59 protein-coding genes and 2 pseudogenes (2 of these 61 cut by a window edge) are annotated in these 55476 nt (G+C 66.4%); 25 read left to right on the top strand and 36 right to left on the bottom strand.

Translation table 11 applies throughout. The annotated features are described in order from the left end of the window. The 8 genes from LR393_RS02905 to LR393_RS02870 all read right to left on the bottom strand — a co-directional run. Positions 1-889, bottom strand: partial view of a glycoside hydrolase family 15 protein gene (locus LR393_RS02905; protein ID WP_231481395.1) — the 5' portion only. The gene continues 485 nt to the left of window position 1, outside the view; 889 of the gene's 1374 nt are visible here — the first part of the coding sequence; its start codon is at positions 887-889; its stop codon lies off the left edge, out of view. Between the two features lie 147 nt (positions 890-1036). After that, entirely contained in the window at positions 1037-1720 is a 684-nt protein-coding gene (locus tag LR393_RS02900) for a DUF3618 domain-containing protein (RefSeq protein ID WP_231481394.1), read from the bottom strand. Continuing rightward, positions 1717-2142 (bottom strand): phage holin family protein, encoded by a 426-nt coding sequence (locus tag LR393_RS02895; protein WP_231481393.1) that lies wholly within the window; start codon positions 2140-2142, stop codon positions 1717-1719. The genes LR393_RS02900 and LR393_RS02895 overlap by 4 nt, the downstream gene beginning before the upstream one ends. After that, the gene (locus tag LR393_RS02890; protein WP_231481392.1) at positions 2139-2912 is read right to left on the bottom strand and encodes a hypothetical protein; all 774 of its coding nucleotides are present in this window, start codon (positions 2910-2912) and stop codon (positions 2139-2141) included. Before LR393_RS02890 ends, LR393_RS02895 begins: the two co-directional genes overlap by 4 nt. A gap of 126 nt (positions 2913-3038) precedes the next feature. Then, positions 3039-4508, bottom strand: a complete 1470-nt coding sequence (locus LR393_RS02885; RefSeq protein WP_231481391.1) for a SulP family inorganic anion transporter — start codon at positions 4506-4508, stop codon at positions 3039-3041. Between the two features lie 89 nt (positions 4509-4597). Further along, entirely contained in the window at positions 4598-5878 is a 1281-nt protein-coding gene (locus tag LR393_RS02880; protein WP_231481390.1) for an MATE family efflux transporter, read from the bottom strand. A gap of 101 nt (positions 5879-5979) precedes the next feature. Then, positions 5980-6681 (bottom strand): DedA family protein, encoded by a 702-nt coding sequence (locus LR393_RS02875; protein ID WP_231481389.1) that lies wholly within the window; start codon positions 6679-6681, stop codon positions 5980-5982. A 112-nt stretch (positions 6682-6793) separates the two neighbouring features. Beyond that, positions 6794-7366: a GNAT family N-acetyltransferase gene (locus LR393_RS02870; protein ID WP_231481388.1), complete on the bottom strand. Its 573-nt coding sequence runs from the start codon at positions 7364-7366 to the stop codon at positions 6794-6796. A gap of 69 nt (positions 7367-7435) precedes the next feature. Between LR393_RS02870 and LR393_RS02865 the strand changes: the two genes are divergently transcribed. Together LR393_RS02865 and LR393_RS02860 are read left to right on the top strand one after the other, a co-directional pair. Further along, positions 7436-7768, top strand: a complete 333-nt coding sequence (locus LR393_RS02865; RefSeq protein ID WP_231481387.1) for a hypothetical protein — start codon at positions 7436-7438, stop codon at positions 7766-7768. 90 nt (positions 7769-7858) lie between these two features. Continuing rightward, positions 7859-8473: a type II toxin-antitoxin system PemK/MazF family toxin gene (locus LR393_RS02860; RefSeq protein ID WP_231481386.1), complete on the top strand. Its 615-nt coding sequence runs from the start codon at positions 7859-7861 to the stop codon at positions 8471-8473. Positions 8474-8479: 6 nt separating this feature from the next. Here the strand turns inward: LR393_RS02860 and LR393_RS02855 are convergent, their stop codons facing one another. Then, entirely contained in the window at positions 8480-9979 is a 1500-nt protein-coding gene (locus LR393_RS02855) for an MFS transporter (RefSeq protein WP_231481385.1), read from the bottom strand. Positions 9980-10094: 115 nt separating this feature from the next. On the opposite strand from LR393_RS02855, the gene LR393_RS02850 reads away from it, so the two are divergent. Beyond that, positions 10095-10655: a TetR/AcrR family transcriptional regulator gene (locus LR393_RS02850; RefSeq protein ID WP_231481384.1), complete on the top strand. Its 561-nt coding sequence runs from the start codon at positions 10095-10097 to the stop codon at positions 10653-10655. A 92-nt stretch (positions 10656-10747) separates the two neighbouring features. After that, positions 10748-12055 carry an alpha/beta hydrolase family protein gene (locus tag LR393_RS02845; protein WP_231481383.1) on the top strand — a complete coding sequence of 436 codons (1308 nt, stop codon included), beginning with the start codon at positions 10748-10750 and terminating at the stop codon, positions 12053-12055. Here LR393_RS02845 and LR393_RS02840 read toward each other — a convergent pair. The 3 genes from LR393_RS02840 to LR393_RS02830 form a co-directional block, all read right to left on the bottom strand. Next, positions 12048-13136 carry an acyltransferase family protein gene (locus LR393_RS02840; RefSeq protein ID WP_231481382.1) on the bottom strand — a complete coding sequence of 363 codons (1089 nt, stop codon included), beginning with the start codon at positions 13134-13136 and terminating at the stop codon, positions 12048-12050. The two genes, LR393_RS02845 and LR393_RS02840, sit on opposite strands and share 8 nt — an antisense overlap. Before the next feature lie 87 nt (positions 13137-13223). After that, positions 13224-14201: a dihydrodipicolinate synthase family protein gene (locus tag LR393_RS02835; RefSeq protein ID WP_231481381.1), complete on the bottom strand. Its 978-nt coding sequence runs from the start codon at positions 14199-14201 to the stop codon at positions 13224-13226. A 781-nt stretch (positions 14202-14982) separates the two neighbouring features. Then, positions 14983-15504 carry a Rossmann-fold NAD(P)-binding domain-containing protein gene (locus LR393_RS02830; RefSeq protein WP_231481380.1) on the bottom strand — a complete coding sequence of 174 codons (522 nt, stop codon included), beginning with the start codon at positions 15502-15504 and terminating at the stop codon, positions 14983-14985. 123 nt (positions 15505-15627) lie between these two features. Here LR393_RS02830 and xylB point away from each other — a divergent pair, with 123 nt between their 5' ends. Then, positions 15628-17052: a xylulokinase gene (gene xylB / locus LR393_RS02825; RefSeq protein WP_345718794.1), complete on the top strand. Its 1425-nt coding sequence runs from the start codon at positions 15628-15630 to the stop codon at positions 17050-17052. Positions 17053-17124: 72 nt separating this feature from the next. Here the strand turns inward: xylB and LR393_RS02820 are convergent, their stop codons facing one another. Further along, a complete protein-coding gene (locus LR393_RS02820) occupies positions 17125-18612 on the bottom strand; it encodes a mannitol dehydrogenase family protein (protein ID WP_231481421.1) in 1488 nt (495 codons plus the stop codon). Positions 18613-18734: 122 nt separating this feature from the next. On the opposite strand from LR393_RS02820, the gene LR393_RS02815 reads away from it, so the two are divergent. Next, on the top strand, positions 18735-20024 hold the full coding sequence (locus tag LR393_RS02815; protein WP_231481378.1) for an ATP-binding protein: 1290 nt from the start codon (positions 18735-18737) through the stop codon (positions 20022-20024). Between the two features lie 3 nt (positions 20025-20027). Continuing rightward, positions 20028-21560 carry a tetratricopeptide repeat protein gene (locus tag LR393_RS02810; RefSeq protein ID WP_231481377.1) on the top strand — a complete coding sequence of 511 codons (1533 nt, stop codon included), beginning with the start codon at positions 20028-20030 and terminating at the stop codon, positions 21558-21560. Here LR393_RS02810 and LR393_RS02805 read toward each other — a convergent pair. Further along, positions 21486-22184, bottom strand: a complete 699-nt coding sequence (locus LR393_RS02805) for a dienelactone hydrolase family protein (RefSeq protein ID WP_231481376.1) — start codon at positions 22182-22184, stop codon at positions 21486-21488. The two genes, LR393_RS02810 and LR393_RS02805, sit on opposite strands and share 75 nt — an antisense overlap. Positions 22185-22328: 144 nt before the next feature. Between LR393_RS02805 and LR393_RS02800 the strand changes: the two genes are divergently transcribed. Next, entirely contained in the window at positions 22329-22517 is a 189-nt protein-coding gene (locus LR393_RS02800) for a hypothetical protein (protein WP_231481375.1), read from the top strand. A 41-nt stretch (positions 22518-22558) separates the two neighbouring features. Next, positions 22559-23107, top strand: coding sequence for a GNAT family N-acetyltransferase (locus tag LR393_RS02795; RefSeq protein ID WP_231481374.1), 549 nt, complete (start codon positions 22559-22561; stop codon positions 23105-23107). A 48-nt stretch (positions 23108-23155) separates the two neighbouring features. Here the strand turns inward: LR393_RS02795 and LR393_RS02790 are convergent, their stop codons facing one another. The 8 genes from LR393_RS02790 to LR393_RS02755 form a co-directional block, all read right to left on the bottom strand. Next, positions 23156-23794 (bottom strand): hypothetical protein, encoded by a 639-nt coding sequence (locus LR393_RS02790; RefSeq protein WP_231481373.1) that lies wholly within the window; start codon positions 23792-23794, stop codon positions 23156-23158. Beyond that, positions 23791-25149: a helix-turn-helix domain-containing protein gene (locus LR393_RS02785; RefSeq protein ID WP_231481372.1), complete on the bottom strand. Its 1359-nt coding sequence runs from the start codon at positions 25147-25149 to the stop codon at positions 23791-23793. The genes LR393_RS02790 and LR393_RS02785 overlap by 4 nt, the downstream gene beginning before the upstream one ends. A gap of 184 nt (positions 25150-25333) precedes the next feature. Continuing rightward, a complete protein-coding gene (locus tag LR393_RS02780) occupies positions 25334-26395 on the bottom strand; it encodes an ROK family protein (protein ID WP_231481371.1) in 1062 nt (353 codons plus the stop codon). Positions 26396-26521: 126 nt separating this feature from the next. Then, positions 26522-26878, bottom strand: coding sequence for a hypothetical protein (locus tag LR393_RS02775; RefSeq protein ID WP_231481370.1), 357 nt, complete (start codon positions 26876-26878; stop codon positions 26522-26524). Further along, the gene (locus LR393_RS02770; RefSeq protein ID WP_231481369.1) at positions 26875-27270 is read right to left on the bottom strand and encodes a hypothetical protein; all 396 of its coding nucleotides are present in this window, start codon (positions 27268-27270) and stop codon (positions 26875-26877) included. The genes LR393_RS02775 and LR393_RS02770 overlap by 4 nt, the downstream gene beginning before the upstream one ends. Before the next feature lie 123 nt (positions 27271-27393). Beyond that, on the bottom strand, positions 27394-27789 hold the full coding sequence (locus tag LR393_RS02765) for a hypothetical protein (RefSeq protein WP_231481368.1): 396 nt from the start codon (positions 27787-27789) through the stop codon (positions 27394-27396). 40 nt (positions 27790-27829) lie between these two features. Beyond that, positions 27830-28642 carry a methyltransferase domain-containing protein gene (locus LR393_RS02760; RefSeq protein WP_231481367.1) on the bottom strand — a complete coding sequence of 271 codons (813 nt, stop codon included), beginning with the start codon at positions 28640-28642 and terminating at the stop codon, positions 27830-27832. A 47-nt stretch (positions 28643-28689) separates the two neighbouring features. Further along, positions 28690-29835, bottom strand: coding sequence for a glycosyltransferase (locus LR393_RS02755; RefSeq protein ID WP_231481366.1), 1146 nt, complete (start codon positions 29833-29835; stop codon positions 28690-28692). Positions 29836-29955: 120 nt separating this feature from the next. On the opposite strand from LR393_RS02755, the gene LR393_RS02750 reads away from it, so the two are divergent. Next, positions 29956-30576 (top strand): TetR/AcrR family transcriptional regulator, encoded by a 621-nt coding sequence (locus tag LR393_RS02750; RefSeq protein ID WP_231481365.1) that lies wholly within the window; start codon positions 29956-29958, stop codon positions 30574-30576. 134 nt (positions 30577-30710) lie between these two features. Continuing rightward, on the top strand, positions 30711-31595 hold the full coding sequence (locus tag LR393_RS02745; protein WP_231481364.1) for a patatin-like phospholipase family protein: 885 nt from the start codon (positions 30711-30713) through the stop codon (positions 31593-31595). 143 nt (positions 31596-31738) lie between these two features. Here LR393_RS02745 and LR393_RS02740 read toward each other — a convergent pair whose 3' ends face one another. Beyond that, positions 31739-32494 carry a nucleotidyltransferase domain-containing protein gene (locus tag LR393_RS02740; protein ID WP_231481363.1) on the bottom strand — a complete coding sequence of 252 codons (756 nt, stop codon included), beginning with the start codon at positions 32492-32494 and terminating at the stop codon, positions 31739-31741. A 153-nt stretch (positions 32495-32647) separates the two neighbouring features. Here LR393_RS02740 and LR393_RS02735 point away from each other — a divergent pair, with 153 nt between their 5' ends. Beyond that, the gene (locus tag LR393_RS02735; RefSeq protein WP_231481362.1) at positions 32648-34216 is read left to right on the top strand and encodes an HNH endonuclease signature motif containing protein; all 1569 of its coding nucleotides are present in this window, start codon (positions 32648-32650) and stop codon (positions 34214-34216) included. 190 nt (positions 34217-34406) lie between these two features. Here the strand turns inward: LR393_RS02735 and LR393_RS36890 are convergent. Next, positions 34407-34529: pseudogene (locus tag LR393_RS36890) on the bottom strand (hypothetical protein); the annotation flags it as partial. A 376-nt stretch (positions 34530-34905) separates the two neighbouring features. On the opposite strand from LR393_RS36890, the gene LR393_RS02730 reads away from it, so the two are divergent. The 4 genes from LR393_RS02730 (at position 34906) to LR393_RS02715 (ending at position 36818) form a co-directional block, all read left to right on the top strand. Continuing rightward, positions 34906-35085, top strand: coding sequence for a hypothetical protein (locus tag LR393_RS02730; protein ID WP_231481361.1), 180 nt, complete (start codon positions 34906-34908; stop codon positions 35083-35085). A gap of 185 nt (positions 35086-35270) precedes the next feature. After that, positions 35271-35486: a hypothetical protein gene (locus tag LR393_RS02725; protein WP_231481360.1), complete on the top strand. Its 216-nt coding sequence runs from the start codon at positions 35271-35273 to the stop codon at positions 35484-35486. Positions 35487-35725: 239 nt separating this feature from the next. After that, positions 35726-35980: a hypothetical protein gene (locus LR393_RS02720; protein WP_231481359.1), complete on the top strand. Its 255-nt coding sequence runs from the start codon at positions 35726-35728 to the stop codon at positions 35978-35980. 379 nt (positions 35981-36359) lie between these two features. Then, positions 36360-36818 carry a hypothetical protein gene (locus tag LR393_RS02715; protein ID WP_231481358.1) on the top strand — a complete coding sequence of 153 codons (459 nt, stop codon included), beginning with the start codon at positions 36360-36362 and terminating at the stop codon, positions 36816-36818. Between the two features lie 888 nt (positions 36819-37706). Here LR393_RS02715 and LR393_RS02710 read toward each other — a convergent pair. After that, positions 37707-38438 (bottom strand): hypothetical protein, encoded by a 732-nt coding sequence (locus LR393_RS02710; protein ID WP_231481357.1) that lies wholly within the window; start codon positions 38436-38438, stop codon positions 37707-37709. 282 nt (positions 38439-38720) lie between these two features. Here LR393_RS02710 and LR393_RS02705 point away from each other — a divergent pair, with 282 nt between their 5' ends. From LR393_RS02705 to LR393_RS02695, 3 genes are all read left to right on the top strand, one after another. After that, entirely contained in the window at positions 38721-39407 is a 687-nt protein-coding gene (locus tag LR393_RS02705; protein ID WP_231481356.1) for a hypothetical protein, read from the top strand. A gap of 87 nt (positions 39408-39494) precedes the next feature. Continuing rightward, on the top strand, positions 39495-40901 hold the full coding sequence (locus LR393_RS02700) for a ParB N-terminal domain-containing protein (RefSeq protein ID WP_231481355.1): 1407 nt from the start codon (positions 39495-39497) through the stop codon (positions 40899-40901). Continuing rightward, positions 40898-42724, top strand: a complete 1827-nt coding sequence (locus tag LR393_RS02695; protein ID WP_231481354.1) for a DEAD/DEAH box helicase — start codon at positions 40898-40900, stop codon at positions 42722-42724. The genes LR393_RS02700 and LR393_RS02695 overlap by 4 nt, the downstream gene beginning before the upstream one ends. 18 nt (positions 42725-42742) lie before the next feature. On the opposite strand, the gene LR393_RS02690 is transcribed toward LR393_RS02695, so the two are convergent. Further along, positions 42743-44026, bottom strand: coding sequence for a DNA cytosine methyltransferase (locus LR393_RS02690; RefSeq protein ID WP_231481353.1), 1284 nt, complete (start codon positions 44024-44026; stop codon positions 42743-42745). Positions 44027-44329: 303 nt separating this feature from the next. On the opposite strand from LR393_RS02690, the gene LR393_RS02685 reads away from it, so the two are divergent. Beyond that, positions 44330-44752 (top strand): very short patch repair endonuclease, encoded by a 423-nt coding sequence (locus LR393_RS02685; RefSeq protein WP_231481352.1) that lies wholly within the window; start codon positions 44330-44332, stop codon positions 44750-44752. Beyond that, the gene (locus tag LR393_RS02680) at positions 44752-45753 is read left to right on the top strand and encodes a NaeI family type II restriction endonuclease (protein ID WP_231481351.1); all 1002 of its coding nucleotides are present in this window, start codon (positions 44752-44754) and stop codon (positions 45751-45753) included. The genes LR393_RS02685 and LR393_RS02680 overlap by 1 nt, the downstream gene beginning before the upstream one ends. Positions 45754-45814: 61 nt before the next feature. Here the strand turns inward: LR393_RS02680 and LR393_RS36130 are convergent, their stop codons facing one another. The 3 genes from LR393_RS36130 to LR393_RS02670 all read right to left on the bottom strand — a co-directional run bounded on the left by LR393_RS36130 (position 45815) and on the right by LR393_RS02670 (position 47477). Continuing rightward, positions 45815-46024, bottom strand: a complete 210-nt coding sequence (locus tag LR393_RS36130) for a DUF397 domain-containing protein (RefSeq protein ID WP_331282897.1) — start codon at positions 46022-46024, stop codon at positions 45815-45817. After that, positions 46017-46904, bottom strand: coding sequence for a helix-turn-helix domain-containing protein (locus tag LR393_RS02675; protein WP_331282896.1), 888 nt, complete (start codon positions 46902-46904; stop codon positions 46017-46019). The genes LR393_RS36130 and LR393_RS02675 overlap by 8 nt, the downstream gene beginning before the upstream one ends. Positions 46905-47048: 144 nt before the next feature. Beyond that, positions 47049-47477, bottom strand: a complete 429-nt coding sequence (locus LR393_RS02670; RefSeq protein WP_231481349.1) for a hypothetical protein — start codon at positions 47475-47477, stop codon at positions 47049-47051. A gap of 586 nt (positions 47478-48063) precedes the next feature. Between LR393_RS02670 and LR393_RS02665 the strand changes: the two genes are divergently transcribed. Next, positions 48064-48369, top strand: a complete 306-nt coding sequence (locus tag LR393_RS02665) for a hypothetical protein (protein ID WP_231481348.1) — start codon at positions 48064-48066, stop codon at positions 48367-48369. 10 nt (positions 48370-48379) lie between these two features. Here the strand turns inward: LR393_RS02665 and LR393_RS02660 are convergent, their stop codons facing one another. Next, on the bottom strand, positions 48380-48967 hold the full coding sequence (locus LR393_RS02660) for a TetR/AcrR family transcriptional regulator (RefSeq protein ID WP_231481347.1): 588 nt from the start codon (positions 48965-48967) through the stop codon (positions 48380-48382). Between the two features lie 127 nt (positions 48968-49094). Between LR393_RS02660 and LR393_RS02655 the strand changes: the two genes are divergently transcribed. Next, on the top strand, positions 49095-50537 hold the full coding sequence (locus LR393_RS02655; protein WP_231481346.1) for an amidase: 1443 nt from the start codon (positions 49095-49097) through the stop codon (positions 50535-50537). Positions 50538-50547: 10 nt separating this feature from the next. On the opposite strand, the gene LR393_RS02650 is transcribed toward LR393_RS02655, so the two are convergent. The 3 genes from LR393_RS02650 to LR393_RS02640 all read right to left on the bottom strand — a co-directional run bounded on the left by LR393_RS02650 (position 50548) and on the right by LR393_RS02640 (position 52486). Continuing rightward, the gene (locus tag LR393_RS02650; RefSeq protein ID WP_231481345.1) at positions 50548-51015 is read right to left on the bottom strand and encodes a hypothetical protein; all 468 of its coding nucleotides are present in this window, start codon (positions 51013-51015) and stop codon (positions 50548-50550) included. 240 nt (positions 51016-51255) lie between these two features. Continuing rightward, positions 51256-51654 (bottom strand): GNAT family N-acetyltransferase, encoded by a 399-nt coding sequence (locus tag LR393_RS02645; RefSeq protein ID WP_231481344.1) that lies wholly within the window; start codon positions 51652-51654, stop codon positions 51256-51258. Between the two features lie 13 nt (positions 51655-51667). Beyond that, positions 51668-52486, bottom strand: coding sequence for a helix-turn-helix transcriptional regulator (locus tag LR393_RS02640; RefSeq protein WP_231481343.1), 819 nt, complete (start codon positions 52484-52486; stop codon positions 51668-51670). Between the two features lie 102 nt (positions 52487-52588). Between LR393_RS02640 and LR393_RS02635 the strand changes: the two genes are divergently transcribed. Further along, positions 52589-53335: an SDR family NAD(P)-dependent oxidoreductase gene (locus tag LR393_RS02635; RefSeq protein ID WP_231481342.1), complete on the top strand. Its 747-nt coding sequence runs from the start codon at positions 52589-52591 to the stop codon at positions 53333-53335. A 244-nt stretch (positions 53336-53579) separates the two neighbouring features. Here the strand turns inward: LR393_RS02635 and LR393_RS02630 are convergent, their stop codons facing one another. Next, positions 53580-53930 carry an MFS transporter gene (locus LR393_RS02630; RefSeq protein ID WP_331282895.1) on the bottom strand — a complete coding sequence of 117 codons (351 nt, stop codon included), beginning with the start codon at positions 53928-53930 and terminating at the stop codon, positions 53580-53582. A gap of 164 nt (positions 53931-54094) precedes the next feature. Between LR393_RS02630 and LR393_RS02625 the strand changes: the two are divergent. Beyond that, positions 54095-54421, top strand: a pseudogene (locus LR393_RS02625) (alpha/beta hydrolase); the annotation flags it as partial. A gap of 92 nt (positions 54422-54513) precedes the next feature. On the opposite strand, the gene LR393_RS02620 reads toward LR393_RS02625, so the two are convergent. Beyond that, the gene (locus tag LR393_RS02620) at positions 54514-54858 is read right to left on the bottom strand and encodes a hypothetical protein (RefSeq protein WP_231481340.1); all 345 of its coding nucleotides are present in this window, start codon (positions 54856-54858) and stop codon (positions 54514-54516) included. 110 nt (positions 54859-54968) lie between these two features. Then, positions 54969-55476, bottom strand: partial view of a hypothetical protein gene (locus LR393_RS02615; protein ID WP_231481339.1) — the 3' portion only. It continues 89 nt past the right edge of the window; the window shows 508 of its 597 coding nt (coding positions 90-597); its start codon lies beyond the right edge, outside the window; the stop codon is at positions 54969-54971.

The following is a 55476-nucleotide window of genomic DNA, read 5'->3' as shown; positions in this document are numbered from 1 at the left end:
ACGTCGCCGAGCGCAGACCCAGAGCGATCGGTGCCGCCGTTCCCAGACTCAGCCGGTACATGGGCAGTTCCCAGTAGTCCTGCGAGTGCGGGGGCAGCGCGCCGGGGCCGTCCGTGAGGTTCAGCAGGCCCCGGGTGGACGCCTCGATCATCGGGCGAAGGGTGTCGAGAGCCTTCTGGGCCTGCGCCGGCGGCAACGAGTCCACCAGTTCCAGCGTGGCCCACAGCACCCAGCCGGACCCGTCGTTCTGCTTACCCCGGTCGTCGGGCACCCCGGACTCGTCCGGCCGGTAACGGGCTTCGAAGACCCCGTCGGCCGGCTGCTGCCGTTGCAGGAACTCCAGGATCCGCAGAGCGTCGGCCGGGTGCCCGGTCTCGATCAGCGCGACCGCGGCGAACGCGGCGTCGCGGGGCCAGACGTAACGCCACGGTCCCGCCCACGCCGCCACCAGGGCCCCGTTGTCGAGCAGCAGGGTGTGGATGTCGAGCAGCGCGTTCTCGACCATCTCGGCGTAGGGCCCGCCGCGGCCGGGCCGGTCGCCCGCCGCCAGCCAGGCCCGCTGGGCCTCGGCCAGGGCCTGCGCCCGGCTGACGTCCTGCGCCGTGGCCTTCGTCCGGGTGAGAACGGCGGCCGACTCGGGCGTCAGCACGCGCGTACCCGGGTAGAAATCGACCACCGACGGGTCGGTCTCCGCCGGGACGGCGATCCGGTCCCCGTTCGGGGCGATGCCGACCACCTGACTCATCAGTGGCAGGACCCGGTTCTCCGACCGCTGCCGGCGATGCTCGAGGTGAATGACCAGAGCGGCGATGAGCAGCAGGACGATCGTGACGATCAGGGCACTTCGGAGCCTGCGGGCCGTCGACAGAACAGTTCCGGCCGAGCCCACAGGCTCACTGTGCACCGTTCGGCGCACAGTGCCAAACGCGGTCACCCTTTGGCGCTGAAGTGTGACCACCGGTGGGCGAACGAGGCGACGGAGCGGGCGATCCCGGAAGCGCCAGGATCACCCGCGGGCCGCCGGCGGGACCATGGATCAGGAACGCGTCTCCTGCACCTGCTCCTTGGCCTGTACCCCCTGGTCCTTCACCTGCTGACCGGCGGAGGAGGCCTCTTCCTTCACCGTCTGCGCGGCATCGGTGGCGGTGGACCGCACGGAGTCGGCCGCTTCCTGGGCGCTGCCGCGCAGGTTCTCACCGACCTCCTTGGCCATCTCGGTCGCCGGGCCGGTGACGGTGGAGGCGTTCTCCTTCAGCTTCGTCACGGCCTTCTCCTCCTGCCGGGTGGCCGGCAGGAGCGAGCCCAGCAGCATGCCCGCGCCGAACGCGATCAGGCCGGCGGCCAGCGGGTTGCCCTCGGTGCGGGCCTTGACCGCGCCCGGGGCGCCGGCCACGGCCTGCTGGGACGAGGACGCGGCGTCGCTCACCGCTGACTTCGCGTCACCCAGGGTCGATGACGTGCTCCGGCCGGAACTCGTGGCGGTTCCCATGACCTTCTCCTTCGCGGTTCCGGCGGAACCCATCACCCGGTCCCGGGCCGAGCCCGCGGCGTCCTTCACCTTGTCCACCTGACGCTTGGCGACATTGCCCGGCCGAACCGTCTCGGCGAGCGTGTTCACGTCGGTGCTGAGTTCCTGGCGGGTGTTCTCGATCCGCGCCCGGATCTCCTCCGGCGTCTCCGCCGACGTCGATGACGTGGATGGACTGGTCTGCTGGCTCATCGGATGTTCCCCTCGTTGCCCTTGACCGCGTCCGGGATGCGCTTGACGCTGTCGGTCGTCCGGGGCAGCCCGGGGGCCGCCTTGATCTGGTTGCGACCGAGAACACCCAGCACCGCGGTGATCACGGCCAGCACGAGCGCCACCACCAGGGCGGACCAGCCGTGGCCGATCTGTTCGCCCAGTGACCACCAGATGGCGATCAGCAGGAACAGCACCGTGAAGTGCGCGGCAACGCCTGCCGCACCGAGCATTCCGGCGCCCTTGCCGGACTGCTTCGCCGACTGCCGCAGCTCCGCCTTGGCGAGCTCGACCTCCTGGCGCATCAGCGTGGACAGGTCGCGGGTGATGTCGCCGAGCAGGTCACCGATCGAGGGCGACTCGCCGGTCGGGGTGGGGGCCGGAACCCCGTGACCCGCGCTCACAGACGGCCCCCGGCAACGGTTTCCTCGTAGCGGGTGGTCTCCACGATCTCCGTGCCGTCGGTGTCGTACCGCTCGTACGACGCGTAGGGCTCGGGCTGTACGTACTCGTTCACGGGTGCGTCGGCACGGCCGGTCGGCCCGGACTCGGCGTCAGTTTTCGCGGACTCGTGGCGGGCCTCGCTGATCGCGCCCCGGGTCAGGCGCCCGGCGATCAGGCCCGCACCCGCGGCGATCGCCAGGAACGTGCCGGGACGGCGCCGGGCGAAGTCGGTGACCTCGCTCAGCAGGGCGCCCGGGTCGCGCTGGTCGAGCCAGCCGGCCACGTCACGAGCCCGGCCGGAGACCTCCCGCACCAGGTCGGAGGCGGTGCCCGAGTTCGCGCCGTCGGCCATCGACTCGAGTTCGGTGCTCAGCGAGCGCACGCCCTCGGCCAGCCGCTGCTGCTGCGTGGACGCCTGGCCGCGCAGCTCCTCACGGGTCTGTGCGTACAGGTTCTTCGCCTGGTCAGCGGCTTCCGAGGCAACCCCGGCGGCCTGCTCACCAGCCACCCCGGCCACGTGCTGGCCGGCCTGCGCCGCACCGTGCCCGACGTTGGCGGCCTGCTCCCGGGCGACATCCTTCGTAGAATCCGAACCACTGTCGGAATCCTCGACATACGTTTCGGTGTAAGTGGTTTCGGTGTACTCCACGGGTGCGGCGGGGTCGTACACCGGCTCCGTGGTCGTGGTGGTGTTCTGGGCGCGCAGGGGCGCACCGAATTCGTCGGCCATAAGAGCCTCACAAAGGAAATTGGTGCGTGAAGAGCCGAGCGGCTGTCTGCACTCGCCTTGACCTTCGCACCGGCCGGAGATAGCGCAAGTGGACTTACCCGGCCGAAATCCCCGAAGCCCCAACCATCAGCCGCCGAGCGTACCCGCCAGACGGCCGTGCATGGCTTCGCTGTGCGGGTCCAGGCCCACGATGGTGACTTCCTTGCCGCGGGCGCCGTACTTGGTCCGGATCGTGTCCATCGCGGCGACCGAGGAGGCGTCCCAGATGTGTGCCGTGGTCAGATCGATGACTACGCGCCCGGGGTCCTGGGCGTACTCGAACTGGTGCACGATGTCGTTGCTGGAGGCGAAGAAGAGCTGTCCGTGCACCTGGTAGGTCTTCACCGAGCGGTCCGGCGAGAGCCGTGAGGTGACGGTGACCAGGTGCGCCACCCGCCGCGCGAACAGCACGCTGGCGGCCAGCACCCCGACGATCACGCCGTAGGCCAGGTTGTTCGTGGCCACCGTGACGGCGACGGTCACGACCATCACCGAGGTCTCGCTGCGCGGCATCCGCCGCAGCGTGGCGGGGGCCACGCTGTGCCAGTCGAAGGTGGTGGCGGCGACCACGACCATCACCGCGACCAGCGCCACCATCGGCATCCGGGCCACCACCGGGCCGAGCAGCAGAACCAGCATCAGCAGCCAGGCGCCGGCCAGGAAGGTGCTGAGCCGGTGCCGCCCACCGCTCTTCACGTTGATCATGGTCTGGCCGATCATCGCGCAGCCACCCATGCCACCGAAGAGGCCGGCGGCCAGGTTGGCCACGCCCAGCCCCCACGACTCCCGGGTCTTGTCCGAGCCGGTGTCGGTGAGGTCGTCGACCAGCTTGGCCGTCAGCAGCGTCTCGAGCAGACCGACCAGGGCCAGGCCGATCGCGTAGGGCAGGATCGTGCGCAGCGTCGCGAACGTCCACGGGATGTCGGGCAGACCCGGCAGCGGCAGGCCGTCCGGCAGCGCCCCCTCATCACCCACGGTGGGCACGTGCAGGCCGAACCCGATGGCGGTCGCCGTCACCACGACGATCGAGACCAGTTGCGCCGGAACGGCAGTGAACACCCGCGGGAGGAACACGATGATCACGATCGACAGCGCCAGCAGCGGGTAGACCAGCCACGGCACGTCGAACAGGTGCCGCAGCTGGGCGCTGAAGATCAGGATGGCCAGGGCGTTGACGAAGCCGATCATCACGCTGCGCGGGATGAACCGCATCAGCCGGGCCACCCCCAGCACCGCCAGCAGGAACTGGATCGCACCCCCGAGCAGCACCGCCGCGATTACGTACTGCAAGCCGAATTCCCGCGCCAGGGGTGCGATCACGAGCGCCACCGAACCGGCCGCGGCCGTCACCATTCCCGGGCGCCCGCCGGTGAAGGCGATGACCACGGCCATGACGAACGAGGTGAACAGGCCCACGCGCGGGTCCAGCCCGGCCACGATGGAGAAGGAGATGACCTCGGGGATCAGCGCGAGCGCGGTGACCAGCCCGGCGAGGACCTCCACCCGCAGCACCGTCCCCGAACGCAGCCATGAGGTATTGCGGAGAACGGCACCCACGGCCTTCCCTTTCTTTCAGAGCATCGAGACCCTAACGCTAGGGCAGATTTCGGTCATGGTGGACGCGGGTCAGGACGGACGCGTTCAGGTCACCGGACGGGGTCGACCGGCTGCGCAGAGTTCCGCAGGAACTGGGCCCACAGCGCGATCGCCCCGATCACGTGCGCGGCCACCAGCCCGATCGCCGCACCCCGGACACCGTGAAGGTCCGCGCCGACGGTCCCCAGGACGAGCAGCAGCAGGGCCCGGACCAGCCAGGCGCGGCGCAGGGCGTCCAGCCGGCCCCGGGCCCGCAGCGCCAGCACCGGTCCGGCCCCCAGACCGGCCATGACCACGCCGATCACGGCCGGTTCCAGCACGTCGCTGGCGCCGTCCCAGCTCTGGCCGGACAGGTGCATCCCGAGCCACTCGGGCACGGCGGTCAGAGCGACACCCCACAGTGCGGTGACCACGCCCAGCCCCAGCCCGGTCAGCAGGGCCGGGCGCAACAGGCCCTGCCCCCGCTCGGCCCGGGCGGCGAACGGCGCCCGCAGCAGGGCCGAGGTACCGCTGATCACCAGGTAGGCCGGCACCAGGAACATCTGCGCCGCCCAGAGCGCACCGATCGCGGCGATCCCGACCACGCCGCCGATCAGGCAGTAGGCCAGGTAGAGCGAGCCCAGGCCGAGCAGGTAGTCGATGCTCAGCCGCACGGTCAGGTGCCGGTTCAGGGCGAACCACAGGGGCACCTCGCGCAGCGAGGGGGTGAGCCGGGCCAGCAGGCAGCCGATCCCGGCGCTCAGCAGGGCGGCGGCACCCCAGCCCGCGGTGATGCCGACCATCGAGTGGTGACCGGCGCCGGTCAGCAGCACGACCACGGTGAGCTGCACGGCCGCGCCGGACAGCCCGAGCAGCAGGGCCGGGCGGGGACGGCCCGCGGCGATGAAGACGAGACGGAAGCAGTCCTGCACGAGCAGCCCGGGCAGCGCCAGGCCGACGGCGAACACGGCTGTCCGGATCGGCTGCCCGGGCAGCACGGCGGAGACCAGGCAGCAGAACGTGCCCGCGGCCAGGCCGAGGGCCACGGCGGCACCGGTCGCGTTGCGCGCCGCCTGCCGCCGCACGCCCGGCACCGCGTCCCCGAACTGGATCAGGAAGACGTCGCTGACCATGGCCCGGGTGATGCCGAGCGCGAACCCGGCCAGCAGCAGCACCACGCCGAAGATGCCGAAGATGTGCGCCTCGACGGAACGGGCGACCACGAACGACAGACCGACCACGGTGAGACTGGAAAGCACCTGGTCGGCGACTCGCCAGCGGATCCGCGAACGGAGCGACGGCTGCCCCGGACCTCCCGGGGGTGCCGTCCCCGCACCCACGACCTGCGTCACGCCCACCCCCAGCCGCCGAAGAACCCTTACGTGACGAGAGGTTAGACGGTCACAACTGAGAGCGAGCTGACATTCCGGAAGATGGCCGGCCCGTCACCCGTTCAGACCCGGGTGCGATCCCGTTTCGCGCGGGGGTCGGTACCGTGCCGGGACGGGGTGCGGCGGTACTGCACGACGCGCCGGCCGATCCCGAAGGCGAGCAGGCCGAGGATCACCGCGTAGAGGATGTAGTCGAGGTAGTGCGCGTAGGACTCGACCTTCTCGTACTGCGTGCCGAGCGCCATGCCGGCGCCGATCAGGATGCCGTTCCAGATGCTGGTGCCGAGCAGGGTCCAACCGGTGAACTTCCACAGCGACATGCCCGCGGCCCCCGCGGGCAGCGAGATCAGGCTGCGCACGCCGGGCACGAAGCGGCCGGTGAACACGGCCACCGAGTCGTACTTGCTGAACCAGGCGGCGGACGCGTACACGTCACCCGGATCAACGAGGGGGATCCTGGACGCGAGCCAGGCGGCCCGCTCCAGGCCGATCTTCGCCCCGAGCCAGTAGAGCACCAGCGAACCGAGCACCGACCCGAGTGTGGCCAGGACGAACACCGCCGCCAGGCCGAGCTCGCCGACCTGCACCTGGTAGCCGGCCAGGGGCAGCACGATCTCGCTCGGGATGGGTGGGAACACCACCTCGAGGAAGCTGAGGGCGCCCACCCCGATCGCGCCGAGTTCGGCGGTCAGGTCGAGCACCCAGCCGGTCAGTCCCCCGATCCCGGAGGAATCGGTGGTGGAACCGGCTTCACGGGCTGTCATCGGTGGCAGAACGAGGGCAGTCACACAGCATTCGACTGCCCCTGGTGCCCACCGAGTTCCCGGTCAGGCCGTTTCGTGGCGTGGGTCACCCCTCACCGGACATCACCGAGGGTCAGACGATCGCGTCGCTCGTCCATTCGATCTCCCCGTCCACCACCGTGATCGTGGGGTGCAGCCCGATGGACCGGGCCACGCCCTTGGACGCCCGGTGCCGCGGATGGATGTGCGCGATGAACCGCTGCACGTCGTTGCCCCGCAGCCAGATCACCATCTCCGCCGCCGCCTCGCGGGCGAACCCGTGGCCCTGCGCGTCGAAGGCGAGCACCCAGGCCAGCTCGGCCTGCATGTCGCCGCTACGGGCCCGGCTGATCGTGGCCTGCACCGTGCCGACGAGCCGCCCCGTGCGGTGCCGGATCATCCAGTTCAGCCAGCCCTGGCTCCCGTCCGGCGACTGCCCCTCGGCCTGACGGCGGAACCGTGCCTTCAGTTCGTCGAGCGAGGCCGGGGATCCGCCGGTGAAGGCATGGATGCGCTCGTCGCTCAGCCACGGATACGCCTCCTCGGCGTGATCCAGCCGGATCGGCTCCAGATCCAGACGCGGGCTCTTGAGATACGTGACCACCGGCCACGACAGCTGAGTTCCCATGTTCGCCCCCCAGACGTCCGGCACCCGAGCCAACACCATGTCGCGATCCGGCCTCCCCCGCAGGTCGTGTCGTCCCAACGGCCGAACGCGAGACGGATCGGGAGGGCCTTGGTCGCACCCCGCCCGGGCGTCGGCACCTTGGCCTCCGGCACGATCGAGAGCCCGAGCCTGGCCACCGTCCGCCCGTTACGGCGCGAGCTGGCGGCCTGGATGGGCCGGGCCCGCTCGGCCGGGCTGGACGACGAGAGCATCGAGGCGCTGTTCCTGGCCGGGTTTCGCGTCGGCTCCCGGCTCCCCCCGGCAAACCCGGGATTCCCGGACACAGGGCCCGGGCCGGCGGTACCGGCGCCGGTGGGCCCTGTCGGACTGCTGATCGGCACCTTCTGGGGCGCACCGCTGGTCGCACCTTCTGGAGCCTGCGGTGGCGCGAGACCGGCCTGATGCTGAGCGGCGCGACGCTGCTGACGGCCCTCACCTTCTGGCGGATCCGCCAGGATGTGTGGGTTCAGGAACAGGCTCTAAGGTTCGGGCATGGCATCAGGATTCTGGGCAACAGTGGCGCGTCTCCTCGGGCTGGGTCAACCCGGTCAGACCGGGCAGACCGGGCAGAAAGCCCCCGGGCGGATCACCACGCGCACCCGGGGGCCCCAGGCGACCCCGCCCCAGCCGGCCACCGCCAAGCCGGCACCGCCGAAGCCGCGCCAGGTGGAACGTCCTCCGACCGACAACGGAAATGCTGATTACGCGGGCGACTTCGAGGGCAAGGCCAAGCTGGCCTACGCCCCGGTGAACGACGGGAACCCGGACCCGGGTGAAGTGGTCTGGGCCTGGGTCCCCTTCGAGGAAGACCACTCGCAGGGCAAGGACCGGCCGGTGCTGGTCATCGCCGAGCACCGGGGCAAGGTGCTGGGGCTCATGCTGACGAGCAAGGACCACGACCGGGACGCGGCCCAGGAAGCCCGGTACGGACGGGTCTGGATGGATATCGGTACCGGGGCCTGGGACCGCCAGAACCGGCCCAGCGAAGTGCGTCTCGACCGGGTGCTGCAACTGGACCCGAAGGTGGTGCGCCGTGAGGGCGCGGCCCTGGGCCAGTCGCTGTACGAGGAGATCGCCGCCGCGGTGCGCGAGACCAAGGGCTGGTAGGTCCTCTCAGCCGCGAGGCGACGGAACGACCCGCCAGGCCACCACTCCCGCCAGCACGAGCAGCACCGACGCGATCCACGAGGTGGTCTGCATCGCCTCGGCGAAGGCCTCCCGGGCCGCACCGAGCATCTCCCCGCTGCCCAGCACCTGGGTGGCACGGGCCAGGGAGTCCGACACCGCGTCCCCCGCGGTGCCGGACAACCCCGAAAGACTCGGCAGATGGCTGCGATACAGCACGCCCTGAAGGCTGCCGAGCACCGCGATCCCGACCGCGACGCCCATCTCGTACGACATCTCGGAGATTGCCGAGGCCGCGCCCGCCCGCTCGTGCGGCACCGACCCGAGCACGGCGTCGGTGGCCGCGGTGAACACGATGCCCACCCCCAGGCCGATCACCACCAGGCCGGCCGCCAGACCGGCGTAGCCCCGGGCGGTCTCGAAATGCGCCAGCACGGCGAACCCGAGAGCCGAGACCAGAAGCGACAGAGCGAGTGTCCGGCCGACCCCGAGCCGGTTGATCATCGGCACCGCGATCACCACCACCAGGATCGACGCGACGGTCAGCGGCATCTCGCGCAGCCCGGCCTGGAACGGCGAATAGCCGTGCACCAGCTGCAGATACTGCGAGAAGAAGTACAGCAGACCGCTGAACGCGAAGATCGCGATGAACGACGACAGCACCGTGCCCGCGAAGGCCGGGCGACGGAACAGGGTGACGTCGACCAGCGGGTCCTTCAGCGTTCTCTGCCGCCGCACGAAGATCACGCCGAAGGCCAGGCCGGCCAGTGCGGCACCCGCCCCGAACCCGTCGAGCCCCTCGTGCGCGGTGTGCTTCACGGCCCAGACCAGCGGGACGATCGCGATCACCGACAGCACCGAGCTCAGCAGGTCGAACCGGCCCGGATCCGGATTGCGCGACTCGGGCACCAGCCGCCCGACGGTCGCCACCATCAGCGCCATGATCGGCAGGTTGATCACGAACACCGATCCCCACCAGAAATGCTCCAGCAGAACGCCACCCACGAGCGGGCCGAGCGCGGCACCACCGGCGCCTCCGGTCGACCAGATCGCCACGGCCTTCGTGCGCTGCCGGTCGTCGGGGAACAGGTTCCGCACGATCGACAGGGTCGAGGGCATCAGCGTCGCGCCCGCCACCCCGAGCAGGACCCGCGCCGCGATCAGCCATCCGGGCCCGGGCGCGAAGGCCGCCATCAGCGACACCAGGCCGAATGCGGTTCCGCCGATGAGCAGCAGGCGCCGGCGCCCGATCCGGTCGGCCAGCGTGCCCATGCTGATCAGCAGACCGGCCAGGGCGAAGGAGTAGGAGTCGCCGATCCAGAGCAACTGCTGGGCGGATGCGTCGAGGTCGACGGTCAGGGAGGGAACGGCGAGCGCGAGAACGGTGCCGTCCACGGCGAGCAGGGTCACGGCGAGGGTCAGGGGGACGAGGGCGGCCCACTCGCGGGGCCCGGCCAGCCGGGTCGGCTGCACGAGGGTGGTACTCATGCCGACAGGCTACGGACCATCTGGTCGGTTAAGCAAACCATTTGGTCGGCTACTAGGGTGTGCCGGTCGGGACCCGGTCCGGGCCGAGAATCAGCGAGAAGCAGGAGGAGGTCAGGTGGCGGAGCGCGATCCGGCGAAGACCCGGCGCACGGTGCTCGACGCGGCGGCCCGGGTGGTGGCCGAGCGCGGCGCGGGGGTCAGCATCGACGCGATCGCCCGGGAGGCCGGGGTGTCCAAGGGTGGGCTGCTGCATCACTTCCGCTCCCGGGACGAGCTGATCCGGGCCCTGGCCGACGACATGCTGGAGGCCTTCTTCGTCGCTGTCCAGGCCGCGGCCGATCCGGCCGACCGAGCCGAGGGCCGGCTGATGCGGGGTTACATCAAGGCCTCGTTCGACGTCCTGCTGCAGGAGTCGTCGCCCGCCGAGCACGTGGCCCTGGTCTCCGCGGTGTTCAAGGCGCCGGGCGTGGCCGACCTCATGCGCAAGGACAAGGTCCGCTGGGAAGCCTATTTCGCCGACGACGGCCTCGACCCCCAGCGCCTGCTGGTGATCCTGCGGGCCGCCGACGGCGCCGCGATCGCCGGGCTCTACGAGGGCGGCCACTCCCACGAAGACCTGGAACACATCCGCGAGATCCTGATGAACCTGACCAGATCCCCCGGTCCGCTGTCCTGACCACCCTATCCGCCCAGGTGCCTACGACCCTGGACTGACGACGTGCGGGCCCCCTCTGCGAGAGCATGAACCATCGGTGAGGGGATGGTGAAATGACTCTGCTCGAGAGCGCTTTGGAAGCCAGCGCGCTGCTCTGCCTCCTGGCGGTGCTGGCGCCGGAACCAACTCGCCGGCCGGCCGCGGTCGGCACCGGTGTGCTGCTGCTGGTCCTGGCCGGGGCGGCGCTGGCCACTGAGGGACCGCGCTGGCAGCTCACCGGGGTGATCGGGGCCGGGCTGATCGCGATGGCGCTGTCCGGGTTCCGGGTGGCGACGCAGCGCCCCCGCACGAAGAGGGGCTACGCGGCCCTCGGCCTGGTCCTGACCCTGGGTTTCGCCGGCCTGCTCGGGGGCGCGGCCGCGATCTGGGGTTTCCGGCCGCTGGATCTGCCCGATCCGCAGGGGCAGTACGCCGTCGGCACCCGTACCGCCTACTGGACCGACCCCGCGAGGGACGAGCCGGCCACGACGGCGTCCGACCGGCGGCGGGTCACCGCACAGATCTGGTACCCGACAACCTTGAAGGGCCCGGCATCCCCCTATCTGGGCCGGCGGCCGCAGATCGTCGCCGAGGGGCTGGGCCGCTCGTTCGGGGTTCCGGCGTTCTTGTTCGGCGAGGCCGTGGACGGACACGGTCATTCCACGGAGAACGCCCCGCTCCCGGCCACGGGCGAGAAGTACGGGGTCGTTCTCTTCTCCCCCGGGCTACTCAGTGTGCGCACCCAGAACACCGCCTGGGCCGAATATCTCGCGGCGCGGGGCTATGTGGTGGTGGCGCTGGACCATCCGTACGACTCGGCCGTCACCCTCACGCAGGACGGCCGGCCCCTGTGGTCGAAGGTGCGGGCCACCAGTGACGACGAGCAGGGCAACCGGGACGCCGACCATCTCACCGCGATCCGGGCCCAGGACCTGAGCTTCGCCCTCGACCGGATCGAGGCCGACGCGTTCTTCCGCCACCGCCTCGACACCGATCGGGTGGCCGTGACCGGGCACTCGGCCGGTGGGGCCGCGGCACTCCAGGCAGCGGCGCAGGACAGCCGGTTCCGCGCCGCCATCGACATCGACGGCCTGCCGCGCAACAACGCCCGGCCGCGACAGCCGGTGCTGGCCCTGGTGGCGGGCGACCAGCAGGACAATGTTGCCTACCAACAGGCGCTCACGCAGGTGCTGGCGCAGAACCCCCTCAGCCGCCGCATCACGGTGAAGAACACCAAGCACCTCAGCTTCACCGACGCCCCGTTCCTGCTGCCCGGCCTGCCGGTGCTGTTCGGCTCGGCGGACCGGGAGACGGCCTACACCGCCATGACCGGGGCGACGCAGACCTTCCTGGAGGCCGCTTTCCGCAACGACCTCACTTGAAACTCATCGCGGGTCTCTCCACCAGGTTCCAGGAGAGCGCGGCGATCCCCGCGGCCAGCACCACGGTGAGCAGGACGAACGGCACGTGGGTGTACTGCTGCACCCCGAAACCCACCAGCAGCTGGGCAATCGGCCAGTGCCAGACGTACATCCCGTAGGACAGGTCCCAGCGGGGCTCCCACGGAACGGGCAGGCGCACCATCGCGTAGAGGCACAGGTAGGCGAAGGCCGGCCCACCGGCCCCTCGCCAGTCGTGCATCACCAGCAGACTGGCGACGACGACGGCGAGACCGGCCAGGGCGATCCAGCGGTTGACCGGAATGCGGTCGGCGAAGAGAAAACCGGCCGCGCCGAGCAGGAACACGAACGAGAAGCGCAGCATGTACGACGAGCCCAGCGGGTTGATGCCGACCTCGCTGGCGACGGTCAGCCCCCAGAGCACGACGATCAGGGCGAGCACCACCCACGGCCACCGGCGCAGCACCCCGATCACCCCGAGCCCCGCGATCAGCAGGTAGCAGCAGGCCTCGTAGAACAGCGTCCACAGCGAACCGTTGATCACGTCCGGATTGCCGCCGTCACCGGGCAGGCCGCTGATGCCGAACTGGCGCATGAGCAGGGCCGCGTTCTGCACCAGGTAACCGAACGAGGAGTCGGGACCGCTGAAGACCGTGGCGGCACCGCGGCCGGCCAGTACGGCCATCAGCGGTGCCACCACGAACGCCGAGAGCAGCATGACCGCCCAGAACCCGGGCAGGATGCGCAGCGCCCGGTGCCGCAGGTAGCGCGGCACCGAGTTCAGGCGCAGCAGGCTGCGGGTGACGAGGAACCCGCTGAGCACGAAGAACGCGTCCACACACAGCGCGCCCACCTCGGTGACACCGATGCGCGGCTGGTGTCCGAACCCCAGGAACATCGCGTGGACCACCGCCACGGTGGTCGCCAGCGCGAGTCTCATGACGTTGAGCGCGTTGTTCCGGGGGTCGAACGCCGAAGCCAGGGTGTCTGGCGACGGGGCGGAGCGGTGCCTACCCGCGCCCGCCCCGCCGATCGCACTGATCGTGCCGATGGTCAGGATCACGCTTCCTCGTCTCGTCGTCGCTCGTCCGACGTCGAGGAAACCTAACCTTACGTAAGGGGAGAGGTTGCTGAGAGAGATCAGCCAACTTCAGCTTGCCAACCCCTGGCTCTCTGCCATGTCGACCAGCTGACGGGCCTCGGCCAGCACCGAGCGGACGTGCTCGCGACGGCCCTCGGTGACAGGGGTCATCGGCTCGCTCAGGGCATCGCTGGCGATGATGCCCTGCTCGACGAGCGCCGACTTGAGCGCGCCGATCGCCGTGCTGTTGGGGCCCCGCTCGACCTCGGTGGGCACATACACCTGCACGAGAATGTTGAGGACGCGCAGGATGCGGGAGAGGTCGATGCGCCGGTCACCGGCGTGTGCGGCCATCGCCGCGACGAAGTAGTCGGCCGCGATGTTGGACAGGCCGGTGACCGCACCGTTCGCGCCGATGTCGAGGGCACAGTCGAGCAGGGTGTCGGACCCGGTGAAGATGAGCTTCTTGTCCACGTTCGGCACCTCCACCGTGACCCGGCGCAGGTTGGTGAGGTCGAGCGAACTGTCTTTGATGCCGACGATGAGGTCTTCGGCGAGCAGCTCGATCATGTTGTGCGCGGTCAGCGCGTAACCCGTGTTGCTGGGCATGTTGTAGGCGAGAACTGGTACCGGAGAATGCTTTGCGACGAGCTCGAAGTGCCGCAGGATTTCCGGCTCACTGACGTTGGCGTAGAACGGCCCGGTGACGACGATGCCGTCGACCTGCTCGGACACCAGGCGGTCGATGCCCTCGAGCACCCGTGGCGTCGTGGGTTCCACGATACCGACGAGCAGCGGTTCGGGGCCCTTCTCGGCGGCCAGGGTCTCCACGACCGTGGTCGACTGACTGGGCGTGAGGTAGTGCCCCTCTCCCATCGTACCGAGCGCGAAGATGCCGCTCACCCCCTGCCCGATCAGGTGAGTTCTCAAGCTGCGCAAGGAATCCAGGTCAAGACGCCGATCGGGCGTCAGGGGGGTGCAGATCGGCGGGATGACCCCGCCGATCGCACCGAAGAGGGCCGATGTGTCGCTACTGTCCGCCACCATGATCGTTGATCCGATCTTCTCTTGTCGCCTGTGCAGAGGTATGCAGAGTTCCGGCGGGCATGCGGCATCGAGCAACGCCCGCGTTGTACTGATCGCGCGCCGAAGACGGCTTGCTACATGCATCGGCACGCGGGCACGGAAAGCCCAGAACATCGACAGTGATTTCACGCCACGGCAATACGTGGCGTCGGGCCACCGGCATGGGAGGCGGCCGGCTCCGGCGGATCGCGCCGGCCCTAGCTGAACTTTCCTCCCACGTCGCGCCATGTTAACCCGTTCGGGCCTGCGGTGCAGTTCTCAACGGGCGCCTAACTGCTCTATACCTGCACCGGAACACCTTTCAATTTTCTCGACTCCGCGCTCCGGATCGGGCGGGCAGAGCCGCCGAGAGCACCGCCGCGACCACCGTGAATCCGACCGTCCACCAGAAGGCCTGCCAATAGGCCGCGGCCGGATCAGCTCCGGACGACAAGCATCTTCTGCAACATCCCGGCGGCCACGGCAGTGCCCAAAGGCCCACCGATCTGCTGAGCGGACGTCCCGGACCGGATCGCCGGCCCGCCCTTCGACCTCTTCCGGCACGAGGTGATGACGGCGCTGCACCCGGTGCCCGACGAGGTGATCGCCGAGATCTTCCTGCCCCTGGTCAATCCGGTCAGTCCAGTCAGTCCAGCCAGTCCGGTCAGTCCGGTCAGTCCGGTCAGTCCGGTCAGTCCGGTCAGTCCAGTCAGTCCAGTCAGTCCGGTCAGTCCGGTCAGTCCGGTCAGTCCGGTCAGTCCAGTCAGTCCGGTCCGTCCCTGAGCCGAACCAGCCCGGACCCGGTCACCGCGTAACCCGCCGCCAGCCGGGACCACCCCGGCCCCAGGGCCTCCCCGATCAGCCAGGTGACCTGCGTCCCCACTCTCACCTCGACCAGCAGGGGCCGCAGGACCTCCGGAAACCGGCTGTCGGGTAACGGCTCCGGTACCCACACGCGGATGTGACGGACCCCCTCGGGCAGGACGGCGGGCTCACGGGCGACGGTCACCACGAGGCACCCCGGCTCCGGGACCCAGATCTGCGCCGGATCGGGCCGGCAGAGCACCACGGCATCGGGTGCGTAGAACCGCAGCAGATCCTGGGCCGTGCGGGGATCATCGGGCACGTCGCAGGGTACGAACGTCGGCCCCGGACGATCGGCCGAGCGCCCCGTCCCGACGACCAGGGCCCCCGCGTCCACCAGCGCTTCCGCGACGGCCCGGCCGAATCCCCTGGTCACGCCGGTGACCAGAACCGTGACGCCCTCCAGCCTCGTACCCCTCACACCTTCAGGACGAGGTCAGGGGGCGGAACTCATCGCCGCCCCTTCCTGACCGGCCAGTAAGCTGGGCCGGGCTGTGCTCAGACGGCCGGAGCCGGCCAGTCTGTCGATCGTTCGGGAGCAATGATGACCCTCGTCGCCGGTGTGGACTCGTCCACCCAGTCCTGCAAGATCGTGATTCGGGATGCCGACACCGGAGAGCTCGTGCGCTCCGGTCGCGCCCGGCATCCCGACGGCACCGAAGTACACCCCCGGGCCTGGTGGGAGGCCCTGCAGACAGCGGTCAGCGATGCGGGCGGACTGCACGACGTGGCCGCGCTCTCGGTGGGTGGCCAGCAGCACGGCATGATCGCCCTCGACTCCTCCGGCGAGGTGGTGCGCGACGCCCTGCTGTGGAACGACACCCGATCGGCCGGCGCCGCCACCGACCTGATCGGTGAGCTCGACGAGCAGCAGTGGGCCGACGCGATCGGCTCGGTCCCGGTGGCCTCGCTGACCGTGACCAAGCTGCGCTGGCTGCGCGACGCGGAACCGGCGAACGCCACCCGGACCCACGCGGTGGCTCTGCCTCACGACTGGCTGACCTGGCAACTCGCCGGTGGTTTCGCCGGAACGGGATTCGAGGGCCTGGTCACCGACCGGTCGGACGCGTCGGGTACCGGCTACTGGTCGCCCGCCTCCGAGGGCTACCGCAACGATCTGCTGGAGCGCGCACTCGGTCACGAAGCCACAGTTCCCCGGGTACTCGGACCACGCGAACGGGCAGGAACGGGCACGGCCGGGTTCTTCGACGGGTCCTCGCCCATCCTCGGGCCGGGTGCGGGCGACAACGCGGCGGCCGCTCTGGCCCTGGCGCTGAAGCCCGGTGACGTCGCGGTGTCGATCGGCACCTCGGGCGTGGTCTCGGCGATCGCCGGTTCACCGACCGCCGACGGCTCCGGCCTGGTCACCGGTTTCGCCGACGCGACCGGCCGCTACCTGCCCCTGGCCTGCACCCTGAATGCGGCGCGGGTGCTCGACTGGGCGGCGAACCTGCTCGGCGTCGACCACGAAGGCCTGGCCAAGCTCGCCCTGCAGGCTCCCTCGGGCGCCGAAGGACTGGTGCTGGTGCCCTACTTCGAGGGCGAGCGCACGCCCAACCGGCCCCGCTCGACGGCGTCGCTGCACGGTATGCGGCTGTCCAACACCACACCCGCGCACATCGCCCGGGCCGCGGTCGAGGCGCTGCTGTGCTCCCTGGCCGACGGCATCGACGCCCTGCGCGCCGCGGGCGTCCCGGTGCAGCGGGCCTTCCTCATCGGTGGGGCGGCGCAGTCCGAGGCGGTGCAGCGGCTGGCCCCGGGCATCCTGGGCCTGGACGTCCTGGTGCCGACCCCGGGTGAGTACGTGGCCGACGGCGCCGCCCGCCAGGCGGCCTGGGTGCTGTCCGGCTCGCAGACCCTGCCACAGTGGTCGTCCTCCGGCGAGCCGACGGTGCTCGCGGCCGACCAGCTCACCCCGCAGGTGCGGGAGCAGTACGCCGAGGTCCGGGAGCTGACGGCCGAACGCTGAGAGCCCCCGAGACCCCTCGTGATCATGCGAACCTTCCCCGGGGAAGGTTCGCATGATCACGGCCGGGTTCAGTTACGCGCTCTTGTTCAGGATGTTCAGGAACTCCCGGGCCCCGACCTCGTGGATCAGTGCCAGCTGGGCCGTGTAGACCTCGGCGAAGCGCGGGTCGTCGGCCAGGTCACCGAACCAGCGGGTGGAGCGGGCCAGGGCCAGCGGGTCGTCCTTCTGCCGGGCGCCCCGGGCGAGCACCTCGTCCTTCTCCACGTCGACGACCGTGATCGGCTGCCCTTGCTCGTCGACCGCCTCGGCGTAGCGCGCCCAGGTCACCGCGATCGCGATGGCCCGGGTGCTGACCAGGCCCTTCGCCAGGTTGGCACGGATCACCGGCACCACGAACTTGGGGATGCGGTCGGAGGCGTAGGAGGCCAGCCGGGCGATCGTGTCGCGGACCTCCGGGTTGGCGAAGCGCTCGATCAGGGTGTTGCAGTACTCGTCCACGTCGATGCCCTCGACCGGGGCCAGCGTGAGCCGGGCCTCGTGGTTCCAGTAGTCACGCAGGAACTGCACGAACAACGGGTCGGACGAGGGCTCGTGGGCGTACGTGTACCCGCACAGGTGCCCGGCGTAGGCGATGGCCTGGTGCCCGGCGTTGAGCAGGCGCAGCTTCATCAGCTCGTACGGCTCGACGTCGGCGACCATCTGCACGCCGGCCTCCTCGAACGGAGGACGGACCCCGGACTGGAACGCGTCCTGCAGCACCCACTGGGTGAACGGCTCGCAGGCCACCGGCCAGGCGTCGTCGATGCCGAAGACACCCGACACCGCCTCGACCACGTCGGGCGTGGTGACCGGCGTGATCCGGTCGACCATGGCGTTCGGGAAGAACACCTCGGTGCGGATGTACTGCGCCAGGTCCTCGTCGACCAGACCGGCGAACGCGGCGATGGACGAGCGGGCCACGTCACCGTTCGACTGGATGTTGTCGCAGGACATCACCGTGAACGGCTCGATACCGCGCTCCCGCCGGATCCGGAGTGCCTCCGCCACCCAGGCGTACATCGTGACCGGCGCCTTCCCCTCCGAGAGGCCGGCGACGTCCGCAGTGATCACCGGGTTGTCCACGTCGAACGCACCGGTGGTGTTGTCGATGTTGTAGCCGCCCTCGGTCACCGTCAGCGAGACGATGCGCGTCGAGGGCGCGGTCAGCACGTCGAGCACCCGCTGCGGTTCGTCGGGGGCGTAGGCGTAGTCGACGATCGAGCCGATCACCCGGGCATCCAGGTTGCCGTGCCCGTCCTTGAGCATCAGCGTGTAGAGGTGATCCTGCTTCGACAGCGCATCGGCCATGGCCTTGTCGGGCGGCATCACCCCGACCCCGAAGATGCCCCAGTCCATCGCCCGGCCGGAGTTCATCAGGGTGTCCAGATACATCGCCTGGTGCGCCCGGTGGAATCCTCCGACCCCGAAATGCACGATGCCCACCGTGACTTCGGATCTGTCGTAGCCCGGCCGCGCCACCCTCTCGTCGAGGTGGGACAGCGTCTTCTGAGTCAGCGGCATTGCTTTCACGCCGAAAACGATATGACCTCGACCGCCCTCCACCACAGACCTGGAGCAAAAGCGGTCATCCAGGGGGCGCAAACAGTCAGTGCGGCCCGGCGGCGTGTCGGTATCGTGTCGGGATGACGGTAGATCGGTCGGTGTTCCAGGCCCTGGAGACCGCTGCGGCGAACATGACACCCACCGATCCGACGGGGGTCCCCCTCCGCGTGCATCTGGCCGGTCTGTACCTGTCCGCCGGGGACGCGGCCCAGGCCCTGCAACACGCCACCGGTGCCCTCGCGGCCTCCCCGCACGACACCACGGCGCTGTCGGTGGCTGCCGCGGCCGCTTCCGCGTCGGGCAACGAGCAGCTGGCCGAGGGGTACCGGGCCGTTCACGCGGCCCTCCTCGACGAGGGGTCGGGTAAAACCGAATTGCGGACGCGCATCACGCCGGCTCCCAGCGCACAGACCCCTGAGCCCGGACCGGTGACCAACCTGTTCAGTCCCACCCTCGATCCGGTCGCACCCGCCACCGGCTGGGACTCCGGCGACCCGAACCTGGTGACCCTGGCCGACGTCGCCGGCATGAACGACGTGAAGCAGCGCCTGCACCGATCGCTGCTCGGCCCGATGCGTAACCCCCAGCTGCGGGAGGCCTTCGGCCAGCAGCTGCGCGGTGGCCTGATGCTGTGGGGCCCGCCCGGCACCGGCAAGACCTTCATCGCCCGCGCGCTCAGCGGTGAGCTCGGGGCCCAGTTCTTCTCCGCCACCCCGGCCGACATCTACGGCAGCTACTTCGGCCAGAGCGAGCAGAACATCGCCCGGCTGTTCACCCAGGCCCGCCAGGAGTCACCCGGCGTGGTGTTCCTCGACGAGCTCGACGCCATCGGCGGCCGCCGCTCGCGCCGCAACACCGACCAGGCCCGGGCCGTGGTCAACCAGCTGCTCGTCGAGCTCGACGGCATGACCAGCAACGACGGCGTCTACGTGCTCGCGGCCACGAACGCGCCCTGGGACGTGGACGAGGCCCTGCGCCGCCCCGGCCGTTTCGACCGCACCGTCCTCGTCCTGCCGCCCGACGCCCCGGCCCGTGAGGCCCTGCTGAAGCTGCAGATCACGGGCCGTCCCGTCGCCCCCGACGTCAACCAGACTGCCCTGGAGACCCTCGTGCGCGGCACCGAGATGTTCTCCGGCGCCGACCTGGTGCGCCTGGTCGAGGCCGCCACCGAGCGCGCGCTCGAGCGCTCGGTGCAGGTCGGCCTGGTCAGCCCGGTGACGAACGCCGACCTCCAGGGCGCGCTGCGCGACACCCCGCCCTCCACCCGGGCCTGGCTGTCCACGGCCGCGACCTACCTGGCCCACGCCGCCGGCGCGGGTGACGACTTCGACGAGCTCCGCGCCTATCTGCGCACGCACAAGATCGGCTGAGACTTGACCCTTGCGCCGGTCTGGGCGATGAACTCCTGGCACGACGGCACCTATCTCGGCACCTATCTGATCGCCACCCGCGTCGGCTGGGAGCGCTGGTACGACGCCCAGGGGGCGCTGGACGTCCGCAAACTGCCCCTCGCGCTCGACGCCTCCCCCGCCGTCCTGCACCGCCTCGCCGACCTGCCGGCGCACCTGCGCGGGCTGTCACTCGCCGGGCTGAACGCCACCGACGACGACGTGCGGTTCATCGCCCGCCGCGGCCGGGAACTGCGCTGGATCGACCTGCGCGGCACCCACGTCACCGCCGCCGCCCTCCACGACCTGGCGAAAATCCGCACCCTGCAGTACATCGGCGTCGACCCGCACCTCCTGCTGACCCGCGACCCGAATCGCCGGCCCCAGCTGGTCGCCGGGTCGACCGCCCTGGTGCCGGTCTCCACCGGCGTTCCCGACCCGGACGTCGTCGGCCTGCACGAGACCATCCGTCAGGCCGTGACGAAGCACGCGGGCTCCGGCGCACACGACCCGGACGAGGCCGTGGCCCGCGCCCGGGTCCTGCTCGACGCCGAGCAGACCGAGGCCGCCCTGGCCGTGGTGGCCACGTTCCTCGCCACCCAGGAACCGGCCGTCCTGATCGTTGCCGCGCGGTGCCTGCTCAAGCTGAACCTGCCGCTGCAGGCACTCGCCGCCCTCGCCCAGGCACCCCCGACCGGCGCCGTACTGGCCTGGCGCTCGGTGGTTCTCACCACCCTCAGTCCGCCCGAGGCCGCCCGGGTGGCGAAGGCGGCGCTCCGTGAGACCTTCGAGAACCAGGTGGCCGAATGGGCCCTGGTCTCGGCCTATCTCAACCGCGATCAGCTGGTTCTCGCCGAGGAGGCCCTGAAACTGCTGCGCTCGCGCACGTACGACGACATCGACGAGGCCAAGCTCTCGGCCCGTCTCGCCCGGGCCCGCAAGAAGTACGCGGACGAGGCCGCCGCCTGGCACCGGCTGCTCACCGTGGTGCCCGACGACGCCGACGCCCTGGCCGGTCTCTCCCGCTCGCAACGCTCGGCCCGGCCGCGCTCGTTCCGCTGGATGACGACGCTGAACCGGGCGGCCACCGCGGACATCGGCAAGTACGGGCGCCCGATGATGGCCACCGTGCGCGGTCACCGGCTGACCTCGGCACTCGGTCTTTCCCTGCTTTCCTGGCCGGTTTTCGTGCTCCTGCTGTCGGTCGGCGGGCCGTTCGAGCATCACGTCTGGGGCTGGTCGATCGCCTTCACGCTGCTGGTGGGCCATCTCGTCACCCGGTTCATCTGGTGGCGCACACCCCGCGACATCCGCCGCACGATCCGCAACTCCGACCGGCTCACCGGCGAACGCCACGGCCCGAGCCTGCGGTGGCTACTCATCAGCGCGCTGATAGCGGCCGGTGCCGTGCTCCTGATCCCGGCCAATCACGCGGCCTTCACATCAGCTTCCGTCAGTGCTCTCGTCAGTGCTCCCGTCAGTGAGGTGCCGCTCGAACCAGGCACCGCCCAGGGCTGAGACCTGTTCCAGCTTGCCGGGCTCGGTGAACTGGTGCCCGGCGCCGGGAATCAGGTAGAGCATGGTGGGGGCCCGCATCACGTTCTGCGCCTGCTGGTTCTGCTCCAGCACGGTCACGTCGTTGCTGCCGACGATCAGCAGGGTCGGGGCGGTGACCGAGTCCAGGGCCGGGCCGGCCAGATCGGGCCGCCCGCCGCGCGAGACCACCGCCCGGACCGCCGACGGCCGGTAGGCCGCCGCCCCCAGAGCCGCAGCCGCGCCGGTACTCGTGCCGAACGTCCCCCAAGATATTCCGGCCAATGAGGGTTCGTTCACGGCCCAGTCGACGACCGCGATCAGTCTCTCGGTGAGGAGCCCGGTGGCGAAACGGTACTCCGACGTCTGGCTGTCGGCCCGCTCCTCCTCGTCGGTGAGGAGGTCGACCAGCACGGCCGCGAGGCCCCGCCGGTTGAGCCCGGCGGCCACCGACCGGTTGCGGGGGCTGAACCGCGAGATGTCGCTGCCGTTGGCGAAAAGCACTACGCCGTTCGGGCTCTGCGCCGGATACGGATCGGGGAAGAGGATGTCCGCACCGAGCTCGACCCCTCCGGCCGGGATGCGGCAGGCAGCTGTCGTGGTGGCCATGGGGAGACTCCTGTCGGGTAGATGTCCCGCGGGTTCGCCCCACACCCTGCCACCCGACGACAAGGTTGGGTATCCACCCGTGGGGCGACTTGCCATCGCGGCGTGACGCGCAAGACTGGATGGGGACATGGACAGGAGATGGTCATGACTCTCACCGAACAGGAACTGGGCGAGGTCGTCGACGACCTACGTACCGACTTCCCCGGGATGGATCGCGAAGTCCTGGACAAGAGCGTGCACAAGGCCGCATCCCGCGCACCGCACGACACCGCCAACCAGATCGAGCAGGCCGTGCGCATGCGGCTGCACCTGCGACATCAGGGCGATCATTAATCGCCTCGCCAGGTCCCGATCCGTGACGCCACGATGGTCGCATGACGATCACGTGGCGCCGCGTCGTCGAGGACGACTTCCCGTTGCTGCTCGAGTGGCTGGCCGAACCACTGGTGAAGCGCTGGTGGAACCACGAGACCACCGCCGAGGCGGTCGAACACGACTTCGGCGCATCGGCCCGCGGCCAGGAGCCCAACCAGGACTGGCTGGCCCTCCTGGACGATGACCCGTTCGGCCTGATCCAGCGCTCGGCGTTCGCCGACTACCCCGAGTTCCGTGACCCGCTCGCCCGGATCACCGAGGTCCCGACCGGCGCGATGAGCCTGGACTACTTCGTCGCCGCCTCCACCCTGCGCGGTCAGGGCCTGGGCGTACGGATGATCTCGTCGATGGTCACCAGAACCTGGGTCGACCACCCGGGCGCGCCCTGCATCATCGTCCCCGTTGCCGCCGGGAACCGCCGTTCCTGGAGGGCTCTGGAGAAGGCCGGGTTCACCCGGGTGGCTGAGGGCGACCTGGAGCCTGACAACCCGATCGACCCGCCGCTCCACGTGGTGTACCGGCTCGATCGGTTCTCGACATCGACGTGACATTCACTGTCGAGGATCTGCGCCCCGAAACCTGGACGGCGAGGAGGCTCAGGGATGCCCGGCGCGGCCCAGCCGTGCTCGTTGACTGCCGGAGAGCTCGGCGACCGTGAAATCCCGGCATCGGCCGGCCCTCATCAGTTCATCAGTGATACTGACCGCCTGGGCAGCTGCCAGTCCGCCTTGGCGGACACGTGCCCACAGCAGTCGAGGTGTACTCAAGGGTTCGCAGGAGGGCACCTGGTTCGCGGCGACCCGCGCGTCGTAGTCCTCGCTCAGAAAGCGAAAACGATGTTGCGAACCTCGATTGTGTGCGGCCCGCATCATCTCGATCGCGACGGACTCGGCATAGTGTTCGGCAGGATGGCGAAGAGGGTGTGGGTCTGAGAGGAGGGCTTGAATCCCGCGAACGTCTGCCTCAGCTACCAGACCCAGAGTTTTCACGGGCGGGCCGTACCGGGCCAAGCTGCCGAGAGCAATCTCGGCCAACGACCGGCGCCCATCAGTCGCTGCTCGATATCTCAGCTCGTCAACAACCACATCAAGCAACATGCACGGGTCAGTTCCAATGGCAGACTGGATCTCCCTGTCCAGGTGAAGGCTGACTGCTGCAGACATCAGAGCAGACGTATCAATGAACCAGACCTGTAACTGCACCACTCCTTTTTCCCCCGTCGAGCGAATGGTCATGGACCGTCAGCAACCCCTGACAAAGCCTCTGCTTCCTCTTCCACGGCTCCCATGACCTCGTCGAAGAGAGCTTCGTCGTCGTCCCGCTCCAAAAGAGCGGCGATCAGACGAGTTCCGATCCTCCCTGACCGCGCTGCGGTCAAAGCGGCTTCCAGTAGCCGCTGCGGAGGCCTGACCACCTCGCAGACCGAGTCCGCCAGAGGAGCACCGAGCAGAGGCATTCCGGTGCCCGTGGAATGGCGAGCAGTAATCTGCCGAACGCGAAGAGACTTCTTCAGTGCGACAGCCTCGTCAAAGGTCAGCACATGCAGGTCAGCCAGTTGAAAAAGAAGCGCCTGCAGCGACACTCCGAAACGGACCATCAGATTCCCCAGCACCCGCTGGGCCCCGACGCTGCCGTCGGCCAGCTCCCCGGCGGGAGCGCCGAGACCTGACAACGCCGCCCGGACTCCCGCCTCCGGCAGCAGAAGGTGCGCGGCGAAAGCGTTGACCCGTCGCTCCGCGATATCGTCCGAGAACATCTGCTCACCACCTTCGGTGATGACCTCGCGCGGATCGCTGACCAGATGATGGCCCAACTCGTGGGCGAGCGTAAAACGAACGTGCCCATCGGGAAAATCGGTACTCGCCACGATCAGAGCCTGCTCCGTGGTGTGCGCACAGAGCCCGTCCGCAGTACGCCCGAGCCGGGACAACACAACATCGACGCCGAAGTGACTTTCGATCAGCGCAGTCAGGTCACGAATTTCCGCGCTGCCCAGGTCCAGTTCCTCACGGACCTTCTCGGCCAGGCGACGCCCCTGACGCTGCGCCTCGAGCTTGTTGCGCGGTCGACCGCCTGGATCTGTGCGGCAACTCCGCAACACCTGGGCGCCCATGGCGCTGAGACGCGCCCGGGGCACGTCGACGACACTCGACAACACCCTGTCGATCTCGAGAATCTCAAGTGCCCGGCGTTGCGTCGCCGGGAGATCTTCCCGCGGCACCTCGTCCCCGGCCACGCCGAGTGCGAGCCTGTGGGCAAGCGCCATCCTGGGCGACTCATCCTGTCCCAGCAACCATTCGACGCTTACGCCCAGAGCTCGTGCGATCTCCGGAGCCTCCCGGGCTCCCAACCGCCGCTTACCTGTTTCTATCTTGCTGATCTGGTCACGACCCAGATCCACCCGGGCGCCCAGTTCAGCCCCGGTGAGATGAACACGCCTGCGCGCCTCGGCAATCCGCCGGCCCACTGAGCCGTCCTGCTCAGCCGTTTCCGCACTCGCCTCAGGCGCTCGATTTTCGGGGGTATCAGGAATACCCAGAAGAGCGAGCACGTCCGCTTCCGTGCGGGACCTCTCGACGGGTTGGCTCATCGAATCCTCCAAGCCGTCGCAACAGCACGCGCCGCCCCTAGCGCGTCCAACCGTCTACGACTTGGACAAGACTAACCCCACCATCGCAACATACGCTACCCAGCAAGTGCGATTCGCACGCTCAACGGCTCTTCGCCGTGTAACGGCCCCGGAAGAGGCGCTCACACTGCGCCGGAAGGAAGAGCTAGACGGACTTGGGCACCTCGGCCATCACCGCGTCGAACGCCGCTACAGCCGCACCGCGGGCGCCGGCCATGTCGCGGTCGGGCACGAGCTCGAACGAGGCCGCGGCGAGCTGCTCCGCGCGCAGCTGGGTCGACTCCCGCACGGTGTTGAGGAACCACTGGCGGAACGAGGGTTCCGCCTCCACCACTCCCCCGCCGATGAAGTAGACGTCGGGGTCGGTGAAGTTCGCGGCGATGGTGAAGAGCTTGCCCATGGCCTTGGCCTGCTGCCCGAAGACGGCCAGGGCCAGCGGGTCTTCCTTCTCGCCGTAACCGCGCAGCATCTTGGCCGCGCGCTCGATGGGCTCGTCGGCGAGCGGGTGCCCGGGGAACCGGGTCAGCCAGTACGGCAGCAGGTTGTTCTTGATGCCGGTCAGCGAGGCGAAGCTTTCGACATCGCCCAGAAATCCGCAGTTGCACCGCGGGATGGGCTGACCGTCCTCGAGCACGTCCTGCAGGGGCAGCTGCACGTGCCCCAGTTCTCCGGCCATCCCGGCGGCGCCCTTGATCACGCGCCCGTCGTCGACCACGCCTCCGCCGAAGCCGGTGCCGACGATGCCGGCGACGGACGACTTCTGCATCGCCTCCTCGGGCCCGAAGTACCGGTGGTGGGCGTACAGGGCCGCGGCGTTGGCGTCGTTGTTGTAGACCACCGGCAGCCCGAGCCTGCGCTCCAGGGCCGCGCGGATGTCGAAGCCGTGCCAGCTGACCTGCGAAAAGTTGGTCGCGCCCTTGCTGGAGATGATGCCCGTGGCGCTGGCCGGGCCCGGGGTGTCCAGCCCGACCGCCCGGACCAGGGTCAAGGGTGTGTTGGTGATGCGGATGATGTTCTCGAACGAGTCCGCGAGCGCCTCGACAGCCAGCTCGGGCCCGTCGAGCACGCGGCTCGGGATCTCGACCAGCTGATCCACCAGGAAGCTGCCGGTCGCGTCGAGAACAGTGGCATTGTCAGTGGTGCCCCCGTTGTCGAGCCCGACGACGACCCATGAAGATGGTGTCCGAATGCCCTCCGTCTGCGTCACGAGGCCGAGCCTAGGGGCCCTGACGTCCTGAGGAGAGGGCGGGAAGTCAGGCGTGTTGCCGACCTTGATCACCGGTTTTTGGTCTTGGTGCTCTGGTACGGACAGCCCTGGGAACGCCTGCCCGCATCAGAGGCGGTCGGACCGGCGCCACAGGTCACGCAGGAACCGCGGGTAGACGGCGAGGTAGGTGACGACGCCGACGAACCCGAACGGCAGGATGTTCCGCAGGAAGAACAGCAGCGGCAGCGTCACCAGGATCGTGCCGAGGATCCGTCCGGGCACCCCGAAGGTGACCTCGGTGGCGTCCCAGCGCCCGACCCCCTGGCGACGCCTTTGCAGCCCTTCCGCCGCGACCCGCGACGAGGTCGGGACCACGTCCGGCATCAGCGGTTCCAGGGCCGTCGGCACCGGACGCGGCTGGTAGCACCGCAGGCACCAGTTCACCTCGTGCGCCAGCGACGCGCCGCAGGCGCACGTGCTCACCAGCCGTCGCCCCATTGGCCGTCGAGTTGTTCGCGCAGCCCCGGCCGAATGTCGTCATGATGGACGAAATCGGTCGCCCGGTAAGGGATCCAGGTCGGTTCGGGATGTTCGGCGGCCACCGCGAGCGCGAACCGGTGAATGCCCATGTTCATGATGTGGTCGTGCCAGGTGTCGCGGCTGACCAGCAGCAGGCCGTGGGCGGGCGAGTAGAACGCCTGCCCCTCGGGCATGAAGCGGTGGCCGCTGACCGCGGGCCGGCCGAAACCGACGTACGGCATCAGCACCAGAAAATCCGGGTCGGCCTCGATCGCTTCCAGCGCAGCCTGCGCCGCGTCCGGAAAGTTCTTCAGGTTCAGGTGAATGGTGGCGCGGGCCAGCGCCGACTCCAGCACCGGAACGATGTCGTTCTTCGTGGGGCGCCGACCGAGCCTCCCCGGCCTGCCACCTCGGCGTGATGTCCCCATCCGGGCACGGTAACCCGCTCTTTCACCACCCGGCCCCGTGCCCCGGGCGGTTCACCCGTTTGCCGCCCTCCCACCGGAGGCGGCCCTGTCACCGGATACGGCCCGGCAGACCGGCCGCTGCGCCAGACCCGCGACATGGGCACACGTCCAGGCCCGGACCTCGGCCTCGGAGTCGAAGGCATAGGCCCGGCCCTGGCCGTAGCTGACCGGTTCCTCCACGGTGAACATCGGGTGGGTCGCATCCTGGAGGTCGTAGATCTGGGCCCAGGTGTACGACCGGCCCCGGTAGATGACCTCCATCCGTTCCACGTCCTGGGCGGTACGGGGTGCCCGGCCGATGAAACCGTCCGGCGGAGCGGCGGACGCCGGGCCGGCCATCAGCGAGCTGATCGCGACCGCACCGACTGCCACGAGGATCAGGCGCTTTCGCTGCTGATGATCGGTCATCCACCTCCATCGGCCGACGGACCGCCCCGGGTGAGGGTTTTCACGCCGGAACGCGGATCAGTAGCTCACCGTGCGGGATGCTGATCCAGCCGTCCTCGTGGGCCGCCCATTCCCGCCAGGCCTCGGCGACCGTCTCGAGATCGTTCGCCGAGGCGTGCCCACCGGCCAGCAGCTGCTCGGTGATGGCCGAACCGGTGATGCGGTCGGCCCACATCCCGCCCCACCAGTCACGGGTCGCGGGCTCGGCGTAACACCAGTTCGACGAAGACACCGTGACATTCGTGGCCCCCGCCGCGTGCGCCCAGGCGAGAAGGTGCCGCCCGGCGTCGGGTTCGCCGCCGTTGGCACGCGCAGTGGTGAGGTACATCGTCCGCCATCGGTCGAGTCCCGGGAGCTCCGGATACCAGATGAAGCCGCTGTAATCGGCGTCACGCACCGCGACGACCCCACCCGGCCGGCAGACGCGGATCATCTCGCGCAGCGCCTGCACCGGGTCGCCCACGTGCTGCAGAACCTGGTGGGCGTGCACCACGTCGAAGGAGCCGGACGGGAGCGGGAGATCGTGCACGTCCCCGACCACCAGATCCATCGGGCCACCACCGCTTCGCTGGACCTCCGCGCGCGTGTGAGCCAGTGCGTCTTCAGTTCTCTCGACCGCTGTCAGCCGGCCGGGGGCGACCCGCTGCGCGAGATCGACCGTGATCGTGCCGGGCCCGCTGCCGATGTCGAGCACCGTCTGACCGGCCCGAAGATGCGGCACCAGATAGCCGGCGGAGTTCTCCACCGTGCGACTGCGGTGCGACCGGAGCACGCTCTCGGCATGCCCATGGGTGTAGGTGGCTCGAGGAGTCATGTCCGACGCTAACCCGGGTGTTCGCATTCCGAGAAGGGCGTCTTGAATTACGAGACAGAGGCAGCCCGGGCGAGAAGTAGCGACAGAGCCTCATCGGCTGTGTTCCCCGCCCGGACAGCCTCCGCCACACCCGCCGCAGCCGATTCGAAAGAGGTCTCCCCGAGTACCTTTTCGACCGCCGCACCGACATCACCCGGCGACGACACCACCTTCCCGGCACCCACCGATGCCACCCGGGCGGCGTTCATCGGCTTGTCCAGGCCGAAGGGCAGCAGCACCATCGGGACGCCCACCGCCAGGGACGAGAGCACTGTGCCGGCCCCGGCCGCACTGACCACCACATCGATCCCGCTGTCGAGCAGATCGCGCATGGGCACGAACCCGGCGACACGGACGCGGTCCTCAGCGAGCACCCGGTCGCCGAGGTCACCGGGGGTGTGCGGTGCGACCACGACGTTGACGTCGTACTCCAGCAGCGAGTCGAGTGCCGCGCCGAGCGCCTGCGGATCCTCCACGACGGTGCCGAGCGTGAGCAACACCGTCGGCCGGTCCTCCCTCCCGGAGAACGCCGGGCGCTGCCACGTCGGCCCCTCCCCCGCATGCGGCTCGGCCTGCACCGCGATGCGCTCGACCGGGTAGTGGTCAGCTGCGTCCAGCAGCACCTGGGGCCAGGGGTCCAGGTAGGCCAGCGGCTGCGTGCGCACCACTCCCTCCTGGGCGTAGCGCTTCACCGCAGCCTCCTCGATCCGGACGGCGAGCCCGGGGTACAGCGGCAGGCTCCCGCCGTGGACCGCCCAGGGAACACCGATCGCGGCGGCGGCGAGCGGACCGAGATGGTCGGCCATGTCGGCGACGACCAGGTCAGGGGCGAAGTCCTTCACGACGGCCAGGGCCTGGGCGGCGCCGAGATCCATCCGCGCGTCCACGAAGAAGTCGATCGGGGTGCTCGCGGTGTCGGCGTCCTCGTCCAGGGACACGTCGCGCACGTCCCGGCCGGACCGGCTGAACACCTCGGCCAGGTTCTCCTCGATGGACGGACCGGCCGCCAGCAAGGGCAGGGACGGCGCCTGCGCGGCCACCGACGGATGGGTCATCAGGGCCACGTCGTGACCGGCCCGCTGGGCCGCGCGGGCCAGAGGAAGCATCGGGAGCAGGTGCCCGTAGGCGGGGCAGCTGCTGATCAGAATGCGCATGGGAGCAAACTCCGGTCTCTGGAACTGATTCTGTTGATCAGAGTCAACTCTAGCCAAACTTCGGTACTTCCTAAAACGCCCAGGTCGACCCGCCCGAGCGGGTCCACCTAAGATCACCGGGTGGCCAAGGAACAACGCCCGGCGAACGGCGCGGGAAGGCGGGCGGAGTACGCCGAGCAGACGAAGCAGGCGATCCTCGAGGCCGGGCGCACGCTGTTCGCCGAACAGGGCTACTTCGCCACCAAGGTCGAGGAGATCGCCCGGACGGCCCGGGTCGCGCCGGCGACGGTCTACGCGGTCGGCGGAGGCAAGAGCGGGATTCTGCGCACGCTGATGGAGGCCGGCGTCGCCACCGAGGACGTCACCGAGATCCTGGCCCGGATCCAGACCGCTACGGACCCGCTGGAACTGCTGACGTTCCTGATCCGTTCAACCAGGATGATCTTCGAGACCTGGTCGCCCCTGATGCGACAGGTCGTCGCCGCTGCGCCCCAGGAGCCGTCGGTGCGCGACAGCCTGGAGATCGCCCATCGTTCCCTGCGCGGAGGCCTGGAACTCACGGCGCGGCGCCTGGACGGGCTCGGCGCCCTGCGCGTCACGATTCCTCAGGCCACCGATATTCTTTGGCTAAATCTCTGCAACACAGCATATTTCATCCGCACTGACGATCTCGGCTGGAGCCTGGACACGTCGGAGAAGTGGCTGAACGAGACCCTGCCGCCGCTACTGCTCAACCAGTGAATCCGCACGTGCGCCCGCCCCGTACCCACGGACAGGCAAGATCACGTCAGTAACCCCGATTCACACCTAAGATGACATCTTTCAATGTCATCTTTCTGAGGGGTCTTTTGAAACTCGGCGAACATCTGACCCTCATGACTCGCGAGGAAGACCCGACCCACAAGCCGGCCCTGGTGGTTCAAGGCGGTGGAATGCGCGGGATCTACTCGATCGGTGCACTGGCGGCGCTTGAGGACGCGGGTCTGCGGGATGCGTTCTCGGTGGTCGTCGGCAGCAGTGCCGGGGCGATCAACAGTGCGTATTTTCTTGCCGGGCAAGCCAATGACGGCCTGCACATCTACCTTGATCACCTGTGCACCAAACGGTTCATCAACACCCGTCGGCTGTGGCGGGTGGTGGACGTCGACTACCTGATCGACGACGTGATGCGTACCCGGATGCCCCTGGACTTCGAGGCCCTGAAGGCAGCTTCCGCCGATCTGCACATCGTGCTCACCGACGCCGAGACCGGTGAGGCCCATGTCGTGAACACGGACGACGGACACGATCTGCACGAGGTGTTGCGGGCCACCGCCGCCCTGCCCGCTCTCTACAACAAGCGAGTCCTCGTCGGGAACCGCCGCTACATCGACGGTGGCATCGTCGCCCCCGTCCCCGTCGATCAGGCCTTCGCCGCCGGGGCCACCCGAGCCCTCGTGGTCATGACCAGGTCGTTCGACTTCCAGCAGAACGACCTGAGCACCCTCATGCGCAAGCTGGGCGTACTGCTGGCCCGGGGTCAGGCACCGTTCGTGAAGGAGAACATCAGCCGGCCCAGCGAGCCGTACGCCCAGTTGCTCGCCCGGCTGAAGGTCGAGAAGTCGCTGGCGTGGCGCTCGACGTGGACCGTTGCGCCGGAAGCCATTCCGGTCGACCGGACCAAGACCGACTCGGGCGTGCTGCGGCACACGGCCGAGCTGGGGCGAGCCGACATGGTGGCGATGCTCCAGGAGGAGTACCGGCCGGTGACCACGCATTGAGCCGCTGATTCCGGTGCGCTTCACCGACCGGAGCCTCTTTGGCCGACCCTTCGGCGGCTCTGAGCGGGGCCGGCCCCGCTCAGAGCCGGCCCAGGGTTCGATGACCCGCCGGCTCGTGGTTGTTCGGGTCTGGCCGACCATGTTTATGGACGTTGTTGAGCCTTGATCTCCTGGATCGCCGACAGTGCGCGCACGGCTTGGATGAGGCCTGCCGGGTCTCCGCCTTCTTCCACGAGCCGGTCGACCTCATGCAGGTCGGCCAGGATCCGTTTCTCGTTGGTCACCCACTGCCCCTTGGAAGCCGCTATTGCATGGGCGTATTCGGTGAGCGCCACGGCAATGAGGCCGAGGGCCTGGACGGTGCGGCCCTGTGCGGCGTGGTTGTTCTCGGCATAGTCCAGATGCATATCGGCACGGCTGCACCACGTGCCCCGGGCCGCGTGGCGCAGAGCCTCGGGGTAGACCGCGACCTCGGGCAGGCTGCCACGTAACACCTTGTTGATCGCCAACTCGGCCACGACCAGATACGTCGGGATTCCGGCGAGGTGGAACATGAGTGGCTCAATGTCGAACTCGCCGCGCTGCGCCCGGGCCAGCTGGGCCTCCACGACTTCCAGTTCGCGGTAATGAATGTCGACCCGCCGGCCCTCGATGCGCAGCCAGACGCCACCGTTGAAGACCCCACCGCCCCAGCCACCGACCTCGGAAGCCTCACCCTCCCAGCCAATATCACGCAGCCCCTGAGGATCGAACCGACCTCGGTAGTAGATGCCCAGATCCCAGTCGCTGTCAGGACGGGCCGTGCCCTGGGCGCGCGAGCCGCCGAGCGTCACCGCCTCGACCCCCGGCAGAACCACGAGCTGATCTGCGATCCGATACACGAAGGCGTCATCACTCATGGATCCATGGTGACACGTTTCTGGTGGCGGTTTTTCACGACATCCAGCGATGCAATTATCGCTCTCCGACCGGACGGCCTCGGAGTATGAAACCACGCCCACATGCCGTAGCATTCGGACAAATGTTCGAACCGACGGTGCGGGGGCGCGGTCATGCAGAAGAGCGTGTTATCAGTCTGGCCCCAGGTGAACCTGGCGGCCATGCCACCTCTCGACCTCTTCCAGGAAGTTGAAAAATTCTCCTGGACATCATCTTCCGAGAAGCATTGCCTGGGCGCGACCACCGCAGCCGAGCGCGTGAAGCGGTACCTCGACGCCGTCCAGGCTCAATCCCTGGCCCGGGCCGCGGCCTTGGCGGCGCAGGCCCAGACCGTCCCGCCCGGTGCAACGTTCGACCCGATCGACGGTATCGATGCGGTCGCTGCCGAAAGCTGCCTGGCGCTAAATATTACGCGGGGTGTCGCCACGCACCAGGTCGTCAACTCGATCGAGATCTGCCAAGACCTGCCGGCCATCTGGCGGCTTGTGTACGACGGGAAGTTCGACTGGCGCGCTGCGGTTTCGGTGAACACGCAGATGCGTAACCGTCTGAAGCCCGGCAGCCCGGCCTGGGAAGCCGTGCAGAAGGCCCTGGCCCAGCAGCTGCCGGGCAAGAATCAGCGCCAGGCCATCGATGCCGCCAAGCGGGAGATCCAGAAGGTCGATCTCAACGCCGCCCGCAATCGCTACGAGGAGGCGGTGAAAGAGAGCTGCGTCTACGCATACCCGCTGGCCGACGGCATGGGTGGGCTGACCGTCAAGCTGCGTGCCGACAAGGTCATGCTCATCAACTCCATGCTCGACGCCCTGGCCGACAGTTGCCGTGACGCCTTGCAGCGAGCCGGTGTTCCCGACGCACGAAGCCATCAGGAACGCCGGGCAGACGCCTTGGTGGCCCTGTTCCAGGCCGTCCACGACCAGAACCCGCTCCCCTACCTCTCGGAACCCCGATCCACGAGCGACGCCTTCAGCCGCCAGGCCGCGCCCTTCACCGAGGGTTGCATCCTGGGCTGGTGGCAGACTCCGCACACTCCCCGCCAGCAGGGCCGAAAGCCGCATCTGGTCGTCACCATCAGCGCCGACACTCTGCTCGGCACCGACGACCTACCGGGAGACCTGCAACGCTTCGGCGCCGTCCCGGCCGACCTGGCGCGCGAGATCGCCCGCCAGGCAGGCCAGGTCACCGTCATCCCGGTCGGCACACCCCAGCACGGTCCCGGCGATCAGGCGAGCTGCACCGAACCCTCGACACGCTACAAGCCCCGCCAGAAGGTCATCGACCAGGTACTCGGCCGGTTCCAGCACTGCGTGCACCCGGGTTGCAGTCGCGACGCCGTGCAGTGCGACATCGACCACGCGATCCCGTTCGCCGAGGGCGGCGAATCGTGCCCCTGTAACTTGGTGCCGTTGTGCCGCTTCCACCACCGCCTCAAGACGCACGGAGGCTGGAAGATGCGCCTCACCCGCCCCGACGAGCCGTACCCGACCGGCAGCATCGAGTGGAAGAGCCGGCTGGGCCAGCATCACGTCGAGGAGCCGCCATCCATGCCCGGCGTCCCTGACCGCGCAACCCGTGACCGGATCCGTGAGGAGGAGTGGCAGAGCGAACTGCGACGGGTCGACCCGGGCAACCGCACCGTGCCCGCCGAACCCGAGGTGCGTTTCGGAGAACCGCCCTTCTGATGCGGGGAGGAGCCCTCTCGCCTACGCCCTCAGAGCGCGTTCCCGATGATGACCAGCTCGATACAAGTCATCATGACGGTGAGACTGATCCAGACCACCGGGAGACGGGCGAAGTCCTGCCTGAGCCGGGACGCCGCTCGAACAGCCATAGCAGCACGCTGACGAGCACCGTGATCCCGAGCAGAAGAATGGGCCCGGTCAGCACAGCCTCGGTGCGGCCGGCCCAGCGGTCAGGCCCATCCGCCTTGTAGTGGACAACGATGCCACCGTCAGGAAGGTGAGACCAGGCGAGAGCCGCGACAAGCAGCTGCACAACCAGTCCGATGCCGGTCACGATCCATACCCGGCGCAGGGCGGTACCAAGCTCAGACACCCTTCAGTATCTCCGCCCCGCTCCCCGCTGTCACCCCTGGATAACCATTGGGAGAGAGCATTCATGGCTACCTGACCAATCTTGCACAGCCACCACCGGTATCCCACATTTGTCAAAACTCTCGACGCCCGCGGCTAGTTCGGTAGCCTGCCGCCCAACCGCAGCTGAAGAAGCCATCGAGAATCCGAACGGGCAGGCGTGAGCACATACCAGTACTACGACTTCGTAGCGATCGACTAACCCTTGACGTCGGCAGAACAGGCTGCACTGCGGGAGATCTCGATGCGAGCGACGATTACGTCCAGCGGTTGCGTCAATGCCTACGACTGGGGCCGATCTCAAGGCAGACCCCCGGCAGATGGTCGAGAAGTACTTCGACGCGTTCCTCTACACCGCCAACTGGGGCACCCGGCAACTGATACTCCGTTTCCCCAAGAAGCTACTAAGCCTCGAAACAACCGAACAGTACTGCTACTTCGATGACATCAAAGCCTGAACCAAAGCGAGCTACACCCTCGTCGGCCTGACCTACTCGGCCGAGAACTTCGACGACGATGCCGAGCGGGAAGACCAGTACGAAGGCGAGGGCCAGCTCAGCATCATGGCGCCCGTCCGCTCAGAGGTTATGGAGGGCGACTACGGCTGCTGTACCTGGGCTGGCTGCTGGCGGCCGACAGCGGGTTGCTCGATGACGACGAACTGGAACCCCCGGCGCCCGCAAGCCTGGCGCACCTGTCCGACCCGTCGCAGACCGTCGCCGGATTCCTCAACCTCGATCCGTATCTAATCGCGGCCGCCGCCGAGAACAGCACAGCGTTCCCCCACGCTGCGGACAGCGATCGCACCGTCAGCGATCTGCTGATGCGTGCCGCCCAGTTGCGCAGCCAGGCGGGCTGAACTTCACCTGCTTTTGGACGTCGTTGAGCTTCGATCTGTCGGGTCGCCAACAGATCGGCACGGCTTAAACGAGGTGCCCCGGACACTCCGCCCTCCAGGAGATGTCGCGCTGCCCAAAGGTGCCGCCAACGTCGCTGACAACGGAAAATCCGATCTCGTAGCGAATGACGCCCAACCCATAGTGTCGAATGATGACCTTTCGGTAGTTTTGCCGGTGGGCCGACGTGGGGAGAGGCAACGTGAGCAAGCTCGACGACAGCATTCAGGCGGTAGACGCAGTCCGGCAGCACTTCAACAGCGCCCTTGGGCAGTTGCAGGCCGCAATCTCCGAGATCGAGGAGGGTGCTGCGGCTGGCGAAGCTCTGGGAGTGGAGGGCATCGTCGAGTTGTTCAGCCAGGCCAAGCAAGGGCTCGAGGCAATTACACAGGCCACTGAGGGAATCGACGAACAGCTGGACGCAGTGGTGGCGGTGCTGGAGGCCGGCAAGGGTTGAAGGACGGACGGCTCCGTCGACCTGCCGGCCAAGCTGAGTAAACCACCAGAGCCGCGGCAGCCCGCCGAGGAGAGCCGACTCGAGGACGATATTGCGTTCGCTGGCTGGTCAGAGGAAGACTTGCGGATCACGCGAGAAGCAGGCTGGGCACCAGACACTCCGGAAAAACTGACTGAGCAGCGTGAAACCGCGAAGGATCCACGTCTGAGCTGGAAGAACAGCCGTCCAGCGGCAATCGCGTCCGGAGCCTTGGTTTACGAAGTAGCCTCAAACGCCCTACCCGGTCTCCCCGGCTGGGCCTGGGGAATCATTGGAGGCACTTTGGTGGCCTCAGATGCGTTCAAAGCAATCAGAACCTGGTGGCGAGGAGAAGGTCCAGATGCACATTGACCCTGCGGCAGAAGACCTCGGGCGTGAGGCCGTACGTACGGCCATTGCCCAGGACAAGGACGGTCTGCTTGCAGCTCTCGAGCAAATCGCCCAAGCCGAGACCCCCGTCCAGGAAGCAGTTCTTCCCATCTACGGTGCGGTGGGCCGGTCTGCACTAATGCGCATCTATAAGGATGGTCCTCCGAACCAGCAGCAGAACCTCGACATGGCCCGCCGGATCAAGGAGAAGGAAGACTGGACGCCGCTGGAGGTTCGCGAGCTCTGGGAGATCATCGAAGGGCTATCTACCGATGATCACGCTCCCCAGGTGCCGGCTGACCGCTTTGCCGTAGCGATTTTCGTAGTCGTGGGTTACCTGCTCTCTCATTACGTGGGGAACACGGGGTTCACTACGTTCTATGAATACCTGGATGACATCTTGAACGAACTAGTAACGCAACAAAGCTGAAATACAAAACCTTGCGAGGGCACATCGCGGGTCTGAATTCGCCCAGGTCCAGTGCCCGACATGAGCTTCGAGAGACGTGAACGGCCACCGAACCCAGACTCGCCAGCGGATGCATTCTCTCGGGAATCCGTCCGTTAGGAGTACGTCAGGCTGAGATCGAGACCTGGCCGGCACAGGTGAAGGACGAGCGGCTCTACCAAGTCTCCGACCTCTTTGGACGATCACGTGACGCATCGGCAGACCGGCGAGGAGAGCCGATTCGAAGATGACATCTCCCTCGCGGGCTAGGCCAAGGAAGACCTGCGCATCGCCAAAGAGGTGAGCGCCCCACCGGTCAGGGATTCACAACAAGAACCACAGAAGTAAGAGACAGTGACACAGCTTCCGAAAAGGCGGACAGCGGAAAAACGTGGCGATCGTCACGGAAGCCGCCGTCTACGAGTAAGCGTCGAGTGTTTCCTGCAGTTCTAGTGTGAGTCTGCGGAACCGAGGGAACAGGAATAATGGCCTTTGACGTCTTTCAAGGTGGCCAGAACATGGTGGCGAGGAGAGGGCTCTTCAGATGCACGTTGATCCGGCAGCGGAAGACCTGGTCCGAGAAGCCGTGCGCATGGCCATCGCTCAGGACAATGACGGGTCCCTCGCCGCGCTTGACGCCATCAGCGCAGCCAATCTCGCACTTATGGATAGAGTCATGCCCATCGAGTCGTGGCCACTTGCCGGGCCCTGGATATCTATAACCATCGCATGAACCTTCTCGTCCCAGTTTATGGTTAATCCACATTTCAGCGATAACGACGAATCGCGATGGTCCGTATATTTACTTAATGGGCTGCGTGACCTCGCCGACCAGGCCGTCGGCACAAGAATCAGACATATGAGCCTGGCCTATCGCTCTCGATTGAGTGAGACGAGGGTCCTCGCGGCTACCGTCTCTTCGGCCTTCAGAAAAGCTCCGACTAGATCAATGATTTCGCGATCCTCCCGTTGCGCTGCGTAGTGAAGCATCACTTGCGCAGCATCTTCGAGCCCTTCACGCCGGCAGGCCACAATCACCGTGACCACCTCGCGAGGTTTCCAGTAGCGCCCGATGTCTCGCAGGACGCCCGCCGCGTCGCCATCCTGGCGGGCATCCAATCGCGCCCGCAGTTCAGGCAAACCGTCCCAAGACCCTTGCCGGTCCCCCTCCGGCGGGGGGACCGGCAACACGGCCTGCTCCTGACCAGCAAGGACAGCCCTGGGAGCCGGCCTTACCTCAGTGGACAGATCACCCAAGTTCCAAGGCCGTAGACACTGGGTGCACTTATCAGGAGAGGTGGCGTGAAGTGCCGCCCAAGTAGCAAGTTCCAGCAGGTCAGCGAGCTGCGGCAGCTTCCGGCCGTCCCCCCGGGATATTGCTAGCTGGTGGAAAGACTTGATCAGAGCTTCATCCGGGCGCTTCTGCGAACCACGCAACAGGTTCGAGAACGAAGTCTTCTCCACCCTGCAGAGCTCAGCCATCTCCCGCTGGGTGAACTTGGAACTCAGAGAACTGTCGAGCTTTCCCAGCTCCTGACAGAGCTTGGCCAGCGGCGTGCCCGGAGGCACCTTGATGGGTGCACGCTCTCCTCGACGGGGCATAGCTGACTCCCTCTCATAACACAGCTATCGGCTAGACCTCATATGAAGTCCGGCGCCCCGTGCGGGCATCCTCTCTCATTTCTTCCTTCTGGTCACCAAAATCGTGTCCACAAAATCGGCCCAATCGGATGGACAGCAAAAGTTCCCAAGACCGCCACCGACGGGTAATACTCGAAAGCAGCAGCGGGACGCCGCATGGCGTCTTCGCATCCGTGACCTAGCGATTGGTGCGTGTCCAGAGGCTTTGGGCCCGGCTTATTCGCTTTTAGGGGAAGGTGAAGGATGTCAGCGTCTCTGCCCGACTGGACCGATTCGAAGCTCGGTACGAAAAAGAGGGCCGCTCTATGGCTGCTCCAGGTGGTTGGTGAGGGCAACATTTTCACCAAGAGTGCGCTTCGGGACGCGTTCCCGGAGACCACCCAGATCGATCGCCGTATGCGTGACCTTCGAGCGCACGGATGGAAGATCGATACCAACCGCGAGGACATCAGCCTGGACGCTAACCAGCAGCGATTCATTCAGCAGGGTGAGGCTGTCTGGGAGCCTGGCAAGGGAACCCCATCCGGCGCTGGAGCCGGCGCGATCGGCCCCGCCCAGCGCCGCGAACTGCTGGTGCAAGATGGCCACAAGTGTCGGAGCTGTGGAATCAGCCCTGGGGAAACGTACGCCGACACGGACATCACATCACAGCTCGACATTGCCCGGCGAACGGTGCGTCAGCCCGATGGGGAAGACAAGGTGCAGCTCATCGTGGAGTGCAACCGCTGCCGAGTTGGCAATTCCAAGCTCAAGGCTGACGTCGGCGAAGTCATTGATCGGGCAGCCAAGCTGCCGGCCATCGAGAAGAAGATGCTGTCCTCCTGGATCGACCAGGACACCAGGACTTTTAGCGACGTGGAACAGTTGTGGGCTGATTACCGAACGTTGCCCGCCGAGGCTCGCGACCTCGTGCGCCAGAAAGTTCTCTGAACCTCACCAGCACCAGCTCTGCAGGCCACAGCTAGGTCATCTCATGCCGAACCCCGGCCCTAGCGCTCGAGATCCCAAGGACAGACGTTGAGCACTGACTTCGGCACTCCCCCCAATGCAGGGCAGATACGCGGCCTCGTTGAGGAACGTCTCACGGAAGCCACTGGAGCGAACGGGGTGCCCGAAACCCTGAAGGTCGAGTTTCGAGGGCAGCCCTTAAACGTTCAGGTCATCGACATGCCTGTCGCCCGCTTGTACTACAACCCGGGCACGCACCGAATCCGCGCCCAGCGCAGTCATGACCTAGGTAAGGACGCGCTTCTGAACCAGGACCCCTGGCAGGAAGAAAGCCAGGAGTACCTGCATTATCTCCTCTCGAGGCTGCCGGCCGATCCGTCCAAAACTGACCCCAAGTTCGACGAGCTGGTCACGAGCCTGAGCGACTACGCCCAGCTCGAGCCGGGTCTCATCACTCGCGACGGCATCCTCGTCAATGGCAACACCCGCCGGGCGGCCCTGAAGGATCTTGGAAAGCAGTTCATCCGCGTCGGGGTCCTTCCTGCTTCGACGACGTGGGAAGACATTCACACGGTCGAACTCACGCTGCAGCTCCGGCAGGACCACCGGCGTGACTACTCATACATCAACCATCTACTGGCGGTCGATGAGCAGATGACACTGGGGCGAGGCCTGCCCGAGATCGCTCGCACTTTCCACACCACGAGCCCGGCTCTGGAGCGTGACGTCTGGATTCTGGGTAGCCTGCTCGACCTCATTCGCCGAAGTACTAACGGCGAGTTCTCCCTTCGGCTCATGGATTTCGAGGACCACAAGGAGAAGCTCTTCGAGCTCTACCGGTCGGTGAAGAACGAGCGCAACAAGGAGAAGGCCGACCTCCTCAAGGAGGCCCGGCTGGCCGCCATTGCTCTCGAGTTCGCTAAGACCGACGTGCGTTTCATCGAATCTGACTTCCAAGATCGCTTTCTCAACCAGCGCCTTCCCGACAGCTTCAAGCAACAGACCTCTTCCACGGCGGCCCCCCGGACTATTCCTGGGCTCAACCGTGCTGCACCTACCTCGGCTCCACAGGTCAGCGCCGCTAGAGCGCTCACGGACGCTGTGCTGAAAGTTAGGGCCGTCGAAGTTGCCGGCGAAAAGGCCAATCTGGAGCAGCTTGCAGAGGCCGCGAAGTCCAAGGAAGAACTGCTGGCTGCCTTCGATGAGGCAATCGAGTTCGCCGGCAAGGACTCCCGGATGCGCAAGAAACGCCAGGCTGCGCCCGATCGCGTTGTCGATGCTTGCAAGGATCTCGATCAGTGCGTCACCGACCTCGTAATTGCGCGTGGTAACGGCAGTCTCGACGAGGAAGCCTTCGATGACGCCCTCGTGAAGCTGCAAGCCACCCTTCGTAAGGTCGCGGTCGAGGCAAACAAGAGCATCGATCTTCCCGGCGATGGGCTCGTGTGGCTGAACGAGGCGGTGTCTCAAGAATGACATCCACCGAATCGCAGGATTCATCACTGTCCCTGACTTTCGATGTGACGCGAACGCGCGTGGTTCTGCGGGCGGCGACAGACTTCCGCGATCAGTTTGCCGGGCTGGTGGGGCATATCTCCCCCGGAGCTCAAAGCGGACCGCTGACGGCAGAGATAGGTCTAGACGAGTTTCTCGCCGCAGTGGGCGAGCTGGCCACCTGGCCCGATGCGGCGGTGGTGTGGGAGGAAGCTCTTGCCAATCTAGTTACCAGTGTCCTCGATGACGCTGACACAGCTGAGCAGAGACTGACGGGCTCGGCGCAACTGACTGCTATTGGCGCCCCCTCCGCGAGCAACGTGATCGACCTGCTGGGCGCCAGCTGGGCTGCTGACCTCACCAACTTCCAGCGCCGTGATGTCGCGGCTCTGCTCGGGATGCGCCACGGGGCAAACTTCAGTGTTCCGGGTGCCGGTAAGACGCGGGTCGCTCTCGCCATCTTCGCAGCCATGCGCACGCGCGGTGAGGCCCAGCGCCTGCTCGTCATTTGCCCAAAATCTGCCTACGAATCATGGCAGTTCGAAGCGGGAGCTTGTTTTGACAAGCCTCTGCGCACGTCGATCATGAGTGGCGCCCCTGATCCCATGGCGGAAGTCGTTGTAGTCAACTACGAACGCCTCGCGCGTTCGGTCCCGAACTTGTCGGCTTGGCTGAGAACAGCATCTTCAATGATCATCTTGGATGAAGCTCATCGTATGAAGCTCGGGTCAAGTGGCGCCTACGGAGCCGCCTGCCTAGCCCTTGGTCCGCTGGCGAATCGGAGGCTCATCCTCACAGGCACACCAGCGCCAAACGGCGCGCGCGACTTGGAAAGCTTGCTCTCCTTCGTCTGGCCCGGTCATGGTAAGCGAGTAGTCACCGATGCGGTTGGCGGCGGCAACCTCGCATACGCGAGTTCTGTGTTGCGCCCGTTGTTCACCCGTACCACCAAGACAGAGCTAGGGCTTCCTCCCGTAACTACGAAGATCCGTTACGTCGATCTTCCAGACCTGCACCGTGAGATCTACGAAGCCCTGAAAGGCAACCCTGGCGCTCGCGCTGGAGATCTGGATGCTCTCGGCAAGGCTATGCTCCGGATGCTCATGGCAGCCACGAGCCCCGCACTGCTGGCAGAAGGCACAACCCGCTACGAGCCCCTTGCCTATCAGGTGCCTCCTCTAGAAGCTTCGCCTCACGATTCCCTGAACACCTTGCTGAAAAATCTTCCTCAGCATGAGCTTTCACCCAAGTACACAGAAGCTGTAAAGATTGTCGCCGAAAACGTGGCCGACAAGCGCAAGACTATTGTGTGGAGCACTTTCGTTCGGAGCATTATGACTCTTGAGCGGCTACTCGAACCGTTCAGCCCCGCAGTCGTTCACGGTGGCAGTAAGGATCGCGATGATCAGATCAGGCGCTTCCGGGAGGACCCACAATGCTTCGTACTCATCTCGAACCCCGCGACCCTCGGCGAAGGAATCAGCCTTCACCATGACTGTCATGACGCCGTCTATGTCGACAGGGATTTCATGGCCGGCCGTTTCCTTCAGAGCCTCGATCGTATTCATCGTCTTGGTCTTGCCCCTAATACCGAGACACGAGTGACCGTGCTGGCTGCCCGCAACACTGTTGACGAGATCGTTGCTCATCGACTGGAGGAGAAACTGGAGTTCATGGGTGGAATCCTGGACGACCCCGCCGTTCGGCAACTAGGCGACCTTCAGGAAGATGAGACGCTGAGCGCCGGCGGCATGGATACCGCCGACATTTATGCTCTCCTCGCCCATCTCCGCGAGAAGGAATAATCCGCCGATACCTACTTACTAGCTGATCCGTCCGCGCTGCTTCTTCTCTGCGAACGCCGCATGGCGATTATGGTCTTCCTGCCCCTGGAAAGCCTTCCACTTCCCAATGCGGTAGGCCTTCGTGCGCCCACTCCCACGTTCCTCAACCTCAAAGTCCCGCTTGAGTAGCTCGATCCGCCTCACAACCTCAGGCTCTTCGAGCTTCTCACCGAGAGACTTTGAGAGCTTCCCAGCGGTCAGCCAATCCCCACCATCACGAAGGAGGCGATACACCTCATCATGCATCTTGCGTTCAGCCGGAGCTCGCTTCGCGGCTGACTCTTTACGAAGGGCTCGTGCAATGGAGCCGCCTACGGCGTGAGCCACCGGCGGAGGGAAAGCATTGCCAATCTGACGATACTGGCTAGTCTTCTTACCTAGAATTTCCCAATTCTCATACAACGCACCATCCCATCCCTGAAGCTTCTTGACCATGTCTACGGTCAGTTTGGGCCCGCGATTGAGTGGGCCTGGACGCCAGTCAGCATCAGGCGCATCATTTGCAAGACCATGGGCATCAATCCACATTGCTTCCCATGCGAGCTTGGCACGAGTAGGACCAAGGTCAGCCCCACCATGCTTCTTACTTCCACCTACGATAGTCGGCGCAATCTTGGCTGCTCGCTCGAGAAATTTTTCCTGGAAGTCTGCTCGCAGAAACTGCATATCCGAGGCCAAAGTTGTGGCCACGGTCTTAGCGGTTGTTTTTGGTTCAGGCCATTCGAAGTAATCAACATACTCTTTTTTCAGTGCTACGAGAACCATACGAGGACGAAGCTGGGGCACATCAAATCCGTGGGCCTCGAGCAGCTGCCATTCAGCCGTGTAGCCCATCGAGTCAAACTGATCAACTACAGCCTGACGATAGCCGCCGAAGCGAGCATCTCTCAAACCTTTAACATTCTCTAGCAAGACGGCCTCTGGCTGCATTCTTCCAGCCGCATCAACCGCCCATGCAAAGAGATCGCGTTCGTCCGCGGAACCCAGCTGCTTACCAGCCTGACTAAACGGGGGGCACGGAACGCCACCGGCTAGGAGAGCAGTCCCACCGTAATTCTTGGGGTCCCACAGCTCCTTATTTGCAACATCGCCTACACGAACCGTCTTCTCCGGATCAATGTCCAGATTTGCAAAGTTGTGTTTGAGCGTGTTCGCCGCATGCTCGTCGAGCTCAACAGCCAACTTGTGCCGGAACTCAGCCAGGTGCAACCCCAGCGACTGGCCGCCCGCGCCCGCGCAGATCTCCACAACATCCAGATCCATCGCTCAAGCTCCTCAACATCGCGCTCGGCTTCGCCGACAGTCCAAACCACCGAAGTATGGCGCATCCACACCACTGCCACGGTCGCCTCCGTGCCTCCCGGAGCGTGACACTCACCGCACTAGTGAGTCGAACATTTGTACGAAAATCAAGACAACTCGCGGTCCCGAGACCAACATGTTGCCTGCCAGGACTTTCGCCCAGCCGAGACCTGTCGGCGATCAGCGTCCGTCCTGCCAACTGGCTACCGATATCGTCACGCTGTGGCTACAGAAGGTGCTCCATTGAGGGACCACGCAGCGACGGTGGATCGACGGCTGGTACCTACAAGCGCTGGGCGTTCTCGCAACCTTGCGGCTGTCCGCCGAACCAACACGAAGCCTGAGGTCGCAGTGCGCTCAGCGCTGCATCGACGAGGCTACCGTTTCCGCAAAGATCTTCGTCTTGATCTTCCGGGCGGTCGGGCTCGTCCCGACGTCGTCTTCACCCGGGCCAAGGTCGCCGTCTTCATTGACGGCTGCTTCTGGCATGTCTGTCCTATCCATGGGCGTGAACCCACCAGCAACGAGTGGTACTGGACACCGAAGCTGCGAAAGAACGTCGCTCGCGATCAGAAGACGAACGACCTCCTCACCTCGTCCGGTTGGATCGTCGTACGCATCTGGGAACATGAAGCACTACCTGAGGCAATTGAAGCCGTTGAGATTGCCCTTAAGAAGGGTGCATAGTGAAGCTATTGGCATCAATCGACCAAATTGAAGATCCTGAAATTGCTGCGGTCCGCGATCGCCTTTATCAACTTGATCCTACAGGAGAACGCATCGCCCGTGTCATCCGAGATACCTATGATCAGCTATACGACGGACAACGCACCGGTCACTGGCACTTCTCGCAGCTCAGCAAGACCGAGAAGACGCATATGGGCACCCTTATCGAGATAAATCTGCAGCGCGAGTTCAAATTTGATGACGGTGATGCCACCGACTACCGGATTGCTGGCGTCCAAGTCGATTGCAAGTATTCAATGCGTCCAGGAGGTTGGGCTTTGCCTCCCGAAATCATCAACCACCTTGCGCTACTCATATGGGCCAATGATGACACTGCCACCTGGACCGCTGGACTCGTTCGGGTCGATGGAAAAATTATGAACCTGGCGCTCAATAGGGACAGAAAAGGAACGCTTTCCGCGCTGGGCAGGACAAAAATCATGAGGCTGTGGCCTGATCATGGACGGCTCGCTCCCAATCTCTTTATATCACTAGATCCCGCAACACGAGCTAGCATATTCAATGCTCAGGAAAATGGTCAGCCTTCGAGTGGGCAGGCACGCGTTAATGAACTATTCCGCCGTGTCCAACAGCGGATCATTCGCCGTGCAGAAATTGCGACGGTGGCCCAGCAAGAAGATTTCATGAAACGTGCCCGCGAGAACGGTGGTGCGCGCTCAAAGCTCCGTCCAGAAGGCATCCTGATTCTTGGCCATATGGAAAACGAGCCGGTCATCGCCGACCAACTTGGGCTTCCTGCCCCAAAAAGCGGAGAGTTGATTTCTGTTCGAGTTAAGCCAACTGACCAATCATCTGATGATAAAATGGCCGCCATTGGAACAAGTTTTTGGACTATCGCCAAAACTACTGATTCTATACAGGAGGCGCCTTCCGTGCCAAAGAAGAGCGCCCAAGCGGCTATTAATATGCTTCGCGCTCATGATGAGATGAATCAGAAATAGTTGCGACTTTAATACCGTTGTTGGAGGGGCCGACACGACGCGCGGACCCTCCAACAACACGTCAGCTGCTTGGTCGATCAAACTCGTTGTTCCGCACACCTGCCAAGAAGGCGTCCCACTTCATAGCGCTCGTGAAAACAACGGACCCAGGCTCGTCGCTCTCACGCATCGCGATCCTACCGTCAGAAAGAAAAGCGACCTCAACGCATGCGCCCTGACCGTTGCTCCTGCTGCTCTTCCGCCATGCAGCATCTTCAAATATTTCACTCATCCCGAAACCTCCTCGCAGCTTGTCTCATCAGTTCTGCCGATGCCAAGTCGTCCAGGCATGATCCCCAAAGCCCCTCCCAGACAGCGTTATACCGCGAAAGTTCAGCTGGTCTATCGAGATACAACGCCCCCGTAAGCGATTCAATATATACAGTCGTTGGTTCACTGTCGTGTCCATCTAAAGTCTTCGGAAATCCAAGCGTAATGAACGATCCAGAATGCAGTCCGGTATGCAAACCAGCGTCAAATGGCATGACGCGAACTTGAACATGCTCCAACTGCGCGAGTTTCAGCAGGTGCTCAACCTGTCCGTGCATCGTTTCAGCTCCACCAACCGGCGAGCGCAGCACGGCTTCTCCAATGACCGCTTGGAAGCGCGGGGGCGCGGTCGCACGCGTTAACAGTGCTCCCCGGCCAGTGCGCACACCGACGCGTCGAGCAATCTCGGTGGGTCCCACCTCTGGATTATCGGACTCGATGATGGCTTGAGCATACGGCCTCGTTTGCAAAAGACCAGGCACGAGATTTTCCTCGTACCAGCGAAATTCGGACGCAGACTCCTCAAGTCCGATGTACACATCAAAGTATTCGGGAATGACATCCCCGTAGCTATGCCACCATCCACGCGACTTCGTCTCTTTGGCAAGAGCCGTGAGCACACCGGTCATCTCGACGTTGGCTCCGTAGACCCGGCACATCAGCTCGGCATCATGACTGCGCAGCGACGACTTCCCTGTCTCGATGCGCCAGATCTTGCCTTCCGACCATTCCAGTTCCTTGGCCACGGCCCGAACCGTCATGCGAGCCTGCCCTCGCAGATCGCGCATGTATCTGCCGAGCTGGCGTCGCGGAACGGTCGACCCCGTGATCTCGGTCTGCACCTCATCCCCCCTCGGTCCGGAGCAGGCCTCACACCTGAAGCAGAAGGCATCGGCCAGTTCACCTAAAAGACCATCCCCCGCAAACTTTTGGCATGCCCGCGAGCATGAGTACAAGATTGCACACCGTTTGGGATTTTGCCAAATCTAGGATTCGACCGCTCCGGCCCTCCACCGGATCGGCAGACCGGTCAGCTCGCTGATGTCGCTCAGGTCGGCCGGCTTCACCTGGGGCAGCCATCGCCTGCGCCCGCTTCTACTGAGGACGTAGACCGGATCTCCCCCCAGGTTCCGGTCCATGAGTTCATCGGCCTGGGCCACCGGCAGAGTCCACGAGCTCACCAGGTTACGGACGGCAATGACCTCGGCCGTCACAGTCGTCTTGAGGCGGTACCGCCGATAGCCGAAGTAGGCACTCAAGTACAAGGTAGTGAGGAAAGGCGACCAGCTCAGGTAGATCCCGATCAGGACCATGAGAGCCACGTACACCGTCAGACCCGCCAGGAACAAGGCGACTGTGTAGCGACGTGACATGGTGGACCGCGGCTCCGGGACCGGATAGACGAGCTGCTTCACGTCGATCCACCGTGACCGCGCTGGGTGAGCCGAGATCCGGCCCGGTCGACACCCGAAGCCACCGACAGCTGCGGCGAAACGACAGCGTACAAGCCGTTTTGCCGCTGCTGAGCAGCAAGAAGAACCTCCACGTCGATCACCGGCCCATGATCACCCGACCTCCGAATGCTCGCATTTCGAGCAGCGATGTCACGCGGTGAACGTGTCCGGATCACTGTTCTGGAGCGAACCTTCCACCGGAAATGGAAGACTTTGCCGCGTCCATTTAAAAGGCTTAACCCACCAAACTTTCAAGACTTCAGTGAGCCCAAATAGCATCTTGCGCACCGTTCGGGTTTTTGCCAATCTTGGTCGCGGCGGATCACCCGGAAGCAAGCCGAGGGGCCCGATCCGCCGGGTGCAGTCATCGGGGAGCACGCTCGAAGACGGGGGTTTGGGGCAGTGCCCGGCACCCTCCTGGTGGCCCGGAGCCCGCACCTCCAGGCCACCAGGGTCCCTCTCATGATCGCCGGGTCTCTCGCCATGCGAACCCCTCCTTCCCAGGCGAGGGACCCGGCTCAGCACACGGGGAAGTAGGCACGCAGCGATGTCATTTGACGCGCCCTGGATCGGGTGGCTGGAAATAGACCTGGGCAACGGCCTCGGAGTCTCTGTTGCGACCGTCGACGTCAACGTCCGGCGCGACATGGTGATCTTCTACATCGGCAACCGGAACATCGCGGTCATCGATCGGCAGCAACTGCAGCGCTGGCTCGTCCACCCCCATAACGACCTGCTCCAGGACGACGTCGTGTTCCTGACCCTGGCCGGCGAGCTCTGCCTCAGCGTCGACGCCTCAGTTCCTTACATAGTGCCGAAAGACGCCGCCCGGGAACTTCTTCAACTCGTCTGACGGCCTGCCTTCAGCGTTCGAGCAGAGCCCCGATGATCCGCATGAGCCGGTCCGCCACCTGATCGATACTTCCGTTCTGCATGCTCACCTGAGCCCCCTCCAGCAGGAAGGTGATCTCGGCCGTGACCTGCTCCGGATCGGGCAGGCCGGCCTCGGTGCACAGCGCCAGCATCCGGCCGGCCTGGAGGGCCTTGTGCTTCTCGATCACCTGCCGCGCCGGGTGGCTGCGGTCGGGCAGTTCGGCCAGGGAGTTGATGAAGGGGCAGCCACGGTAGGAGATTCCCGGCAGCCCGGCGGCGATGAACTGGGCCAGGCCGAAGATCTGTGCTTTTGGACGACCTGGATGGTCGGTCGCTACGCGGTCGAACGCTGCCTGGTAGTCAGCGGCCAGGATGCGCAGCCACTCCGCGACCAGCTCGTCCTTGGTCTCGAAGTGCCGATAGACGGCCATCTTCGTGGTGGAGGCCCGGTCGGCGATCGCCTGGACGCTGACCCGCATGATCCCCTCGCTCTGGAAGAGCTCTTCCGCCGCGTCGAGGATGCGTTCCCGGGGTGGCAGTTTCGCTACCCGACTGGGCCTTCTGACGGTTTCTGCCATGACGTCCGCGCATCTCCGGTCTCTTGTCGCCCCCTCAAGCTCCTGTTACGGTACCACCCAGCCCCGGACGATACCGATAGGTATCATTTGGGACCTGACCGTATCGTCCTTAATAGGAGGAGCGACTGTGAGACCAGCTGAATACGTGGGCTCGGATGCCATCGGCCTGGCGGAACTGGTGGCCAAAGGTGAGGTCACCCCCGCCGAACTGGAGCAGACCGCCCGTGAAGCGGCACAGGCCGTCAATCCACAGATCAATGCGGTCGTTGAGACCTGGCCGACCGACGACAAGCCCCGTCCTGGCAGCTCGCCCCTGGCCGGGGTGCCGTTCCTGATCAAGGACATTGGCGTCACCATGGCCGGGAGACGGATGGAGCTGGGCAGCCGGCTCGCGGCCGGGCTCACGCCGGGCGCCGATTCCGCACTCATGCAACGTTTCCGCCGAGCCGGGCTGGTCACGTTCGGACGTACGGCGACACCGGAGATGGCCTACAGCATCACGACGGAGCCGGTGCTCTACGGGGCGACGCGGAATCCGTGGGACCTCGAACGCAGCGCGGGCGGCTCCAGTGGAGGTTCGGGTGCGGCCGTAGCGGCCGGAATCGTCCCGATCGCGCACGCCACCGACGCCGCCGGTTCCCTGCGCGTGCCCGCCTCGTACAACGGTCTCTTCGGCATGAAGCCCTCACGCGGACGAATCTCCGCAGGACCCGGCTTCGACGAGGTCTTCAACGGCCTCGGCGTACAGGGCAGTCTCAGTCGCACCGTGCGCGACAGCGCGGCCCTGCTCGACCAAGCTGCCGGCCCCGAACCCGGCGACCCCTACATCGCCCCCGGACCCCCTCGTCCGTACCTGGAAGAGGTTACCCGCGCGCCGGGCGCACTGCGGATCGGTGTTCTGGCCCAGGCCTGGGGTGGGCGCCGCACCACCGCGCCGGTTGCCGAATCGCTCAGCCGCACAGTGCGTCTGCTCGAGGGCCTAGGTCACCAGGTGGACGAGGTCAGCATGGATCTCGGTGTCAGCTGGGAGCAGTTCGTACTGGCCAACGCCCATCTGTGGACGGCGAACCTCACGACCTCGATCGATGAACTGGCGGCTGCTTTCGGCCGGCCCATCGACGACTCGACCCTCGAAGCGGTGACCCTGGCCGGTTACCACTACGGCCGGCGGGTCAGCGGGCCCCAGTTCGTCGCTGCTCTGGCCATGCGTAACCAGGTCGCGCGAAGCCTCGGACGGTACTTCACCAGCTACGACGTCTTGCTGACACCGACGCTGCCGGAGCCACCCCTCCCCCTGGGCACGTACGCCGAGGGCGCGGAGGCGCTGGACGGGCACGGCTGGATCAACCGCGTGCTCGAGCGTTCCCCCTTCACCGTTCCGTTCAACGTGTCGGGCACACCCGCCATGTCGGTGCCACTCATGATGGACGAAGCAACTGGTTTGCCGGTCGGCATGCAGTTCGCGGCGGGGTACGGGCAGGAGGGCATGCTCTTCCGTCTGGCCGGTCAGCTGGAGCAGGCCAGCCCGTGGTCGGATCGGGTGCCGCCGGTATGGGCCGGACGTCACTGAGCATCTCCAGCTATCCGGCTGCGAGATCCAGGATCATCACCGGATAGGGGCCTGCCGGCATGTCAGCGGACGCGTGCTCGGCCGGGATGACGTTCTCCATCCTGATCAGCAGTTCGCGGGGCTCGTCACCGACTCCGAGGTGGATCCGCCACCCCCAGTCACCGGCATAACTACCCTCGAAGCTGATCAGGCCGTCGGCGGTCAGGAGCCCGGACAAGGACATGGTGTCGGGCTTCTGGTGCCATGAGTCGCCCCAGGTGACCGCCAGCGCATCTCCTTCACCGGTGGACTCGATGAGGATCAGGCCATCTTGCGGGCCGTCGTCGGGGTGCTGCCACGCGTAGGCCAGCAGGGTCAGGTGGCCGCCCGCGGCGGTGGTCACGGAGGCCGTCGCCGGGAACTTCACCAGCGGATCGGCCGGCATCAACCGGAAACCGTTGGTACCCGACCAGGTTCCCACGAATTCGGACAGGCTCATCGCACAACCCTATCCAAGGCGGGCGCGAACGTCAGTCGTACCAGTTGAAGAAGACGCCACCGAGGTTCTCGGTCTTGTCGTAGACCACCTACTGCCGGTATCCGTCCAGCTGACGGAGACGCTGTTCCTTCACCGGCTGGTTCATCTCCTCGGCACTGGCGACCCGGAAGCCGGATTGAGCAGGATCCACAGGGCGGGGCCGTCGTCGAACTGCACGCCGACGGCGACGATTCCCCTGCATCAGTGCAACGAGATAAGCCCGGCAGCCGTGGGCGAGAAGCCACATGCCTCGAAGTAGAACGGACTCAGACGTTTTTCGAAGTCGACGTGGATCCAGGCGCAGTTCGCGGCCCGGGCTTCACGAACGGCGGTGGCCACGAGTTCCGCTCCGACACCGCTCTGACGTCGATCGCGAGCGACCGTGGTGTCGACGAGGAAGGCGTGAGCACCACCGTCCCAGGCCACGTTGACGAACCCGACGAGCCGACGGTCGTCGTGGGCACAGACCCAGCCGAGACTGTGCCGGTGCACCTGCGCGTACCAGTCGGCAGCGTCCTCTCCTGGGCCAAAAGCTTCTGCGTGCAGTGCGTTGAGAGCCTCGTTGGTGAAATCAGCCCGCCACTGGTAAGCAATTGCCATAGGAACAGTCTCGTTACACGCTCACTGATCTGCGGACCGTCTGGAGGACGGTCTCGGTGTCGGTGGACGGGTCGGCGGTATAGAGGACGAGGGTCTGGGCGGTGGGGTAGGCGGTCATGAAGGCGTCCCACAGTACGGTGATGGTGCCGAAGCGGTGGCTGGAAATGCGCTTGGAGCCGGAAGAATGGCCGTGGACGTCGTGGCGGGCCCAGAGCTGGCGGAAGGCGTCGCTGCCAGCCGAGAGACGTCCGAGCAGGGAATGCAGTCTCTGATCGTCCTCCCGGCCGCGCGCCATACTGCGCAGGGCGGCCACGGCTTCGAGTGCCACGGCTTCCCAGTCCGGGTAGGTGAAAGGGGCCTCACGGTCCAGGAAGACGTATTCCAGCTGGTTGCCGTGGCCGGCCCGGCCCAGAAAGGCCTCGGCCACTTCGCTGCACGCGATCACATCGAAGTACGGGCCCAGGATGTAGGCGATCTCCCCGTCGAAGCGCGCCAGAGCACGGGCCAGGGCCGGAACCGGCTGGCCGGCACTCACTGCCGGAGGCTGCACGGCGACCGGCCAGACCAGGGAGTGCAGGTGGCGGACGGCCTCGTCCTCCAGACGCAACGTCGCCGCCAGGGCATCCAGCACCTGGCGTGAGGGCGCGCTGTCCTTCCCCCGCTCCAGACGGGTCAGGTATTCCACGCTGATGCCCGTCAGAGCCGCCACTTCCTCGCGCCGCAGGCCGGGCACCCGCCGGCCCTGGGTCCGGATGCTGAGCCCGGCCTCTTCCGGGGACACCAGTTCGCGGCGGGCACGCAGGAACTCGCCCAGATGATTGCTCTCACCCATGCCAGGAGCGTAGGCCAGAGAGGAAAGGCCAAGGGGGCCCTGTCGGGTCCCCTCCCAGCGGGTTCTGTGGCCCGGATGCTCGTCTACCGCATGCTGCCGGTCATGAATACCGAACTGCTCGGCAAGGTAGCCCTCGTCACCGGCGCCTCCTCCGGGATCGGAGCGTCTGTCGCCCGGGCCCTGGCCGCACGCGGCGCGAAGGTCGCCGTGGCCGCGCGTCGTCGTGATCGGCTCGAACAGCTGGTCGCCGAGATCGGGGCCGACGGTGGCACCGCCATGGTCGTTGAACTGGACGTCACTGATGAGGCGACCTGCCGTGCGGCCGTCGACCGGTGCGTCCACCGTTGGGGCTCACTCGACCTCCTGGTGAACAACGCCGGAGTGATGCTGCTGGGCCCCATTGAGGATGCCGACACCGACGACTGGCGACGGATGATCAACACCGATGTTCTCGGGTTGATGTACATGACGCACACGGCGTTGCCGCACCTGCTGAACTCCCGGGGCACGATCGTGCAGATGTCCTCGGTCGACGGTCGTCTCGCGGGACCGCTCACCGGTGTCTACAACGCCAGCAAGTCCGCGGTGAACGCGTTCTCGGAATCGCTGCGTCAGGAAGTGACCACCCGGGGCGTACGTGTCGTGGTGATCGAGCCGGGGGCGACGACGACGGAACTGGCATCTCACATCACGCATTCCCCGACCCGTGAGGCGGTGGAGCAGTTCGCGGCGGCCCTGCGGCCGCTGGCACCCGAGGATGTCTCGGCCGCCGTCGTTTTCGCGGTGACTCAGCCGGCTCAGGTCGCGGTCAATGAGATTCTTCTGCGGTCGGTGGACCAGCAGCGATGAGGAACGGGGCCGGAATCAGACGGTTCCGGCCCCGCAGCCGGGTTTTCAGATGGTCGGAGCCCGGCGCCCAGAGCGGCGAACGTGTCGGCCGAGACGGTGTTCAGGACGGCCTTCACGTCGATCATGGTGGCGCCGCCCGGTGCCTTCACCGGGGCGGCGTCGGGGTCGATGTCTACCGTGGCGGCCAGGGTCGTGTCTTTGACGGGTGAGTCACGCTGTGATCCGGCGGTTTCGACGTGCAGAGTCAAGCCCGGTAGTGCCACAGGTACGGAACAGCGCGCACGATCGCGGTGACGGTGGCTATGGTGAGCAGTCCGCCCAGACAGACGGCCCCGCGCGCACCGATCGCCGATCCCGCGAGCGCGTGCAGGACGCTGCTCATCTGGGGGCCGCCGATCAGCACGATCGTCAGTGATCCCTGGGTCCGGCCGCGGAGGGCGTCGTCGGTGTGGGCCTGAGTGATCACGTTGCGGAAGGTGCTCAGGACGACGTTCACCGCGCCGCCGAGGGTGAGGGCGATCAGGGCCGGGGCCAGGTGTGGGGCCAGGCCGAACAGCACCACGGTCAGGCCCCAGACGATCGCGGCCGAGGCCATCCAGGCGCCGTGCCGGCGGGCATGGGTGAAGGTTCCCGACAGCAGCCCGGCCAGGAGGACGCCGGTGGGGTACGCGGCGTAGAGCAGCCCCAGCGACAGACCTCCTTCGGCAGGGCCGCCGTAGAGGCGGTGGGCGATCTCGGGGAAAAGGGCGGCGGGCAGCCGAGTCGGACGAGCTCTACGACCGCTGGACCATCCCCTCCCCCGGCCGCCCGCTCTTCGAGGCCGCGGCCGCCAACTTCAGCCGGCACTCCCCCGCGGCCGTGAACACCGCCAACCCCAGCCGGGGCCCGCTGCTGTTCATCTCGGGCCAGGACGATCACACCGTGCCCGACGTCGTCACCCGGGCCGCGTTCAAGCTCTACGCCGGCTCCTCGGCCGTCACCGAGCTGCAGCAGTTCCCCGGCCGCGGGCACTCCCTGGCCCTGGACGGCGGCTGGAGCGAGATCGCCGACGCCACCCTGACCTGGCTGGCGAACACGGTGAAGTAGCGGTGCCGTATCCGCACGGCCCGCAAACGGGGGGCACCCGGGAGCCCTGACGGTGCCCACCGGGTGCCCAACCTCGTCCGTTGTTACAAGATCTACTTCCAGCCCTCGACCCACACCTTGCCGGCGGCCCACCCGATGCTCGGCGCCGGCAGGTCCTGCTTGGAACCGAAGACCACCTGCACGGTCGCCGTCGGGAGGTTGCACGCCTTGTAGGTGCGGACCTCCTCGCCGTAGCCCTGCGCGTTGGTCTCGTAGCTGGTCCGGGTGCCGTTGCCGCCGATGACCTTCGCCACCTGGGCCTTCGACATGCCGACCTTCACCTTGCCGAACTCGGCGTTGGTGACGCACGACGTGTTCTTGACCGCCGCATCGGCCGATGTGGCACCACCGACCACGAGGGTGGCAACGACACCGACGCCAATGAGGGCACGACGCATGAAGAGTTTCCTTCCAGATTGTCCCAGAACCGCTCCGGGCCTGACTGGTCCATCGGACAGGCCGTAGCGGTTCTGATACTCCGGACGGGTTGCTCCGTCACGCAGCGCGTTCAGGACGTCGGCGACACCTGGGGCAGGCGGTACATCTTGTTCAGGGTGCGCAGGCCCATGGTCTTCAGCACGTCGTCGTGGACGTCCTCGCACTCCTCTTCCATGCGCGCGTCGAGCTCGACGTCCTTGAAGCTCGCGCCGGGCTCGTTCGCCGCGGCCGCGACGGCGGCGCTCCAGTAGGCGCCGATCTGCATGCTCACCATGTCGGCGGAGTCGCTGTCCTCGTACGACAGCAGCTGGATCGGCATGACCTCACAGGCCACGTGCCCGACGCCTTCGGGGCCACCGGCCGCGGCCATCTCGGTCAGCACCTTCTCCAGGTCGATCATCTGCTCGGTGCGGACCTCGGCGGCCTTGGTGGACTTGGCGCCGTGCACCCGCTGCAGCATCTGCTTGATCTCCTTCAGCTGCCGGGTCCAGGTGGCGTCCTTGTCCTCGTCCACGTTCCAGACCGACACCGGGGCGGTGGGTGTCACGACCGCGGGAGAGGACGACGCCGCGGCGGTC

Origin of the sequence: Kineosporia mesophila, assembly GCF_021129235.1 — a bacterium.
Lineage (GTDB): Bacteria > Actinomycetota > Actinomycetes > Actinomycetales > Kineosporiaceae > Kineosporia > Kineosporia mesophila.
The sequence above is the reverse complement of the archived record's forward strand: the minus strand, read 5'-3'. Positions and strand labels throughout refer to the sequence as shown.

What these genes read in the sequence shown, in the direction of transcription:
- LR393_RS02900 (WP_231481394.1), bottom strand. Translation starts at nt 1,720, where the DNA reads ATGAGCCAGCAGACCAGTCCATCCACGTCATCGACGTCGGCGGAGACG.
- LR393_RS02890 (WP_231481392.1), bottom strand. Translation starts at nt 2,912, where the DNA reads ATGGCCGACGAATTCGGTGCGCCCCTGCGCGCCCAGAACACCACCACG.
- LR393_RS02875 (WP_231481389.1), bottom strand. Translation starts at nt 6,681, where the DNA reads ATGACAGCCCGTGAAGCCGGTTCCACCACCGATTCCTCCGGGATCGGG.
- LR393_RS02870 (WP_231481388.1), bottom strand. Translation starts at nt 7,366, where the DNA reads ATGGTGTTGGCTCGGGTGCCGGACGTCTGGGGGGCGAACATGGGAACT.
- LR393_RS02860 (WP_231481386.1), top strand. Translation starts at nt 7,859, where the DNA reads ATGGCATCAGGATTCTGGGCAACAGTGGCGCGTCTCCTCGGGCTGGGT.
- LR393_RS02855 (WP_231481385.1), bottom strand. Translation starts at nt 9,979, where the DNA reads ATGAGTACCACCCTCGTGCAGCCGACCCGGCTGGCCGGGCCCCGCGAG.
- LR393_RS02845 (WP_231481383.1), top strand. Translation starts at nt 10,748, where the DNA reads ATGACTCTGCTCGAGAGCGCTTTGGAAGCCAGCGCGCTGCTCTGCCTC.
- LR393_RS02835 (WP_231481381.1), bottom strand. Translation starts at nt 14,201, where the DNA reads ATGGTGGCGGACAGTAGCGACACATCGGCCCTCTTCGGTGCGATCGGC.
- xylB (WP_345718794.1), top strand. Translation starts at nt 15,628, where the DNA reads ATGACCCTCGTCGCCGGTGTGGACTCGTCCACCCAGTCCTGCAAGATC.
- LR393_RS02820 (WP_231481421.1), bottom strand. Translation starts at nt 18,612, where the DNA reads ATGCCGCTGACTCAGAAGACGCTGTCCCACCTCGACGAGAGGGTGGCG.
- LR393_RS02815 (WP_231481378.1), top strand. Translation starts at nt 18,735, where the DNA reads ATGACGGTAGATCGGTCGGTGTTCCAGGCCCTGGAGACCGCTGCGGCG.
- LR393_RS02805 (WP_231481376.1), bottom strand. Translation starts at nt 22,184, where the DNA reads ATGGCCACCACGACAGCTGCCTGCCGCATCCCGGCCGGAGGGGTCGAG.
- LR393_RS02800 (WP_231481375.1), top strand. Translation starts at nt 22,329, where the DNA reads ATGACTCTCACCGAACAGGAACTGGGCGAGGTCGTCGACGACCTACGT.
- LR393_RS02795 (WP_231481374.1), top strand. Translation starts at nt 22,559, where the DNA reads ATGACGATCACGTGGCGCCGCGTCGTCGAGGACGACTTCCCGTTGCTG.
- LR393_RS02790 (WP_231481373.1), bottom strand. Translation starts at nt 23,794, where the DNA reads ATGACCATTCGCTCGACGGGGGAAAAAGGAGTGGTGCAGTTACAGGTC.
- LR393_RS02785 (WP_231481372.1), bottom strand. Translation starts at nt 25,149, where the DNA reads ATGAGCCAACCCGTCGAGAGGTCCCGCACGGAAGCGGACGTGCTCGCT.
- LR393_RS02765 (WP_231481368.1), bottom strand. Translation starts at nt 27,789, where the DNA reads ATGACCGATCATCAGCAGCGAAAGCGCCTGATCCTCGTGGCAGTCGGT.
- LR393_RS02760 (WP_231481367.1), bottom strand. Translation starts at nt 28,642, where the DNA reads ATGACTCCTCGAGCCACCTACACCCATGGGCATGCCGAGAGCGTGCTC.
- LR393_RS02755 (WP_231481366.1), bottom strand. Translation starts at nt 29,835, where the DNA reads ATGCGCATTCTGATCAGCAGCTGCCCCGCCTACGGGCACCTGCTCCCG.
- LR393_RS02745 (WP_231481364.1), top strand. Translation starts at nt 30,711, where the DNA reads ATGACTCGCGAGGAAGACCCGACCCACAAGCCGGCCCTGGTGGTTCAA.
- LR393_RS02740 (WP_231481363.1), bottom strand. Translation starts at nt 32,494, where the DNA reads ATGAGTGATGACGCCTTCGTGTATCGGATCGCAGATCAGCTCGTGGTT.
- LR393_RS02735 (WP_231481362.1), top strand. Translation starts at nt 32,648, where the DNA reads ATGCAGAAGAGCGTGTTATCAGTCTGGCCCCAGGTGAACCTGGCGGCC.
- LR393_RS02730 (WP_231481361.1), top strand. Translation starts at nt 34,906, where the DNA reads ATGCCTACGACTGGGGCCGATCTCAAGGCAGACCCCCGGCAGATGGTC.
- LR393_RS02715 (WP_231481358.1), top strand. Translation starts at nt 36,360, where the DNA reads ATGCACATTGACCCTGCGGCAGAAGACCTCGGGCGTGAGGCCGTACGT.
- LR393_RS02710 (WP_231481357.1), bottom strand. Translation starts at nt 38,438, where the DNA reads ATGCCCCGTCGAGGAGAGCGTGCACCCATCAAGGTGCCTCCGGGCACG.
- LR393_RS02705 (WP_231481356.1), top strand. Translation starts at nt 38,721, where the DNA reads ATGTCAGCGTCTCTGCCCGACTGGACCGATTCGAAGCTCGGTACGAAA.
- LR393_RS02695 (WP_231481354.1), top strand. Translation starts at nt 40,898, where the DNA reads ATGACATCCACCGAATCGCAGGATTCATCACTGTCCCTGACTTTCGAT.
- LR393_RS02690 (WP_231481353.1), bottom strand. Translation starts at nt 44,026, where the DNA reads ATGGATCTGGATGTTGTGGAGATCTGCGCGGGCGCGGGCGGCCAGTCG.
- LR393_RS36130 (WP_331282897.1), bottom strand. Translation starts at nt 46,024, where the DNA reads ATGAGTGAAATATTTGAAGATGCTGCATGGCGGAAGAGCAGCAGGAGC.
- LR393_RS02665 (WP_231481348.1), top strand. Translation starts at nt 48,064, where the DNA reads ATGTCATTTGACGCGCCCTGGATCGGGTGGCTGGAAATAGACCTGGGC.
- LR393_RS02660 (WP_231481347.1), bottom strand. Translation starts at nt 48,967, where the DNA reads ATGGCAGAAACCGTCAGAAGGCCCAGTCGGGTAGCGAAACTGCCACCC.
- LR393_RS02650 (WP_231481345.1), bottom strand. Translation starts at nt 51,015, where the DNA reads ATGAGCCTGTCCGAATTCGTGGGAACCTGGTCGGGTACCAACGGTTTC.
- LR393_RS02645 (WP_231481344.1), bottom strand. Translation starts at nt 51,654, where the DNA reads ATGGCAATTGCTTACCAGTGGCGGGCTGATTTCACCAACGAGGCTCTC.
- LR393_RS02640 (WP_231481343.1), bottom strand. Translation starts at nt 52,486, where the DNA reads ATGGGTGAGAGCAATCATCTGGGCGAGTTCCTGCGTGCCCGCCGCGAA.
- LR393_RS02635 (WP_231481342.1), top strand. Translation starts at nt 52,589, where the DNA reads ATGAATACCGAACTGCTCGGCAAGGTAGCCCTCGTCACCGGCGCCTCC.
- LR393_RS02630 (WP_331282895.1), bottom strand. Translation starts at nt 53,930, where the DNA reads ATGGCCTCGGCCGCGATCGTCTGGGGCCTGACCGTGGTGCTGTTCGGC.
- LR393_RS02620 (WP_231481340.1), bottom strand. Translation starts at nt 54,858, where the DNA reads ATGCGTCGTGCCCTCATTGGCGTCGGTGTCGTTGCCACCCTCGTGGTC.